This is a genomic window from Ulvibacterium sp., from assembly GCF_028285715.1.
Classification (GTDB): domain Bacteria; phylum Bacteroidota; class Bacteroidia; order Flavobacteriales; family Flavobacteriaceae; genus Ulvibacterium.
Genome location: NZ_JANQOO010000021.1, coordinates 1 through 57,671, shown reverse-complemented (window position 1 = coordinate 57,671; position 57,671 = coordinate 1). Strand labels below are relative to the sequence as shown.

At 41.3% G+C, this 57,671-nt stretch carries 51 protein-coding genes and 1 pseudogene; 38 read left to right on the top strand and 14 right to left on the bottom strand.

Annotated features, from left to right (window positions below; genetic code table 11):
* Positions 1–44: 44 nt before the first annotated feature.
* The gene (locus tag Q0993_RS14300; protein ID WP_299534164.1) at positions 45–527 is read right to left on the bottom strand and encodes a hypothetical protein; all 483 of its coding nucleotides are present in this window, start codon (positions 525–527) and stop codon (positions 45–47) included.
* Between the two features lie 284 nt (positions 528–811).
* Entirely contained in the window at positions 812–1,249 is a 438-nt protein-coding gene (locus Q0993_RS14295) for a hypothetical protein (protein WP_299534162.1), read from the bottom strand.
* A gap of 90 nt (positions 1,250–1,339) precedes the next feature.
* On the opposite strand from Q0993_RS14295, the gene truA reads away from it, so the two are divergent.
* From truA to Q0993_RS14280, 3 genes are all read left to right on the top strand, one after another.
* The gene (truA, locus tag Q0993_RS14290) at positions 1,340–2,134 is read left to right on the top strand and encodes a tRNA pseudouridine(38-40) synthase TruA (RefSeq protein ID WP_367279613.1); all 795 of its coding nucleotides are present in this window, start codon (positions 1,340–1,342) and stop codon (positions 2,132–2,134) included.
* A gap of 187 nt (positions 2,135–2,321) precedes the next feature.
* Positions 2,322–3,191, top strand: coding sequence for an alpha/beta fold hydrolase (locus tag Q0993_RS14285; RefSeq protein WP_299534160.1), 870 nt, complete (start codon positions 2,322–2,324; stop codon positions 3,189–3,191).
* Positions 3,184–3,981: an alpha/beta fold hydrolase gene (locus tag Q0993_RS14280; protein WP_299534158.1), complete on the top strand. Its 798-nt coding sequence runs from the start codon at positions 3,184–3,186 to the stop codon at positions 3,979–3,981. Before Q0993_RS14285 ends, Q0993_RS14280 begins: the two co-directional genes overlap by 8 nt.
* Before the next feature lies 1 nt (position 3,982).
* Here the strand turns inward: Q0993_RS14280 and cysM are convergent, their stop codons facing one another.
* Both cysM and epsC read right to left on the bottom strand, forming a co-directional pair.
* A complete protein-coding gene (gene cysM / locus Q0993_RS14275; protein ID WP_299534156.1) occupies positions 3,983–4,867 on the bottom strand; it encodes a cysteine synthase CysM in 885 nt (294 codons plus the stop codon).
* Complete coding sequence (gene epsC, locus Q0993_RS14270) at positions 4,860–5,651, bottom strand: serine O-acetyltransferase EpsC (RefSeq protein WP_299534155.1); 792 nt, start codon at positions 5,649–5,651, stop codon at positions 4,860–4,862. The genes cysM and epsC overlap by 8 nt, the downstream gene beginning before the upstream one ends.
* Positions 5,652–5,746: 95 nt before the next feature.
* Here epsC and Q0993_RS14265 point away from each other — a divergent pair, with 95 nt between their 5' ends.
* Entirely contained in the window at positions 5,747–6,427 is a 681-nt protein-coding gene (locus Q0993_RS14265) for a DUF2461 domain-containing protein (protein ID WP_299534154.1), read from the top strand.
* On the opposite strand, the gene Q0993_RS14260 is transcribed toward Q0993_RS14265, so the two are convergent.
* On the bottom strand, positions 6,419–6,826 hold the full coding sequence (locus Q0993_RS14260) for a glyoxalase (protein ID WP_299534153.1): 408 nt from the start codon (positions 6,824–6,826) through the stop codon (positions 6,419–6,421). The two genes, Q0993_RS14265 and Q0993_RS14260, sit on opposite strands and share 9 nt — an antisense overlap.
* Before the next feature lie 172 nt (positions 6,827–6,998).
* Between Q0993_RS14260 and Q0993_RS21905 the strand changes: the two are divergent.
* The 10 genes and pseudogenes from Q0993_RS21905 to Q0993_RS14215 form a co-directional block, all read left to right on the top strand.
* Positions 6,999–7,118 (top strand): annotated as a pseudogene (locus Q0993_RS21905) (hypothetical protein); the annotation flags it as partial.
* A 12-nt stretch (positions 7,119–7,130) separates the two neighbouring features.
* On the top strand, positions 7,131–9,476 hold the full coding sequence (locus Q0993_RS14255; protein WP_299534152.1) for a hypothetical protein: 2,346 nt from the start codon (positions 7,131–7,133) through the stop codon (positions 9,474–9,476).
* A gap of 752 nt (positions 9,477–10,228) precedes the next feature.
* Positions 10,229–10,747, top strand: a complete 519-nt coding sequence (locus Q0993_RS14250) for a hypothetical protein (RefSeq protein ID WP_299534151.1) — start codon at positions 10,229–10,231, stop codon at positions 10,745–10,747.
* A gap of 45 nt (positions 10,748–10,792) precedes the next feature.
* The gene (locus Q0993_RS14245; protein WP_299534150.1) at positions 10,793–11,188 is read left to right on the top strand and encodes a hypothetical protein; all 396 of its coding nucleotides are present in this window, start codon (positions 10,793–10,795) and stop codon (positions 11,186–11,188) included.
* Positions 11,189–11,584: 396 nt separating this feature from the next.
* Positions 11,585–12,811 carry a DUF1028 domain-containing protein gene (locus Q0993_RS14240; RefSeq protein ID WP_299534148.1) on the top strand — a complete coding sequence of 409 codons (1,227 nt, stop codon included), beginning with the start codon at positions 11,585–11,587 and terminating at the stop codon, positions 12,809–12,811.
* Between the two features lie 37 nt (positions 12,812–12,848).
* Positions 12,849–13,514 carry a signal peptidase I gene (lepB, locus tag Q0993_RS14235; protein WP_299534145.1) on the top strand — a complete coding sequence of 222 codons (666 nt, stop codon included), beginning with the start codon at positions 12,849–12,851 and terminating at the stop codon, positions 13,512–13,514.
* A 661-nt stretch (positions 13,515–14,175) separates the two neighbouring features.
* The gene (locus tag Q0993_RS14230; protein ID WP_299534143.1) at positions 14,176–16,593 is read left to right on the top strand and encodes a glycoside hydrolase family 3 protein; all 2,418 of its coding nucleotides are present in this window, start codon (positions 14,176–14,178) and stop codon (positions 16,591–16,593) included.
* Between the two features lie 404 nt (positions 16,594–16,997).
* Positions 16,998–18,131: a serine hydrolase gene (locus Q0993_RS14225; RefSeq protein WP_299534140.1), complete on the top strand. Its 1,134-nt coding sequence runs from the start codon at positions 16,998–17,000 to the stop codon at positions 18,129–18,131.
* A 155-nt stretch (positions 18,132–18,286) separates the two neighbouring features.
* Positions 18,287–19,642 (top strand): NAD-dependent succinate-semialdehyde dehydrogenase, encoded by a 1,356-nt coding sequence (locus tag Q0993_RS14220; protein WP_299534138.1) that lies wholly within the window; start codon positions 18,287–18,289, stop codon positions 19,640–19,642.
* A 55-nt stretch (positions 19,643–19,697) separates the two neighbouring features.
* Positions 19,698–20,594 (top strand): DUF72 domain-containing protein, encoded by an 897-nt coding sequence (locus Q0993_RS14215; protein WP_299534136.1) that lies wholly within the window; start codon positions 19,698–19,700, stop codon positions 20,592–20,594.
* Here Q0993_RS14215 and Q0993_RS14210 read toward each other — a convergent pair.
* Both Q0993_RS14210 and Q0993_RS14205 read right to left on the bottom strand, forming a co-directional pair.
* Complete coding sequence (locus Q0993_RS14210; RefSeq protein ID WP_299534134.1) at positions 20,591–21,454, bottom strand: phosphatidylserine decarboxylase; 864 nt, start codon at positions 21,452–21,454, stop codon at positions 20,591–20,593. The genes Q0993_RS14215 and Q0993_RS14210 overlap by 4 nt on opposite strands.
* A gap of 5 nt (positions 21,455–21,459) precedes the next feature.
* Complete coding sequence (locus Q0993_RS14205; RefSeq protein WP_299534133.1) at positions 21,460–21,909, bottom strand: nuclear transport factor 2 family protein; 450 nt, start codon at positions 21,907–21,909, stop codon at positions 21,460–21,462.
* A 314-nt stretch (positions 21,910–22,223) separates the two neighbouring features.
* Here Q0993_RS14205 and Q0993_RS14200 point away from each other — a divergent pair, with 314 nt between their 5' ends.
* From Q0993_RS14200 to Q0993_RS14170, 7 genes are all read left to right on the top strand, one after another.
* On the top strand, positions 22,224–22,619 hold the full coding sequence (locus tag Q0993_RS14200) for a hotdog domain-containing protein (RefSeq protein WP_299534132.1): 396 nt from the start codon (positions 22,224–22,226) through the stop codon (positions 22,617–22,619).
* Between the two features lie 499 nt (positions 22,620–23,118).
* Positions 23,119–24,882 carry an ATP-binding protein gene (locus Q0993_RS14195; RefSeq protein WP_299534130.1) on the top strand — a complete coding sequence of 588 codons (1,764 nt, stop codon included), beginning with the start codon at positions 23,119–23,121 and terminating at the stop codon, positions 24,880–24,882.
* Positions 24,879–25,259: a response regulator transcription factor gene (locus Q0993_RS14190; protein ID WP_299534127.1), complete on the top strand. Its 381-nt coding sequence runs from the start codon at positions 24,879–24,881 to the stop codon at positions 25,257–25,259. Before Q0993_RS14195 ends, Q0993_RS14190 begins: the two co-directional genes overlap by 4 nt.
* Positions 25,260–25,450: 191 nt before the next feature.
* A complete protein-coding gene (locus Q0993_RS14185) occupies positions 25,451–27,835 on the top strand; it encodes a hypothetical protein (protein WP_299534125.1) in 2,385 nt (794 codons plus the stop codon).
* Between the two features lie 5 nt (positions 27,836–27,840).
* Positions 27,841–29,271: a glycosyltransferase family 2 protein gene (locus tag Q0993_RS14180; protein WP_299534122.1), complete on the top strand. Its 1,431-nt coding sequence runs from the start codon at positions 27,841–27,843 to the stop codon at positions 29,269–29,271.
* Position 29,272: 1 nt separating this feature from the next.
* Complete coding sequence (locus Q0993_RS14175) at positions 29,273–31,660, top strand: sulfatase-like hydrolase/transferase (RefSeq protein WP_299534119.1); 2,388 nt, start codon at positions 29,273–29,275, stop codon at positions 31,658–31,660.
* The gene (locus tag Q0993_RS14170) at positions 31,657–32,889 is read left to right on the top strand and encodes a YaiO family outer membrane beta-barrel protein (protein ID WP_299534116.1); all 1,233 of its coding nucleotides are present in this window, start codon (positions 31,657–31,659) and stop codon (positions 32,887–32,889) included. Before Q0993_RS14175 ends, Q0993_RS14170 begins: the two co-directional genes overlap by 4 nt.
* Before the next feature lie 531 nt (positions 32,890–33,420).
* On the opposite strand, the gene Q0993_RS14165 is transcribed toward Q0993_RS14170, so the two are convergent.
* Positions 33,421–34,284 (bottom strand): RNA polymerase sigma factor RpoD/SigA, encoded by an 864-nt coding sequence (locus Q0993_RS14165; RefSeq protein ID WP_120711242.1) that lies wholly within the window; start codon positions 34,282–34,284, stop codon positions 33,421–33,423.
* A gap of 174 nt (positions 34,285–34,458) precedes the next feature.
* On the opposite strand from Q0993_RS14165, the gene Q0993_RS14160 reads away from it, so the two are divergent.
* From Q0993_RS14160 to Q0993_RS14145, 4 genes are all read left to right on the top strand, one after another.
* Positions 34,459–34,968 carry a DUF6155 family protein gene (locus Q0993_RS14160; RefSeq protein ID WP_299534105.1) on the top strand — a complete coding sequence of 170 codons (510 nt, stop codon included), beginning with the start codon at positions 34,459–34,461 and terminating at the stop codon, positions 34,966–34,968.
* A gap of 2 nt (positions 34,969–34,970) precedes the next feature.
* Entirely contained in the window at positions 34,971–35,900 is a 930-nt protein-coding gene (locus Q0993_RS14155; RefSeq protein ID WP_299534103.1) for a glyoxylate/hydroxypyruvate reductase A, read from the top strand.
* 121 nt (positions 35,901–36,021) lie between these two features.
* A complete protein-coding gene (locus Q0993_RS14150; RefSeq protein ID WP_299534101.1) occupies positions 36,022–37,527 on the top strand; it encodes a DEAD/DEAH box helicase family protein in 1,506 nt (501 codons plus the stop codon).
* 190 nt (positions 37,528–37,717) lie between these two features.
* Positions 37,718–38,962 (top strand): glycosyltransferase, encoded by a 1,245-nt coding sequence (locus tag Q0993_RS14145; protein WP_299534099.1) that lies wholly within the window; start codon positions 37,718–37,720, stop codon positions 38,960–38,962.
* On the opposite strand, the gene Q0993_RS14140 is transcribed toward Q0993_RS14145, so the two are convergent.
* On the bottom strand, positions 38,959–40,125 hold the full coding sequence (locus tag Q0993_RS14140) for an alpha-hydroxy acid oxidase (RefSeq protein ID WP_299534097.1): 1,167 nt from the start codon (positions 40,123–40,125) through the stop codon (positions 38,959–38,961). The genes Q0993_RS14145 and Q0993_RS14140 overlap by 4 nt on opposite strands.
* Positions 40,126–40,196: 71 nt before the next feature.
* Positions 40,197–40,955, bottom strand: a complete 759-nt coding sequence (locus Q0993_RS14135; protein ID WP_299534095.1) for a DUF6090 family protein — start codon at positions 40,953–40,955, stop codon at positions 40,197–40,199.
* A gap of 441 nt (positions 40,956–41,396) precedes the next feature.
* On the opposite strand from Q0993_RS14135, the gene Q0993_RS14130 reads away from it, so the two are divergent.
* Both Q0993_RS14130 and Q0993_RS14125 read left to right on the top strand, forming a co-directional pair.
* Entirely contained in the window at positions 41,397–42,239 is an 843-nt protein-coding gene (locus Q0993_RS14130) for a 1,4-dihydroxy-2-naphthoyl-CoA synthase (protein ID WP_299534092.1), read from the top strand.
* Between the two features lie 357 nt (positions 42,240–42,596).
* Positions 42,597–43,223 carry an LpxA family transferase gene (locus Q0993_RS14125; RefSeq protein ID WP_299534091.1) on the top strand — a complete coding sequence of 209 codons (627 nt, stop codon included), beginning with the start codon at positions 42,597–42,599 and terminating at the stop codon, positions 43,221–43,223.
* Here Q0993_RS14125 and Q0993_RS14120 read toward each other — a convergent pair.
* On the bottom strand, positions 43,220–44,548 hold the full coding sequence (locus Q0993_RS14120) for a serine hydrolase (RefSeq protein WP_299534090.1): 1,329 nt from the start codon (positions 44,546–44,548) through the stop codon (positions 43,220–43,222). The two genes, Q0993_RS14125 and Q0993_RS14120, sit on opposite strands and share 4 nt — an antisense overlap.
* A gap of 82 nt (positions 44,549–44,630) precedes the next feature.
* On the opposite strand from Q0993_RS14120, the gene Q0993_RS14115 reads away from it, so the two are divergent.
* Both Q0993_RS14115 and Q0993_RS14110 read left to right on the top strand, forming a co-directional pair.
* Positions 44,631–45,590, top strand: a complete 960-nt coding sequence (locus Q0993_RS14115) for a D-glycerate dehydrogenase (RefSeq protein WP_299534089.1) — start codon at positions 44,631–44,633, stop codon at positions 45,588–45,590.
* A gap of 14 nt (positions 45,591–45,604) precedes the next feature.
* On the top strand, positions 45,605–46,480 hold the full coding sequence (locus Q0993_RS14110; protein ID WP_299534086.1) for a pirin family protein: 876 nt from the start codon (positions 45,605–45,607) through the stop codon (positions 46,478–46,480).
* Here the strand turns inward: Q0993_RS14110 and Q0993_RS14105 are convergent.
* A complete protein-coding gene (locus Q0993_RS14105) occupies positions 46,475–46,876 on the bottom strand; it encodes a DUF2452 domain-containing protein (protein ID WP_299534083.1) in 402 nt (133 codons plus the stop codon). The genes Q0993_RS14110 and Q0993_RS14105 overlap by 6 nt on opposite strands.
* A 255-nt stretch (positions 46,877–47,131) precedes the next feature.
* Here Q0993_RS14105 and Q0993_RS14100 point away from each other — a divergent pair, with 255 nt between their 5' ends.
* From Q0993_RS14100 to Q0993_RS14090, 3 genes are read left to right on the top strand one after another with little or no spacing between them, the layout of a single operon-like run.
* Positions 47,132–47,596 carry a 3D domain-containing protein gene (locus tag Q0993_RS14100; protein ID WP_367279610.1) on the top strand — a complete coding sequence of 155 codons (465 nt, stop codon included), beginning with the start codon at positions 47,132–47,134 and terminating at the stop codon, positions 47,594–47,596.
* An 11-nt stretch (positions 47,597–47,607) separates the two neighbouring features.
* A complete protein-coding gene (locus Q0993_RS14095; protein ID WP_299534081.1) occupies positions 47,608–48,282 on the top strand; it encodes a peptidoglycan recognition family protein in 675 nt (224 codons plus the stop codon).
* On the top strand, positions 48,272–49,759 hold the full coding sequence (locus Q0993_RS14090) for a M14 metallopeptidase family protein (protein ID WP_299534079.1): 1,488 nt from the start codon (positions 48,272–48,274) through the stop codon (positions 49,757–49,759). Before Q0993_RS14095 ends, Q0993_RS14090 begins: the two co-directional genes overlap by 11 nt.
* 8 nt (positions 49,760–49,767) lie before the next feature.
* Here Q0993_RS14090 and Q0993_RS14085 read toward each other — a convergent pair whose 3' ends face one another.
* Both Q0993_RS14085 and Q0993_RS14080 read right to left on the bottom strand, forming a co-directional pair.
* On the bottom strand, positions 49,768–49,935 hold the full coding sequence (locus tag Q0993_RS14085) for a hypothetical protein (RefSeq protein ID WP_299534076.1): 168 nt from the start codon (positions 49,933–49,935) through the stop codon (positions 49,768–49,770).
* A gap of 218 nt (positions 49,936–50,153) precedes the next feature.
* Positions 50,154–51,251 carry a VWA domain-containing protein gene (locus Q0993_RS14080; RefSeq protein ID WP_299534074.1) on the bottom strand — a complete coding sequence of 366 codons (1,098 nt, stop codon included), beginning with the start codon at positions 51,249–51,251 and terminating at the stop codon, positions 50,154–50,156.
* A gap of 144 nt (positions 51,252–51,395) precedes the next feature.
* Between Q0993_RS14080 and Q0993_RS14075 the strand changes: the two genes are divergently transcribed.
* The 6 genes from Q0993_RS14075 to Q0993_RS14050 form a co-directional block, all read left to right on the top strand.
* Positions 51,396–52,331 carry a polysaccharide deacetylase family protein gene (locus tag Q0993_RS14075; RefSeq protein WP_299534072.1) on the top strand — a complete coding sequence of 312 codons (936 nt, stop codon included), beginning with the start codon at positions 51,396–51,398 and terminating at the stop codon, positions 52,329–52,331.
* A 34-nt stretch (positions 52,332–52,365) separates the two neighbouring features.
* Positions 52,366–54,525 (top strand): DUF5916 domain-containing protein, encoded by a 2,160-nt coding sequence (locus Q0993_RS14070; protein ID WP_299534070.1) that lies wholly within the window; start codon positions 52,366–52,368, stop codon positions 54,523–54,525.
* A 64-nt stretch (positions 54,526–54,589) separates the two neighbouring features.
* Positions 54,590–55,600 carry an XdhC family protein gene (locus Q0993_RS14065; RefSeq protein ID WP_299534068.1) on the top strand — a complete coding sequence of 337 codons (1,011 nt, stop codon included), beginning with the start codon at positions 54,590–54,592 and terminating at the stop codon, positions 55,598–55,600.
* The gene (locus Q0993_RS14060) at positions 55,600–56,205 is read left to right on the top strand and encodes a nucleotidyltransferase family protein (RefSeq protein ID WP_299534047.1); all 606 of its coding nucleotides are present in this window, start codon (positions 55,600–55,602) and stop codon (positions 56,203–56,205) included. The genes Q0993_RS14065 and Q0993_RS14060 overlap by 1 nt, the downstream gene beginning before the upstream one ends.
* A 38-nt stretch (positions 56,206–56,243) precedes the next feature.
* Positions 56,244–57,332: an amidohydrolase family protein gene (locus Q0993_RS14055; protein ID WP_299534046.1), complete on the top strand. Its 1,089-nt coding sequence runs from the start codon at positions 56,244–56,246 to the stop codon at positions 57,330–57,332.
* Between the two features lie 138 nt (positions 57,333–57,470).
* The coding region (locus tag Q0993_RS14050) for a hypothetical protein (protein WP_299534044.1) at positions 57,471–57,671 on the top strand (201 nt) is incomplete at its 3' end.

Sequence of the window (57,671 nt, the reverse complement as noted above, 5' to 3'; positions counted from 1 at the left end):
AGTTGTCCAGGGTCTTTTATAGTATTTTAGGCGCATTTCAGTTGCTATTCCCAAGAATCGATTTGTCGGTTAATGTCATCAAATCTATAGTTACCTATAAGGATTTTTCGGTAATAAAATGCCAATAAGGTAAGCCCTAACAGCATTAGGTGCAAGAAGAGGATTAGTACCCCGATGGGGAGAAATGTTTTGGGAATTATATGGTTTTCATACAGATTGTAGCTCATCAAAATATAAATGGACTCCAAGAACTTAAAGACATAGAGCAGAAAAATGATATAAAGTGCGTATTCCAAATTCCGCATTTGGGGATCCGTCATTTCATTCTCGGTAATTTTGAACCAAAGCACATATAAAAATGTAAAATGGGCCACGGTAAGTAACGGGAAAATATAATTGTCCGGTTTTAGGAAATAGAATTTATTGGTATAAAGTCCATAAAAGCTAAAAACAATCAACGCAGCAAGTACCGCAATGGAAAAGTATATGCAAAATTTCCAAGACATCAATCGCGAAATCGAATTCATTATGCTAGTTTTAAGGTTTCGGGGAACCGTAATTCAAAGTCTACAACGAGGTCTCGTTGTCGTTTATTTCAAATTTTCGATGAAGGGCAAATTATGTTGCCAAATGTAAAAAAAGTGTGGTATTCTTTTGCTTCACCGGAAACGTTAGGAACTAAAAGGAACTATATCAAATCTATCTTAAGATGAATGACATAAATTCGTCAATCTTTTCCGCTTTCTCCCAAATGTACAACTATTCCATCCTATTTGGAACATAAAATTCGGCAAAAAAAGTCCTTATTCCATCATCTAAGCCAAAGCTTCTTGGTGGAAATCCGTGCGAAAATTACCAAGCCCACACCAATCAAAATAATAAGTATGGGCATACTGATTTCCCCAGGTCCATAAACCTCTAGGTTTTTGCCGATAAAAAAAGAATGGAACATTTGTACAAGTATACCAAATAGGGAAATTAATAATATAGGCCTTGCCCATTTTTTTCGAAGCAATAGGGCAATACAGCCTAAAAAACCACCCCATACGGCTAAGGCAAAGGCGGCAGTAGCCCAGGCCGGTCTTGCTTCCAACACCACTCTCTCAGGTTCCGACAGTGTCATAAGGGTCTCTTCAATCATAAAGGCCTGTTGTAGATAGGCCATAACCCCCATTGCGTTCCAGAGCAATGCTATTATGCCAACTATCCAGAACCATAGGGGTGGTTTTTCAAGCGATTCGGTGCTCATGATTCCAAAGGTTTGGCGGTTAAATACCTTACAAAATACAAAAAAAGCAGTAGTTTGTACAGCGTATAAAATCATGGATACAAATACATTATGAAGGAAAAATTTGTGTATATAGTAAAGGTACAGTTCCTAGGTTTTAGATACAGTGGATGGCAAAAACAACCCAACCTAAAGACCGTGGAGGGGATGCTGATCAAAACGCTGAAATTTATAATTCCCCGTTTGTCATTTAAAATACTGGGAGCGGGAAGAACGGATGCCAAGGTGTCCGCATTGTCGGCGGCATTTACGTTAACCCTCAAGGAGTCACCCATTCAGGATAAGAACAATTTTATAAGGCTCTTCAATGAAAATCTGCCACCGGATATACGGATCGTATCTTTGGAGGAAACAAAATCCGACTTCAACATTATTCAAGATGCAAAGATCAAGGAGTATGTGTATCTGTTTTCCTTTGGACGAAAAAACCATCCTTTTTGTGCGCCTTTCATGGCTAATTTTTTGGAGCACTTGGATATTCAATTGATGGAGAAGGCAGCCAAGCTATTTGTGGGAACACACGATTTTTCAGCATATACTTCCAGATTACAGCAAAATACAAAAACTGTCCGTACCATTACCTCTTGTGGCATAGGACCAAATAACTTGCTCAAGGCCAACTTCTTCCCTAAAACCAGTTATGCATTTCGCGTCAGTGGAGCCGGTTTTATGCGCTATCAGATCAGAATGATGATGGGGGCATTGGTCCAATTGGGCAAAGGAGCGCTTAGCCTAGAAGATATACGTTTATCATTAGCCTCGGGTTCTGAGGTGCAGTTTACCTATGTGGCACCTGGATCGGGTCTTATATTGAACGAATTGGAATTTGTAAAAGATGCCGTTTAAATGGCTTTTGACCGACTTTCTGATCAAGCAAGTAAAAAAAATGGCAAGTACCGAACTGATTAGGCCCCATAATTAAGTATCGATTAAATTCAAGTAGAGATGGAGTGGGGCCATTGTGGTGTCGACCCTACCGAGTTGGTAAAATGGGTTTATGGCATTTTTTGTACATTGTTGAAAAACACATAGTATGCCTTTTTGGTTATATATTCTATGTTTTGTTCTTGGAGCATACCTGGTCATTAGCATTTTGCTGTATTTCCTTCAGGATTATTTAATGTTCAAACCCGAAAAACTTCCAAAGGATTTTCAGTTCCACTACGAAAATCAAGAGACCGAGGAATACAATATCGAAACCAGGGACGGGGCCACCATTAATGGATTACGCTTTAAGGCAAAAAACCCCAAAGGCCTGGTCTTTTATCTTAAAGGTAATTCAAAAAGTATTCGGGGGTGGGGAAAGTTTGCCGTTGATTTCACCAGACACGGGTATGATGTACTCATGGTAGATTACCGAGGGTTCGGCAAAAGTACCGGACGCCGTACCCAAAAGGCCATAAAAAGGGACTTACAGGTTATCTATAATAAGGTAAAGGAAAACGTCCATGAGAAATATATTATTCTGTATGGACGGTCCTTAGGCTCTGGATTTGCGGCCAAATTGGCTTCCATGAACAACCCCAGAATGCTCATTTTAGACGCACCCTATTACAGTCTGAGTAAGGTGGCCAAACGTTATCTTCCCTTTATGCCACTGTCCTTATTGATCAAGTTCCCCATGCCGACCAATAAATGGTTAAAATACGTAAAATGCCCCATCCATATTATCCATGGGACGGACGATCGGTTAATTCCCTATAAAACGAGCGTTAAACTTTCCAAGATACAACCGAAATTAACCACGCTGCACACCATAATTGGGGGAGGCCATAAAAATTTGAACACTTTTGAATCCTATCATAAAATATTGACTGAAATTATAACTACTAAGCCTAAGGAAGTAAATTTGGAAGGTTCCAGCATAAACCTCAGACATTCAACCAAAAGAATAAATGCGTAGACTTAAGAAAGCCGGTATAATTTTGGGCGTTCTCTATTTAGGATTGACTTTTTTGGCCTACATCTTCCAAGAACGTTTGATTTTTTTCCCCACAAAAATGCCTTCAGAACACACCTACGATTTTTGTCAATCTTTTGACGAGTTTTTTCTGGAGACTGATGACGGTGCAAAGTTAAATGCGGTGCATATTAAAAATAGTAGTGAAAAAGGGGTAGTACTCTACTTTCATGGCAATTCCGGAAATATTTCCAATTTGTACCATGTCGCCAATCGCATTTCCGATAAGGGGTATGATGCCATTTTTGTAGACTATAGAACATACGGCAAAAGTACGGGAGCTTTAAGCGAAGAAGCCCTGAACAAGGATGCCCAGCTGTTTTATGAGTATACGTTACAGCATTACGAGGAAAATGAAATCATAGTGTACGGGCGTTCCTTTGGTACAGGAATTGCCTCTCGATTGGCGGCGAGGAACAACCCCTGCCGTTTGGTTCTGGAATCCCCTTTTTATAGTGCGCTGGACCTCGGAAAGCATCGTTTCCCGTTTTTGCCCATATCCCTACTTTCCCGATACAGATTTCCATCCCATGAATACCTAAGGGAGGTAAATTGTCCGATTTTTATCTTTCATGGCACCGAAGACGCGGTAATACCTTATGATTCTGCAAAAAAATTGTACGAATCCATTCCGGGCAACGCAAAAAAAATGGTTACCATAGAGGGGGGAGGACATAATTACTTACAGGCTTTCCAGGCATTTCGACAAGGGATGGGGGAAGCACTGCGATAGGCTATTCAAACAAATCCGAGGATAGGTAGCGATCGCCCCGGTCACAGACAATGGAAACCAAGGTTCCGCTTTCCAAGGTTTCCGCCAAGCGCAAGGCTACCGTCGCCGCGCCGCCGCTGCTCATACCCGAAAAGATACCCTCTTCCTTGGCCAGGCGCTTTGCCATAGCCTTTGCCTCATCCTGGCTTACCTCCATGATCCGATCTACCTTGGAAGCATCAAAAATCTTGGGGAGGTATTCCTCCGGCCACTTCCGGATACCAGGAATACTGGAATTATCAGTAGGTTGCACCCCAACAATTTCTATGGCCTTGTTCTGCTCCTTTAAATAGGTAGAAGTGCCCATAATAGTACCGGTAGTCCCCATGGCCGAAATAAAATGGGTGATTTGGCCTTGGGTATCTCTCCATATCTCCGGTCCGGTCGTCTTAAAATGGGCCTTCCAATTGTCGTCATTGGCAAACTGGTTGACCATGGTAAATCCTTCGTCCCTCACCTTTGCCTCGGCATAATCCCGGGCACCTTCAATCCCGGTCTCAGAAGAGGTTAGGGTGACCTTGGCGCCATATGCCCTCATGGTCTGTACCCTTTCCTTGGTTGCATTTTCGGGCATCACAAGTTCAATAGTAAGTCCATAAATTCCTGCAATCATGGCTAGCGCAATACCCGTGTTGCCACTGGTTGCCTCTATCAATCTGGATTCTTTTGAGATATCACCCCGTTCCAGACCACTTTTTATCATATTGTAGGCCGCGCGATCCTTTACACTACCGCCCGGATTGTGCCCCTCCAGTTTGAAAAAAAGGGTCACATTGGGATTTTGATTCAGTACACGGGATTCCACAAGGGGGGTATTCCCGATCAAATCCAGTATGCTCTTAGACATTGGAAGAAGTTTTGATCTTAATTTCAGGGGTGTGAAAGACCGTGGAATGCGGAGGAATGGAGGAAGTTAACCAAGCGTTACCGCCAATAACACTATGTGCCCCAATAACCGTGTCGCCCCCTAAAATGGTGGCATTGGCATAGATGGTTACATTGTCCTCAATGGTTGGGTGACGTTTTGTTCTTTGCAAATCCTTGGCTACATATAAGGCCCCAAGGGTAACCCCCTGATAAATCTTAACGTTGTCCATGATCAAAGCGGTTTCGCCGATAACAACACCCGTGGCGTGATCGATAAAGAAAGACTTACCGATTTGAGCACCGGGATTTATGTCCACACCGGTCCGTCGGTGTGCGTATTCGGTCATTAACCGGGGAACCAAGGGGAAACCCATGGTGTAAAGCTCATGGGCCAAACGATAGATGGCAATAGCATAAAACCCGGGATATGCCATATATACTTCCTCAATGGATAAGGTGGCAGGGTCACAACTCACAATGGCCTCGGCATCAAGATTTAGACGCTCCAATATATCCGGTAGTTTAACAACATAATTGTCCCAAAGCATTTTACACGGTTGGTCCACCTCCCAACACGCCAAATTCACCATCGCATCGAATTCCTTTTCGAGATATTCCAGATTCTCGGCTACCGGCGTATCACTATCAAAGAGTGTGTAAAAAAGTCGGTCGGTAAACTGCTCCACCTTTTCCTTTAAAACATACCTGAGATTGGGCTGTTTTTTATGAAGATTGATTTTTTCAATTATGGGACGATAATCCATGGGAAAATTCTTATACGTTCAAAATTAACCAATATTTCAAAAGCGGTAACCCCTAAATGGTTAACTTTAGCTTAAAATAACAACTGCTAGGTCGTATGTTACAGCCATCAATTACCAAGAAATCCCTGGGTTTTCTAAAAAAGTTGGAAAAAAATAACAATAGGGAATGGTTTACTGAAAACAAACCGGAGTTTAAGCAGCATGAAATGGATGCAAAAACCTTTTTCTCCGGGGTGATGGAAAATCTTAAGCTGCATGACGATATAGACAAAATGAAAATGTTCCGAATTTATCGGGATGTCCGTTTTTCCAAGGATAAGAGTCCCTATAAATCCCATTTTGCCTGTTCTTTTTCCCGTGCCGGTGCACGTTTACGCGGTGGATATTATATACAGCTAAAACCTGGCGGAAGTTTTCTCGCAACCGGTTTTTGGGACCCCAATAAGGAGGATTTGTTTCGGATACGCAAGGAATTTGAACTCGATGCCTCGGAATTCAGAAAGATCATCAACGATACGGATTTTAAAAAAATCTGGGGAGATCTTGTCGGAGATGGTGTAAAAACCGCACCCAAGGGTTTTGATAAGGAACACCCGGATATTGACCTGATAAAAAGGAAACAGTTCATATTTGTCCGCAATTTCTCGGACGATGAAGTGATATCCGATGGTTTTTCAAAAACCGTTGATGACGCGTTCAAGGCCATTCGGCCTTATTTTGATCTGATGAGCGATATCTTGACCACCAATCTCAACGGTGAATCGATTTTAGACTAGGACAGGCTCCTCAAAAAATTGTATCTGGTCCTTTAAGCGGTCAATGACCATGCCCATCATGCGCTTGTTCAATGCCGAGGAATTTTGAATGTACTTTTGGTATTCCTCCAAAGTAAATTGACCGATAATCATCCCTTTAAGGGAATTCCTGAATTTGATATCCTTTTGGATGGCATTTTCTAGGTATTCCAAACGCTTTTCCAAGACCAGATCGTGGAAACGATTTTTGTGTTTTGTTATATAATTGGCAAAAGCCGCCAAAAGCAGCGGGTTTTGGAACTTGATAATGGGCCGCAAGGTTTCGTTCTGGAAACGCTCGGCATCGGTCATTTCAAGGGTGATTTTGGCTTTTGGAATGTTAGGACGAATGTTTAAAAGAGAATGGGACCTATCGCTCATGTCGAGAAGTTTGTATAAAGTTAGCGGTTATTGTGCATCCCAATTTTGGAAAATTTCGAAGTTTTCAACGGGGTTATGAACAAGGGGAAAAGTTTTATGTGCTCCTAGAGGAATTAGTAAGAAAAATCACCAAAAAGCTGTACTTTGTAAGTAGTATTTTAAAGAAGGAAAATCGACGGTTTCTGAAATATGTGAACTATTGGATATTTCTAGAGCTACGTACTATAAATATCTTAGACACCAAGGGCTTTCTGGGAAACTTAGACCATATACTGGTAAACATAGCCGATAAATATAGCTGACTTTGAACTACAAATACAATATAGAAAACCTGGATTGGCAACAATTTGAACTTTTGTCCTTTAAATGTTTACAGGTTGATGTTTCCAAATCGATTGAACCAATGGAAGGGGGTAATGACAAAGGACGAGAATTTGTCTACGAGGGGGTGACAAACTTTTTTTCAAGTGATGGAAAAACCCGAAAATACATATTTCAATCAAAGCACAAATCCAAACTTGATTTCAATTCTCTGAAACAGGATTTGAAGAGTGAACTTGACAAAGTCTATTTAAAGAACAAACTAGTTTCTGATATTTATTGCCTTGTAACCAATATCAGTCTCACCGGGAATCAACATGATGACCTATCTGAAATCTTTAACAACTTTGTACTTAATAATGAACTGCAGTTTAAGTTAGAGTTTAAGATATACAGTTATAGGCATTTTGAATCGTGTATCGATAACAATGACGAGATTAAAATTTTATTTCCAGCCATTATTAAAAATGCTGATTTTAAAATTTTGCTCGATAGAATAATAAACAAAGTAGAGGAGAACAATTCTAGGAGCTTCGTCCATCTATTTGAAAAGAACAGAACCAGATTTGTTTACACAAGTATTTTTAATAACGCCCTAGAAAAAATTGAAAATAACAATATTCTTTTGTTATCTGGCCCACCAAAATCTGGAAAGACTTTTACCGCTGAAATGATTATTTTCAATAAGCATTTTCTTGAAGAATTTATTCCCTATAACATCATCGATATCCATGATTTTGACAGGTTTTATGATACGAGCAAAAAACAGATATTCCTTTTTGACGACACTTTCGGAAAGTATGAATTGGATTTTAATCGAGCTGATTTAATTAATAGAAAACTAGAATTCATTTTTGATTTATCAGACAACAACCATAAGTTCATTTTTACAAGTCGAGAATATATATTCAGAGCTTTCATAAATTATTCCGACAAGGAAATTAAGTCAATAATCGAAAGGATCAACGTCGATGTCAATATGCTAAGCCAGATAGAAAAAGAGAGCATATTCTTTAGGTACTTTAAGCTTAATACGGGTTTATCGGACATCAAATTTGATTTAGCTCCTCTTATAAATAAAGCTAATTTTACACCAGAGGTTGTTAGATCTTACTTTGAAAATAATAAGGACTTTGATTATACCGAGTTCTTAAAACATGTTGATTTTCCAGATAATTATTTGAAGAAGATCTTCATAAATCTTGATGACAACAAAAAAATACTGTTGTTGTCCATATTTCTTTCCTCTAATAAAAGAATAGAATCTATAGCTTACTGTTACAATTACATCCATGAAGATTTGGATGCACCTAAAAAATTGATTTTAATAAATGAAGAACTGGAATTGTTAAGGGGTAGCCTTTTAAGTAATATAATGGGTAGATATTGGTTTTATCATCCTTCAATGGCCGAATTTTTCATTCAATATATTAATCAAGATTTGTTGTCTTATAGAAATATTCTGTTTAAAAATATTAATACAGACTTGTTATTTATGTCCGGCTTCCGCAAAAGTTATGGCAAAAGCAAAATATCGATAGAGGAGGAAGACGTTTCAAATCTGACAATTGGTTTTGAAAGATTCATATCAAATCCGTCTGTGGATTTAAATAATATAAACGGTGTGTTTAGTTGGTTGAAAGAACCAGATAGATCTGTTTTCTTTCAAGTAAATTATAACTTAAAATATAAAGATATTCTTGAAAGTATGTTAGAGTCTTTAAAAAAGAAGAGCTTAAAGAATATGGCAGATGACTCAATGGATCTTTTAGGAACATTTTTTAAAAATGTCAGAGGTATTTTTTTTAATGAAAATCTGGGATTCAAGACTTTTTTCAAGCAAGACGAGTTAGGCCATATCTTAAGGAAAAACAGGGGCAAGGAAAGATTTTGGTTTTTAGTCTTTAGTATTATGCCGTTTCTACATGAGAAACTAATTTTTAATGAAAACTATATTGGACGCAATTGGCTTAATATTTTTTATAAAGAATTAAAGAGGGATGTAAATACGTTGGGACATGAGTTATACGGCAACGCTTATCCGGAGTTTATCGAACCAAGTCGTTATAAAAAACTAATGGAAGAAAAAAAACTTGTTGAGGCTAATAAAATAAAAATGAGGTCAAAAGCAGATTACAAACAAAATACAAGCCGTACATGGTACAAGAGATACATGAATTGTAAAGAAAAAATGATGTTGGTTAAATCGATACATCCGCATGGTTATACAATTTATGAAAAACTAATACCTTTTTTTTCGCACTTATCTATTCTAGAAGAGAACCAGAAAAATAGATACATTTATAACAGTAAAAAGAATTGGTGGTGATAGGAAGGCCTTCACATTGGAGAATTTACTGACCATGTCGATCTTTGATTAGCCCGATCAGAATAAAAACAAAGTCGTTTAGGGCAAAAAGTAGGGCTAAAGCCGTGATGTAAGATACAAGAGAATTTATAGGTTACTCGTTTTACAATTAAAGGACAATTCGTACAGGCGGCGTGTGATTCTTATTTTAAGGAGAATCTAGCGACTGATCATGGATTTAAGGAATATAATTGTATGACGTGCTGTACTTATCGCATAAATTGCGAGAAAGTCAATATTATTTTAGATACGCTGGTCCGTCTAAAACTGATGGATGATGAGAAAGCAAAAGTTTAAATAAAACGATTCTCACAATATTCTTTACTTATTAGTTTTTATGGATAAGAATGAAGTTGATTATATATTGCGATACTCATCTCATTTGATGACGCTAGAAGAGAAAAAGGCATGGAGGCATTATTCAACATTGTTTAAACAGGACAAGGAAAACGTTTCTGAGTTTTCTCACTCTCGAAGAGAAATGCTTTTGAGAAATAATTGGATAACGGATGACCCCGAAATACTTATTTTACTTAAAGAGGGTATAGAGGTTTTTAGGGAAAATACGGCCAAAAGAATATTATCGGATAATGGAAATGAAATAGTTTTCAATTATTGTCCTAAATGTGGCAAATTAACAAGAACCCCAAAATCTAAACAATGTAGGTTTTGTTTTCATGATTGGCACCAATAAATCTCCCCAAAAGGATTCAATGTATAAATACCGTTCTTCTTCTAGATTCAAAATTTTCGACACGGTAGTTGCCACCCTAATGTTTATAGGAATAGGTTATGCTGTTATAGCCACCACGAATAATATTGCAGCTCAAATTAGTGTTGCGATGGTGGTACTTTTCATTTCCCTATGGATTGCCCACCGCAGTAGGAATAGGATATTCGATGTTGAATTTAAGGAGCAATTCATAGTTGTTGACCATGTCTTCAAACCTGACAATGCAAGGATTCTGTATGAAAACATAATTGAATTACAATTCATATCCGTAAATAAAAGCCCCACATTCAACAAGATGATATTCAATTACGGGGAAAAGCAGGAAACAATTAGATTTAAAACGATAGCCCGTGGAGATGAGTTCATAGATTTTGTCAAGTGGCTTAAATCCAAGAATGACAAAATCAAGGTTTCAGTTTATCCCCCAGACCATTATATGAACCATAGACTTCAGAAGGAATATGGTTTCAACTATAGAAAAGTTCCCAAAATTGATTAATGAAAAATCTTGGGCCTAAACTTTAAAGTTCGAATAAACGATTAAATGAGTTGGGATTTATATGTACAAGATTGGGGAGATTTTGATTCATTAGAACAAATACCTGATGATTTTGAACCTAAACCAATTGGCAACAGAAGCGAACTAATTGATAAAATTAAAGTAGCTGAACCGACTGTGGATTTTACGAATCCATCTTGGGGTCTTTTGGAAAATGAATTCTTCTCAATTGAGTTTAACATGGGAGATTCTGAATTGTCCGACGGCTTTGTCATGCATGTTCGTGGTAATGAGCTAGCAATCCCATGCATAGGTAACATTTTGGACTCACTTGACTTAAAGGCAGCAGATGGATTTACTCCTGACTTTTTTGATGTAGAAAAATTTAAGAAGGATATGAAAAAATGGGCAGCCTATAGAAATTCTATTCCTAACAAATAATAAAGTTCAAATAAACGATTATCTAAATGGAGAAATTAAAGAAATTTATGATGGGCTTGACCGGACTATCGTTGCTTCTGGTGATTTTGGTCTACATTGCCGGGTTTGGGTTTTTCATTTATTTAATATGGACTTTTCTTAAATTCATTAATAATTAAAAGTTCAAAAAAACGATGCTTGAACAAATATTGGGTTTAGTCATAGAGATTTTAAAAGATCAGAAAAAGCTGATGATAGTCCTTTCAATTTTGATTATCATCCTTTTAATTGGTTTTGCTATGTATTCTAAAGTGCAATAAAAGGATTCTTCGCCGTAGGTGGCGCAATTTGTTTTCAGGGTATGTAACAAATTAGAGTGGTTTTCATCTAACCATTAATCAATCAAAACGAAATACGATGAGACCCATTATTACGACCCTTGCCCTTTTTTTCTTTTCAATCATTTCATTTTCCCAGAATTTGCAATCCCTGTTAAAGGGAAAGAATATCAACTCCACCTTTTCAATTTTGGCGTATGATGAAAATGCACAGGAATGGGGCATTGCTGTTGCCACCAACAACATCTATGTGGGAAATTCGACCATTTATATAGAACCGGGACTGGGTGCATTTTCGGTAATCGCCGAAACGGAACCCAGATATGCGCAGGCAGGCTTCGAAAAGTTAAGGGAAGGAAAGTCCATCACGGACGCCATCCTGTACACCAAGAACGAAGACGGGCACGCAAACTATCGGCAAGTTTCGGGAATGGATAAAGATGGAAACGTTTATGCCTTTACCGGAAAATCATTGAAATTTTGGAATGGAAAAGCTTCCCAAATTGTGGGAAAGAACTATGTGGTAATGGGTAACCAATTGGCAGACAGCGTGCTCACCAATATGTCCAAAACATTTGAAACCGCCACCGGAACACTTGCACAAAGACTCCTGGAAAGCCTTATGGCCGGTGAAGCATCGGGAGGACAGATTTCCGGGAAACAGTCTGCGGCGCTTGTGGTAAAAGGCACCAACAATGAGTGGTACAATCAGATAGACCTACGTGTCGATCATTCCAGCAATCCAATAGACGACCTACGGACACTCCTGGATTTCCACTATGGAAGGATTAGGTTGAACCAAGCGCTCTATGCACATAGCGAAGGAAACCGCTCAAGGGCATTGGAAAAATTGTCAGAGTCAGAGAAAATGCTTGACGGATGGACCGGGATGTATTCGAGAATCGCTTCGGCCAACATTGCATTGGGTGATGAAGAAAGTGCTATTAAATGGATCAAGAAAGGGATTTCAGAAAATCCGAATTGGTCGATGTATCTACCAGCATTCCATTTTTTAAAAGATCACCCTGAAATGAAGGGATTGATCAATCCAAGTACATTTACCACAAAAGATTGGGAGGCCGCTCTACATATGTTGAGCAATCTTGGACGGGAATTGGAGGTCATAACATTGGCCCACCGGCTGAAATCGGATAAAATTGAATCGTCTTATCTCAATTTCCTGCTTGGAAGAAGCTATTTTTACGAAAAGGAGAATGAAAAGGCAATCAAGTTCCTGGAGTTGGCACTACAAATGGATAAGGAAAATATTGAGGCTGAAATGTTGTTACGCAAAATAACTGGCTAAAAGTTCAATTAAACGATGACAAATGAAAAGGTGGAAGATGATAACATTAATAATTATTGGTTCTATTTTTGTCATTTACCATATGCTTTATTTTTCTGGATTGTTAGCTGTTTTCAGGAATTCTACCTGGTCGAATGAACCAAACATCAAAGAAGGGGAAATTGTCATAACAACCAATCTTATATCCCCAAAACCTGGGGATTTTGTAAGTTATAGATTTAAGTATCCTGATAGTCTCCATTCTCATTATAGAATTCATCGATTGGTTGCGGTGGAGAATGATATTCTTGAAATTAAAGATGGGGTTTTATTTATTAATGGGAAAAACTTTGATAATAAATATGCACTTGCTCATGAGTATAAAATCTCAATTGAGGAGTTTAATAAATTTGATGTCATAAGAAGAGAAGTCGGTGAAGACTACTGGTGGATGAAGCCCCAAGATACTATTTCAAAGTTTATTGATGATAGAGTCGCGGAAAAATTAAATTTAAAAAAACGAAAAGTTGTTGATGCTGCAAGTAAGTTGAACCAAACTATAAAGGCCATGTATGGTCAGAATTGGAGCAAGGACAATTTTGGTCCATTCAAAATTCCTTTGGGAAAGGTTTTTATTATGGGAGATAATCGTGATCAATCTGAGGATTCTAGATACATAGGGCCAATTGAGAAGTCTGCGTTGAAAGGCGTTTTAATCGAATAACTTTTCGAAAAGTTCAAAAAAAGGATAACTGTGATAACGAAGGATTTTATTTTGGCTACAATATTGATTTCTGCAATCCATTTGCGAAGTTAGAATGCTGAATTAATATCCCAAACTATTCAGAACAGAGAGCCAAATCACGATAAAACGACAGTATTGTCCAAGTTTTGAATTACAAATCAGGCGACAATCTTCTCGTTCTTACAAGGTTTGCAGTTAATGAAAGTGGAGAATTTGTTGATACTAAGGTAAGGGGGCCGCATGAATTTCTCGAGAATGAGCCCGTCGAAATATTAAACAAGTCCCAAAAATAGATCCTCTATTGAAAGATGGCGTATCCGCCAGAGCCGCGTTTTGCTTCCAATCAATTTTCATATTGAAACCAAAGCGGAACGAAAAAGACGTTTAAGAAAGCAAGCTAAAAAGAATCAAAAATGATAATTAGGCACCATTACAAAACAACGGCAAAAGACATTCCCAAACACAACAAGAAATAATGTAACTTACAGGTCGGTTTAGGATTCAAAGGGATCCTTATGTACTATAAAACTAAACTAACATCAATTGTAATATGCGTATTGTAAAGCCGTTTACCGTGCCCGTCTCCCTATATTGTATTTTGTCCCTCCTAGTCTTAGGCTGTACGCAAAAAAAGAATACTATGGCAATAGAAAAATCAACGAATCTTGTACATCCGGAAGATTGGCCCAACATTAGACCGCTACCCTTGGATCCGGCGATAGAAGCGCAAATAGATGATCTTTTACCAAAACTGACGTTGGAACAAAAAGTAGGTCAGGTTATCCAGGCGGACAATGCTTCGGTAACGCCGGAGGAGGTGAAGCAATATCGCTTGGGTGCCGTATTGAGCGGCGGAAATTCCGCACCTGGGCCATTGCCTTATGCAGATACAAAAGCTTGGTTGGAATTGGCCGATAAATATTACAATGCATCCATCGATGACGAAGGTGTTGAAGTGGCCATTCCCTGTATATGGGGCATAGATGCGGTACATGGGCATGCCAACCTTAGCGGGGCTATTGTCTTTCCGCATAATATTGGACTCGGTGCGATGAACAATCCGGATCTGATCGAACAAATTGCAGCGGTTACCGCCCATGAGCTTACGGTATCCGGCCATGATTGGACCTTTGCCCCAACTTTGGCGGTTCCACAGGACGTACGCTGGGGGAGGAGCTATGAAGGATTTTCTGAGGATCCGAAGATAGTCCATTCATATGCAGATCGCGTTGTCTACGGGCTACAGGGCCGTTTTGGCGAAGAGGATTTTATGGGGGCCGGCCGTGTTATATCCAGCGCCAAGCACTTTCTCGCTGACGGGGCTACGGAAAAAGGGGTCGATCAGGGCGATGCCCGTATTAGCGAAGAGGACTTATACAAGATACATGCGGCCGGATACTACACCGCCATTCCCGCAGGCGTACAGACGGTGATGGCTTCTTTTTCCAGCTGGCAAGGTAGAAAACTTCACGGCGACAAGGATTTATTGACCGATGTCTTAAAAGGCCAACTTGGCTTCAACGGCTTTGTGGTAGGTGACTGGAACGGTCATGGCCAGGTTACCGGCTGTACGAATACCGATTGTGCGCAGTCGCTAAATGCAGGTCTCGATATGTTTATGGCCCCGGACAGTTGGAAGGGCTTGTATGAAAGCACCTTGAAGCATGTAAAGGACGGTACTATTCCCATGACACGATTAGATGATGCCGTGCGTCGTATCCTGCGCGTGAAAATAGCATCAGGGATATTTACCAAAGGTGCGCCGAGCACACGAAAAAATGCCGGGGATGAAAGTCTTTTGGGGCTCCCTGAAAACAGGGCCATAGCACGCCAAGCCGTTCGAGAGTCGATGGTTTTACTTAAGAACAACAGTAACGTGTTACCCTTGGATGCCTCAAAAACAATTCTGGTAGTGGGTGATGGAGCAGAAAGTATATCCAAAGCCAGTGGGGGTTGGACGCTTTCCTGGCAAGGGGTAGGACATACCAACGAAGAGTTTCCCAATGGTGAGTCCATACTGGATGGTATACAGGAAGCGGTGCAAAAAGCTGGGGGTAAGGTCGTATTTTCCGCCGATGGTGCTATAGCTATGGAAGCCGATGTGGTGGTCGCCATTTATGGTGAGGACCCCTACGCGGAGTTCCAGGGGGATCGTGAAAATCTCGATTTCGTTCCCAATGGTTTTGACGTGAATACATTGGCGGAGTTTCAAAGTAAAGGTATTCCCATTGTATCCGTCTTTTTATCGGGCCGACCTTTATGGACCAATCCTGAAATCAACGTCTCTGATGCCTTTATCGCAGCATGGTTGCCTGGTAGTGAAGGAGGAGGTATTTCGGACCTATTGTTTCAAAGGGATCCTTCCTTTGATTTTACAGGTCGTTTATCTTTCTCTTGGCCATCCAGTGCCGTAGTTTCGAAAGATGCCGAACCGTTATTTAAGTTAGGGTATGGCCTTACCTACAAGAACGATACAACCGTCGATCAGCTTACGGAAAATTCAGGGTTGGAAAATAGCGCTATTGCATTTACGGGTGAGTTTTTCAGCAAGGGAATCCCTGTTGCACCTTGGGGATTATGGTTGAGTTCCGGCGATTTGAATAAACAAATTGCGAGCTATCCAACATCCGTAGGAGGGTTGATTGTTAGTAAGACCGATCACAAGGCCCAGGAAGATGCTTTGAGGATAAAATGGACCAAATCTGACCATGATGAAATGCGGATCAATTCAGCTTCACAGATTGATTTGTCCCGTCAGGCAAATGGCGCCATGGAATTGACGTTCTCAGCGAAATCATTTGAAGCCGGCGAGGCACTTGTCCAAATAGGGATGTGCAGCGAAAATGCCTCTTGCGATCAATTTCTTGAAGTCAGCATTGCGGCGAATGACTGGGACGAATATCGAATAAGCCTAAGTTGCTTTGCCGATCTTGGTGTAGATATGACCCAGATCAGTTCTGCCCTAATCATTACAGCTGGGGAAGGTGTAGATATTGGACTAAGCCATATTCGCTTGGAATCGGATATCGATGCCAAACCTGGATGTGACGGAAAGTAGCGGCATCCTGTAGTTCGTGACTGAAATGACCTTTAGGGGACTGCTCCCAAAGTTCAAATACGGGATGATTTCCGTGAAGGTAGTAGGGCAATTACCGGCCAGGTCTACTTTTCATAAGCCCGGTCAAAATAAAAACAAGAACACTTAAAGCAAAAAGTATGGCTGCGGCTGCGATATAGGATACAAGAGGATTCATAGGTTACTCGTTTTTTAATGAAAAGACAATTCGTGTAGCTGGTATGGCTCTTATTTTAATGTGAATCTAGCTACTTATCATGTATTTGAGGTCTACAATTGTATAAAGTGCTATCCTTATCGTATAAATTGCAAGAAAATCAATTTTTTTTTGATTGTCGGTTCGTTTAAGACCGCTATATTTTGAGAAAAGAAAGTTCAAGTAAACGATGAAAAATAGCGTACTTATCCTGTGGTATGTTTTGGTGATTCTAGGATGTAATTCCCAAACCAGGGAGAACACCGTACGAACCGAGACTTTGGAATCAGTCATTGCGAAATTTGAAGATCAACTCAACAATGAACTCGAAAATTATGGAAGTATATCCGGGGCTATTGTTGTAGATAACCAAGTTATTTGGTCCAAAGCCTTTGGTGTTTCCGATTCGGACAAAGCAACTAAAGCGGATACGACCACAATTTATCGAACAGGTTCCATATCAAAACCGATTACCGCATTTTTGATGATGCAGTTGGTACAGGAAGGGACAATTACCCTAAGTGACCCTGTTGAACTTTATCTTCCCGAAATTAAAAAACTGGATGGGTATTCCGACGCAAGACGAATCACTTTTCAACATTTGGCGGCCCATACTTCCGGGCTTATAAGGGAGCCAAAACAAAAAGATGCGGCAGCTGGACCAATAGCCGAATGGGAAGCCAAAGTATTGGAATCCATTGCCAATACAAGTTTTCAGTATGATCCTGAAGAAAGATTTAGTTATTCAAACATTGGATACGGTATTTTGGGGTTGGCCCTTTCCAGGGCTGCCGACAAGCCGTTTATGGAGTTGATAGAAGAGAAAATATTTGAACCCCTGCAAATGGACAATAGTTATTTTATTGTGCCGGAAGACCAAATTTTTAGGCTTTCCAAAGGTTTGGAAACGGGACCCGATGGTAAACTAGACCGGGAAAAACCACAAAGGGAGCATATGGGGCGTGGCTATAAAGTCCCCAACGGGGGCATCTATTCAACCCCGAACGATTTGGCTAAATTCATCCTATGCAATCTGGGACTTTCGGTCAAATTACTTTCAAGAAATAATTTATCTCGCATGCAGACAATCCAGACCCCAAAAGGTGAGGGGCAGGCATACGGATTGGGCTTTGGAATACAACAGGATTCCGTATTAACCGTAATCGGTCATTCGGGAGGGGTTGCAGGATACCGGGCCAACCTGGCATTCGACAAAGACCGGGGCAATGGGGTTGTCCTAATGAAAAATTATTCGGCCGATAGCCCCAATATTTCGAAGTTGTCCTTCAATTTACTAAAGGAATTGGCACAACTTGATGAATAAGACAGGGTGGATAGCGATTTGTGAATTTCCTGTATTCATGGTTATTGGCCCAATTGGACTTATTTACTTCCAAAAATTCATAATTTTAAATGAACCGATAAACTTCTATCTTATCGAGAAGGATTTTTGTGCAATTTAAATCGGTAAAAACATCTATGAAGACATCCACTAACCCATTTAACGGCGAAAACCTCTTTGAATTTCAGGAATTGAATGATTCGGGGCTAAGAGAAAGGATTGCCAGGGCCCAAAGCGCATTTCTAGAGTGGAAAACAACATCATTTGGCGAACGCGCCAAATTAATGCGCACCGCAGGTAGGGTTTTAATGGAGAATTCAGAAAAATATGCGGAAATCATCACATTGGAAATGGGAAAGCCCATTGTCCAGTCCATTGCTGAAATCGAAAAATGTGCCTGGGTATGTGAATACTACGCTACCCATGCAGAAAACCATCTTAAGGATGAAATTATCAAGACTGAGGCGGAGGAAAGTTTTGTCCGTTATGAACCCTTGGGTCCGGTTCTGGCCATTATGCCCTGGAACTATCCTTTCTGGCAGGTTTTTCGCTTCGCCGCACCCAATTTGATGGCCGGTAATGTTGGGCTGCTGAAACATGCCTCCAATGTGATGAAATCCGCGGAAACCATTCAACAAATTTTTGAAAAAGCTGGGTTCCTAAAAGGATGTTTTCAAAATTTGGTCATATCCAATGATCAGGTAAAAACGGTCATCGGGAATAGCGCTGTAAAAGCGGTAACACTTACCGGCAGTACGCCGGTTGGGGCATCCGTGGCCGCTACAGCCGGATACCATATAAAGAAAACCGTTCTGGAACTTGGTGGCAATAATGCCCTTGTCGTTTTTGATGATGCCCAACTGGAACGGACATTGGATATCTGTATCCAAGCTCGATTTCAAAACACAGGGCAGAGTTGCATTGCTGGCAAGCGCCTCCTAGTACAAAGCGGTATTGCGCCGAGATTTATTCACGGTTTTAGAAATAGGGTAGCTAAGCTTAAGAGCGGAGACCCCATGGACAAGGATACCTTTGTAGGCGTCTTGGCCCGGGAAGATTTGGCTATAGAGCTTGAAAAACAAATGAAGAGATCTATTAAAATGGGGGCAAAGGTAATTTTAGGGGGAAAGCGCAATGGAACCTATTTTGAGCCCACAATATTGCTGGATGTGACGAGGAACATGCCTGTTTTTAAGGAAGAGACCTTTGGTCCGGTCCTTGGAATAACTATTTTTGACACCGAGGAGGAAGCAATAGGCCTGGCCAATGATTCGGAGTTTGGATTGGGAATATCTTTATTTACTTCCGATAGAAATAGGATTCAGAGGTTAATACCCAAATGCAATGAAGGTGCCGTTTTTGTAAATGAATTGGTGAAGAGTGATCCCCGCTTACCTTTCGGAGGGATAAAGACATCAGGTTATGGTAGGGAGCTTTCGGCACATGGCATTAGGGAATTCATGAACAGAAAAACCGTTTATATAAAAAGTTAATCGTAGGCCTTTTGGTTCTCAATCAAAAACACGACAAAATTTAATACGAGACACTATGAAATTTGGTAAGGTAGATCAACCTGAGCTTATTGATTTTAGCATTCCGCACGACCATCCCGGTACGGAGGTCTTGTTAACAAAATACAAGGGAGAAAAAGAACCTTTTCATGTAAAAGTTGGTTGTGCCAAATGGAACCGCCAGGATTTGAAGAACTTCTATCCCAGAGGCACAAAGGACGAATTGGCCTATTATGCTTCCCAATTTAATTGCATAGAACTCAATGCGACCTTTTACCGCATCTTCCCGGCCAAGACCTATGAGGGCTGGTATGGGAAGACCCCGGAGGATTTTAAGTTCTTTCCCAAAATCGTGCAGAATGTAAGTCATTTGCGCAGGCTTAATGAGCAGGCTTATCCTATTTTGGAGGAATACCTAAATGTTACGGCCAATCTCAAGGAAAAACTGGGGACCCTATTTTTGCAAATGCATAACAATTTTAGTCCCAAGGATTGGGATAGGGTAGTGCGTTTTGTTGAAAACTGGCCCAAGGAATTCTCCCTGGCCATGGAGTTTAGGCATACGGACTGGTTCAATGACGAAAAGGTGGCACAGGAACTCTATCATCTGTTGGAAGAAAACCAAATTGCCAATATTCTGGTCGATACCGCTGGACGAAGGGATATTATGCACATGCGACTTACCAATAACGAAGCCTTTATCCGTTATGTGGGGGCCAATCATGAAAGTGATTATGCCCGGTTGGATGATTGGGTGGATAGGTTGTATGATTGGCAACAAAAAGGCCTAAAGAACATCCACTTTTTTGTCCATCAAAATTTGGAATTGGAATCTCCCTTGCTCTCAGTATATTTTATCGAAAAACTCAATAAAAAATTAGCATTGGATTTAAAGGTTCCTGCCACTTTGGTACAGCCTAAAACCCTCTTTTAATAGGTTGCCCCCACTTCCACAAAGGAGTTTTTTGAGTGTCGCTTTGGGGCTTCAGGGGAAGCCATGCAGCAGGTGGAGCCCAGATAGAACAAAGCGATTTCCTCCATTTTTTTTATAGATTGACCCACTTTTATAGATTGGGCCAGTTCTATGGTCCGTACGGCGGGACCTCCGACTATGGACAAATACCAAGTGCGACCTTTATCGTCCCGGATATCCACATTGTAACGTTCGTTCCTAAAGGCCGGTAAGGAAGGGTTTTGTTTGTATATCCAGGGGCGAAGGACTATTAAATCCCCGGGGATATGTTGTATGCGGGATATGGTACCATGTACCGGGGCATGTATCCGGTGATAGTTTTTATTGTGCAGAAACACGTTGGTAAACGTGTATTCCCTGGGAATAGCATTACGCTGTGTCCCAAAAATTGTGGCGATAGATCGTACGTCGCTTTTAACCCGTGACGTTTCTATTTGGGACACCTCGCCCTGGTCGCACAACAGGCCTTCACAGGGCCACACAAAGGGAGCATTATTTTTTGGTAGTTCCTTAAACTCGCGGATGAAAAAGTCCTGAAAGCTTTCAAAGTCCCTTTTCCCAAAAGGAGGTTTAAATTTATCCAGGTAATTTTTATCCGAATAATTGATACGAATATAGGTCTTAATGAAATTTTTGGAAAAAGGTTTATCGTATACCGAAGCGTATTTGGAAGATAATTTTCGCTGTACGGTACTGGGCATACCGCCCCAAACATTCACCGAAAGAAAGGTATATAGTTTGGCCCGCCATTCCGGAACCTTAAATATCGTAAAATGCGGATCGGAATAATAATCGTCTTCTCGGTAGGTAGCGGCCTCCATTTGTTTTATTCCACCCTTCGGTTATCCCATAACACATTTACTATTTCCCATTGACCATCTGTCTTGGTCAAATGCATATAGTCATAATAATCAGGCATATTGGTGCGCACACCAATACTAGCCATATCTTCATCCATATCAAGGATTTCAACCGTTACCGTCGAAAACTTGTTAGGTCTTTCAGCCCTATTCCCACTTTCCAATTGTGAGTAAGGGTCCAATTTTTTATAGCCACCATCTTTTAGGGTTCGGGAAACTTCATCGTTCTCAATCCCCAGCTCCGCCATCTTGTAACGAACTACCCTTTTTGTGGGTACTTGACCGTTATGATAATGGTTTTCCATATAGTCCGTTGCAGCCAGTTCAATAGCCTTTTCATCAGAAACTTGGGCCAATCCCATAAATGAAAATAAGGATAGGATAAGCAGAAGAAGAAATTTTACGATTGTCGTCATGCGAAGGCGGATTAGGTGAAGGATAAATGTATTTCATTACGGCCCAAAGAGAAAGTCAATTAAGAAAAGTTTATTCTAAGCTTAACATATTTTATGGGTTGTTCGTCACATCTGTTAAAATTGAAAATCAATTTCCACGGCAAACCGGGTATGTATTTAATGCGATATGTTCATTTTGGGACGATACATATCGTCAAAAACCTCATAAAGTAGGTGCAAGATTTGCAAATTGAAAAAACAGAGGGATTGTATTGAATTTATGGATTTTGCCGTAGTTTCTTCCTTAATTTTACACCTGTAAAAATGGCTGAGCTATGAGATTCCACACCAGGAAATGGGTAAAACCCGAGGACCTAAATGCCAATCAAACATTGTTCGGAGGCCGTGTACTGGCCTGGATCGATGAGGAAGCCGCATTATATAGCATTATCCAGTTGGAGAATAAAAGGGTAGTCACAAAGTATATTTCCGAAATCAATTTTATGAGTACCGCGGTACAAGGGGACATCGTAGAAATAGGCATTGAAGTTGTAAAATTTGGCATATCTTCCTTGACGCTTAATTGCGAAGTCCGCAACAAAATGACCCGGGAAACTATAGTTACGGTGGACAATATCATTATGGTAAATTTGGATGAAAAGGGAAAACCCGTACCCCATGGAAAGACCAAAATTGAATTCGTCAAGGATAGGTTGGAGGGAGGAGATTAACTTCGTTTTCTTTGCTGTTTTCTGAAACATCTACGTAACCTAGAAGACATTACCTCCCGCAATTGGGCAATCACGTTTTCAGTTTTGCTTTATTTGGGATTAGTCCGGGTTTTATCTTTTCTAGGAGCATTTCCACCAATAACTGGAGTAAAACCCAAGATTTAACCCAAGATCTGTCTTAATGCTAAAGTAGTTAGCGGCATACTCCGCGAACGCCGTTTTCAAAACTTTCCATTGCTTATTTTTTTCCCTTTGATTGGAGAATAAAGGGACAGGGCCAAAAAGACAAATCACATTATATATCCAATGAAAATTTTAGACCTACAAATAAAGCTGTTTGACAACATAATAGGGAGCCTAGGTAACATTTAATTGTGTACGATATGTGAATTGGTGAGTTTTAACCTAGTTAGAATCAGACTGTTAAAACAAAATAAGAAAATACAGAATAATTGAAGGATTTTTCGCTCTGTATTTCTCAATAACCAAATCAAAACCATTGAATCCCAAAAATCTACTTTGCTCTTTGGAGAACATGGAGTCCATGCTCAATAGCTTTTCATTTGAGGAACTAAGTACTGCGGAGGCTTCCCATTTAAAACGATCATTCCAAGCTTTCAAGAACGATTTGGAACAAAAAGTATTCGGAGAACCCGGTTCCGTAGCTGTTAAGGTTAAGAAGGAATCCACGAACGGGAATTCGAAAGGAAATTTGGGTCCCTCCCCAAACATGCTTATTGCAAAGGTGAGTCACGAAATTCGGACTCCATTAAATGGTATTGTCGGGTTTACCGATTTATTAAAGGAAGATGGACTCACTTCCAAGCAATTGGAAAAGGTCAATGCCATACAATCGGCATCGTACTCGCTGCTGGAAATAATAAACGAACTTTTGGAATACTCCAAGTTATCTACCGGCTTAGAGGATTTTGATACCATAGACTTTAACTTTCAAAATGTAATAAAGGAGGTAACATACTTGTGCAAGACGCTTATTACCGACAAGAAGGTGACTTTGGAAACGGAAATTGATCCGGATATACCTGGAATTTTGGTCGGTGACCCCTCAAAACTTTCTCAAATTCTTTTAAATCTTTTGGGCAACGCCATAAAATTTGTGGAAAAGGGCAGCATTCGATTGCGTATTGCAGTGAAGCAAAAAGTTAAACACCAAATACGCTTAGAGTTTGCCATTGCGGACACGGGCATCGGAATTCCCGAAAGCAAGTTGCCCAATATTTTTAATGCATTTGAGCAAGCTACGGATAGCACGTTTCTTAAATACGGTGGTTCAGGATTAGGTTTGAGTATAGTAAAGCAACTCATTGAAAACCTGGGAGGGGACATTTCGGTATCCAGTACTTTGGGGGTCGGTACAACGTTCAAATTTGATATTCCCTATGGGCTCGGTAATGGCAAAAAGGCTGGTCAAGCTCAGGAGCCTAAAATTAAAAAGGAAAAAGTACGACAATCCATCAAAGGCATGCGGATTCTGGTTTTTGAAGATAATTTGCTCAATCAACGTTTGATAGAAGAGCGCCTAAAATCATGGGGTTGTACCACATTCATTACGGAGAATGCCCGTTATGGTCTCGATATTCTTGAAAAAACGGGACTGGATGCCATTTTAATGGACTTGCGAATGCCCGAGATGGATGGATTTGAAGTGACCCGGCAAATTCGCCAGAATAAAGATGCGACCATACGGGAAATCCCGATTATTGCCCTTACCGCCGATTTTTCCTTAGGAGACAAGAATAAGTGCAAGGAATACGGTATCAACGATTGTATTCTAAAACCTTATAACCCTGATGAACTCATGTTCACCTTGCTTAAAAATAGAGGTAAAAATATGGAGCTTACAGAAGCGCTTAAAAAAACGGTGGTAAATAGAAACCAACACTCCAAGCGGTTAGATCTGGCTCCCATCCTAAAGGATTGTATGGGTGATGTAGACCTTTTACAGGAGTTGATTCAACTGTATAAGCAAAATGCCTTGGAGTTTATAGGTTCGGCCAAGACCCATATAAGATATGGTGATTTTGAAGAGTTGGGACTTGCCGCCCATAAGATAAAGGCGGGACTTGCTATGATGCAGTCCCATGAACTCCATGCCATAATCGTCCAAATTCAGGAAGCCTGTAAGACGCAAGGGGATGTAAAAAAACTACAATCGCTCTACAGCTGTTTTGTGGACGAATACTCAAAAACGGAGTTGAATATAGACCAAGCCTTCCTGGAAATAAAACGAAAAGGGAAATGATAGCCGGAAAAAAATTGCTGTTGGCAGAAGATGATAATCTCCTGGCCTCTTTACTTAGGTACCGTCTGGAAAAAGGGGGATATGAGGTAAGTCTAAGTAAAGATGGGAAAGAAGTGAAGGAATACCTGGCGGAGGAGATTCCCGATATAATTGTCAGTGATATTATGATGCCCTATTTCTCTGGAATGGAACTTATAGATTTTGTACGTAATGAACTGGGTTCCAAAACGCCGATTATAATTATTTCCTCTGCCGGAAACGAGGAAAATGTACTGACTGCATTTGAATTGGGAGCTAATGACTTTATTTCTAAACCAGTGAGCCCTTCCGAATTGATGGTACGGGTTAATAGAGAGCTGAACAATGCAAAAATTTGATTAGCAAAGAGTTAACATATCAAAACATAACGTTGATAAGCGCCCCAAAGATCCATACGGATCTTTTGTGGGATTTAACCTTTTTGTTCGTTGGGCTGGCTGTACTCTATTTTATTGGCATATTCTTTTTTCGAAATAGACTAACTGATAAGGCGGCTAGAGTAAGACAACGTAAAAAGGAACTTTCTCCCATGATAAACAAATTCCTGTTTCATCAGGAAGATGCGGATACCGAGGAGAAGACGAAGTATCTAAACCTTAAAATTGAGGTAAGGGAATTGCTAAGGATCAATTTGAACAGGGTGGTACTGTCGGAAATACTATTGGACTTAAGCAGGGACGTTTCCGGAGATACCAAAAAAAAATTGTTCAGACTATATCAAGACCTGGACTTGGATAAGGATGCCTTTCACAAATTAAAAAGCTTGCGTTGGGAAGTCGTTTCAAAAGGTATTTTGGAACTCACCCAGATGCAGGTAACGGAATCCTATAGTTTCATTATAAAATTCATCAATGACAAAAGAAGTACCATACGCAAACAGGCGGAGATAGCTACGGTAAGCTTAAAGCATGAGGGCCTCAACTATTTTTTGGATACTACGAAATACAGAATATCCGAATGGCAACAGCTAAAACTATTAAATGTCGTCCGGAACTTGGAGGATTATCAACCGCCCCGTTTTAAAGCTTGGCTTACTTCCAAAAACAGGGATGTGGTACTTTTTGCCATACGGTTGATCAAGTTTTACAATCAGAACGATGCCAGCTCTTCTTTGATAGAATTACTGAAACACCGTAACAATCAAATTAAACAGGAAGCTATCCAATGCATCAAGGAGTTTCATATCGTGGAGGCCATGGATACACTTAAACTGGTTTTCCAAAAAGGGAACTTGGATGTTAAAATTTCCATTTTGGATGCCATGGCAATTTTGGGGAGTACCGAGGAAATGGAATTCCTAAAACACGTAGAAGCCAAATATTCCGACTTTGCCATTAAGAGCAAGGCTATTAGTGTAATAAATAGGATTGTACCGGAAAGTATAATGCCTACGGAAGATATAGATAACCGATTGAAGCATGATTGGAAAAACGAGATTACAGCCCCTATAGTCCAAGAAAACCAAGAAACACAGGATAAAACGAGCACAATTTCGGACACTGACAGTAATGGATCGGTTGAATTTGATGAAAAGGAAACCGGTCAAATCACCTTGGACGAAGAAACGAAGGAGGAAAAACTAGAATTCTCCGTGGAGCATGAGATGACTGAAAAAAAGGAAATTGCTACGGACGATATTCCTATTCCAGAAGTAGAAGAAACATCGGTAAACCTTGATTTTCTGCCTCTTGTGGTAGCTCCAAAGTCTAAGGAAAAAAATCTTCCGCCACAAAGCCAAGATTTCCGAATCAACGTTACGGACAATGAAACAACGCGTATTGAAGACCCGTTACGGCTACAGGTAGATTTTGAAGAAATAACAGCTGTTACATCCCATGTGGACGGGATTGAAGTGGAAGAAGAGAAGAATATTTGGGAAAAAAGGAATTTGTCCGAATTGAATTTTTTGCCCATTGTAATTGATAACGATATTGGGCAGGGCAAAGTAGACATAGGAGAAGATTACCACGGAACATTGGAAACCAAGGACCTCATAGTCCACTATGAGGACGTATTACCTCATAAAGACCCACCACAAAAATCGAGGACAAAAAATCATTCAGAAATCTCCGATAACACTGAAACTATGGTATCCATAGCGAAAAAACCGAATCCTCAAAAGCCAATGTCCTTGGGTGAAGTAAACTGGAAATACATACGAAATCTAGAATTGCAATACCAAGTTCTGGAGGTGTCGCCACAGGACAAAGAGAGGCATGACACAGAAGAACAGTACTATGATTGGCCATTGGATGGACTTGACGTTCCAAATACAGACCAAACTTACGATTTCGGAAAGGAATCCTTCCAGGAATTAGAGGATCTCCTCCAACATATTCCTAAACCCCGCTACTACAGCAATGAAATTCTCTCCGTAATCGAATCACTCGATTTAATAGAAGAATTGGGGGACCAACGTGAAATACCCTTATTAAATGACATTATGGAACAATCAAAAATGGACTTTATCAAAGAACGGGCGCGGGAACTCATTAAGAGATTTTCCCGTAAAGATGATATTTATGAAGTGGATTGGGAACTGGACACCTTCCAGGACAATATTGTGGAATACAATGTTTTTGAGGAATTGTTCACAACTTGTGATTCGGATTCCAAAATTATTTTACTGAAGGAAATGTTGGTGGTAGGAGATGAAAAGGAAGTAAGATTCTTGAGAAAACTACTCCATGAGGAGCCAGAACAGAAAATTAGGAATGCAGCAAAAAAGGTATTGGGGCAATTGCAGGAACGATTGTCTCGCGAAGCAAGGGAATGTCAGAAGCAAGCAGGGAATACAATAAAACATAAAACGGACTCCCTCCCATTGGAGCATGCATTTTTAAATGAAGTACCGTATGGCGATGGCAATGATTCCAATCCCTCTCAAAACGACCCTCAAAGAAAAATCGGGTAGGTTTAATGGATAGTGGACTACTACATATTATCCTTGAATACATAAACATTGTATTTCTAACGTTTACGGTGGTATTGTTCTCCATGTTCACCGCAATGGGTTATCTATCTACAAGGAATTCCATCCATTATAGAAACAAAAATAGTTTTGGCGACATTTCCAAGATTATGGCATCGCCTTTGGCGCCAAGTATCACCATTATAGCACCGGCATACAATGAAGGCATGACCATTGTGGAAAATATTCGTTCCCTTTTGTCGCTTCGTTATGTAAACTATGAGGTAATGGTGGTCAATGACGGCAGCAAGGACGATACTTTGGAGAAAATGATAGCTGCATACGACCTCGTGAAAATAGAACAGGAGATAGACCCCAATTGGCGCTCTAAGCCTATCCGAGGGATTTATAAATCCAAACATCGCTCATTTTCCAAACTCACGGTAATAGATAAGGAGAATGGGGGTAAGTCCGACGCGTTAAATACGGGCATGGCACTCTCCAACAACAAATATGTGGGTTGCATAGACGTGGATTGCCTATTGTTGCCGGATGCGCTTTTACATGTTGTAAAATCCTTCTATCAACGATCGAAAAAGCGAGTGATAGCGGTTGGTGGCGTTATCCGGATTGCAAACTCCTGTATTATCCAAGGCGGTCAATTGGAAGAAATCCGGTTGCCCAAAAACTGGTTGGCCAAATTCCAATTGTTGGAGTATACGCGTTCCTTTATTTTGGGGCGTATGGCATGGGGCCGTATAGACAGTCTGCTTATTATTTCCGGGGCCTTCGGATTTTTTGACCGTGAAATCGCTTTGGCCGTGGGAGGGTACGACACCAATACTGTGGGTGAAGACATGGAAATCGTATTTAAAATGCGACGCTACATGCACGAACGCAAAGAACCGTATACGGTGGAGTATATACCTGATCCTTTGTGTTGGACCGAAGTACCGGAGGATACCAAAATATTGATAAATCAAAGAGATCGTTGGGCCCGGGGCAATTTGGAAACCTTGTATAAGCATAAGGATATGTTCTTTAACCCCAAATTTGGCCGTTTGGGTATGCTTAGTTATCCGTACTGGTTTTTTTACGAGTGGCTAGCTCCAATTTTAGAGTTCTTCGGCTTCTTCTCCATCATTTTATTCTATTATTTGGGCATACTCAATTGGGAGTTTTTCTTGGCTATAACGGCTACAGTATATATGTTTTCCATTATGTTTTCTTTCTATGCCATTCTATGGGATGTTTACTCTTATAATGAGTATAAGAAGACAAAGGACATTTTAACCTTAATGCTGTGCGCCCTGATAGAGCCTTTTGTTTTTCATCCCATAGTGGTCTGGTCCGCTATTCGGGGCAACTATAAAAAATTGTTTAAAGTAAAATCGGGCTGGGGGTCCCAAGTCCGTAAGGGATTTGCAAAAGCCTCTTAAAATGCAGAACGATTCAAACATATCAACTATTTCGGAAAATGGGAAGACACTCAAGGATTTCATTCCTTTGGTCTTCAGCTTTTTTAGTTGTTTGGTAGTATGGTCCCTATACCAGAACATCCGGCTATACTTCTCCGGAGCATTGGACGGTTTTTTGAATAAGAGCTTTTTTCTTCTGGTAATGCACCATATTGGGTTCACAGCGGTCTTGGCTTTATGCTCAGCGTTCCTATTTAATTTTTTGGAACGGAGAATGTTTGGTTTGGGACTTAAGACCATCCGGATTGTTTTCTTGGCTTTTCTGGTACTGGAAGGACTACTTATCGAGTATTATGTGCAGAATTACACTATACTGGCATTTGGAATTAACGCCACCTTAAGATCGGACGGTTCTCATTTTTCTTCCATTCCCCTATTAATAACATTGCCTTTGATCGTTGCATCATTCTACTATTTAGCCAAGCGTTTCGTATCCGTTTATGGGCCCATTGGTAAAATGTACCCTTTTACCATAATCCTTTTCAGCCTTTTTTTGGCTACACTCAATTCTAACAAAAAACCCATAAATGAAAACAAGGCCCAACACTTGATAGTCAGTTTGGCTAAAAACTCTTTTGAATTTAATGCCTATGAAGGGGATGAGGAATATCCCTTATTAAGGTCTTATGAACAAAAGGATGACCTTAGTCCTTATTTCAATTTCAAGCAACAGAAGCCCCACATCGTATTTCTGATCGTAGAAGGTCTCGGATCCGATTTTGTTGACCTAGACCCCCTTTATCCGGGATTTACCCCTTTTCTGAATTCCCTCCGGAACAACGCTTTGGTCTGGGAAAATTTCGTAAGCAACACCGGAGAAAGTGCCGCTGCACTTTCCACGATAATGGGCTCATTGCCATTTGGAGATTCTGGGTTTACCCATATGGACAGTTTTGTCCACCGGCATACCCTCTTTGGGATTCTTAAGGATAACGGATACACCACTTCGTTCAATTATGGGGGAAATAGTGCCCTAGATCATTTTGATCGATTTTTGGATGAGGAACGTGTGGACCGGATATTGGACAAAAACAATTTTGGGGATGAACATAGGCAGCAGGAGAAAGATGCTGCTGGTATTTCCTTAGGCTATCCGGACAAGGCACTATTTAAAAAAGGAACCCCCTTGCCGAACTCTTTTAATGGCCCAAGAATGGATGTGTTCTTCACCTTAAGCACCAAATCACCGTACCTTGTTCCAAATCGGGAATTCTATGAGGATAGGGTAGATCGTATAGTGAAAGAGTCATCCATGGGCAAGCGGCAACGCAAACTGGTACGAAACCATAAGGAGATTTTTGCAAGTCTCAAATACACGGATGAAGCCGTAGAAGCCTTTATCAAAAATTATAGGAAAACACGGGAGTATGCCAACACAATTTTTATCCTTACCGGAACACACAATCTCACTGATTTGCCACAAAAAGATGAGCTGAGCAGATACAGGGTTCCCCTAATGATTTTCAGTCCCTTGATCAATTCCCCAAAAAGAATTAGGTCTTTGGCTTCTCATATGGATATAATGCCTTCGCTGGTTTCCCTGTTGGAGAAGGAATTCAAGTTCAAAGTACCGGATCAAGTGGCTTGGCTTGGAGAAAGTCTTTTATACCCCGACACTTTTAATGACGCAAAACAGATTCCACTTTTAAGGGGCAAGCATAATATTCAGGATTTCATTAGTGGCTCCCATTACATGACTGACAATTCCATATATGCGCTGGATGAAAACCTAGGCTTAACGGAATTGGACGATGATAGCGTAGAAGAACAAATAAAGGGCAACTTTAGATATTTCAAATCCGTAAACAAATATGTGATGGGAAACAATCGGATTATCCCTGAGGAAGGGACCATTTTTACGCCTTTGAAGGCAGATTTTAGTAAGCACGATATGGTCTGGATACAAAGTGTTTTTAATGGCAACGATTTTGATCGAGCTTACGAAACAGCGCGAAATCTGGCACATGACGAGGATTGGGACAGGGCTCTATTATTATGTAGGTATATTTTAAAAGAAATACCTCGACATGCGGACACTGAAATTTTGACTGGCCGAATCTATGCCTGGCAAAAAAAATACACCGAATCCATAGCGATTTTGGAGGAGGCCATTCGGAAATATCCTGAGTATGCCGATGGATATGCTGCACTTCTAGACACTTTCTTTTGGTCAGGTCAGCATAAAAAAGCGATAGACCTATCCAAAAGAATAGAACAGAGCGGTATCGTTTCCGATGAAATCGAAAACAAGATTTTGCGGGCAAGGAAAAAGTTGAAATCCGAAACGGAAGAAAAGGACACTAACGTTAAGGAAGATGCCATGGCGGAAACCACATTCACGGAAAATTGAAGTATCTTAAAAACATAGCCTTTTTAATCACCTGCCTATATGGGTTGTCATCTCAGTGTCAGGATTTGGCTTACAATGGTAATCCGGATACCTCCTTTTTCACGGCAAGGGATTTGGCGTTCGGGGGCAATGGAACCGTGGCCCGTGATACTTTACGCCATATTCTCACCAAGTATCCGAATTACACGGACGTACGAAACCTCTTGGCCAAAACCTTAAGTTGGGACAAAAAATATAATGACGCCCGAAGGGAATTCAATAAAATTACATCCGTAGAGCGTAAAAACAAGGAGGTATGGGTGGCGACCATAAAAAATGAGTTGTATGCCCAGGAATACTATATCGCTTTAGGTTTAGCGAATAAAGCTCTGATATATCTTCCCAAGGATTCGGATTTGGAAGCATTGCGACAACAGGCCCTAAAGGGTACTACATCAGAAAGCCCTATGGCATCAAAAGAAACAAAAACACTGGAAGAGACTTCGGAAAATACCGCTTTTAACAATGCCTTTGGAATTTCCAACGCCTTTGAGATTTTTGACATTGTCTATGAACCCATGTTATATACCAGCTTGGAATATCAAAGGGAAACACGGGCGGGAAAGATAATCCCGCGCTTAAATTATGGCAACCGTTTTGAAATTCAAGGGTTGCAATATGAGGTGGACTTCTATCCCAGGTTTTCAAAAAAATTCTACGGATACTTGAACTATGGTATCTCAAAGTCTGTCATTTTCCCTAATCATAGGGTAGGGGCAGAACTGTTTGTGAATTGGCCAAAGCACATGGAAATTTCCCTTGGTATGCGTTATTTGGATTTCGATAACGTAAAGGCCAATATAATTACGGCTAGTGCCGCACTATATCATGGCAATTATTATTTTTCGATTAGACCTTATTTTCTACCCAATGTAAACAAAGGCAGTGGATTTTCAGGCAACCTTTTGGCCCGAAAATACTTTAAGGATGGATCAAATTTCTTAGGAATCAATATTGGAATGGGCTATTCCCCAGAACTGAGACAATTGCAGGATGGAGATGAACTTTTAGCGGAAACCGTATTATACATTGAGTCGCAGCAGGCTATATTGGAATATCAGTTTTCGGGAAAGAAGAACCCCAACCTATATAGGGCCAACCTTGGATTGGGACGCCAAGAACTGGTTTTTGAATCCGGGCGATTTTTTTGGGTGGTATCTGCAGGGATTGCCTACCAGGTCAAATTTTGAGCAACAGGCATCGATGAAATACCAATTATTCCGATGAACGGTTCATGTCAAAAAAGGGGTAAAATGGTTGTATCTCCGGGTTTAACAAGTTATACAACGAAAATTTGAGTTTATACCACAATTAATTGATTTTAAAATACGTTAATAGTATGTTTATATCATAAAACGAAAAAGCCCAAATCTATGCCGGTGGTTACCGGAAAAACTTAACCCAAATCATCATGCTTTACGATACATATGGAGAGGAGTACCTAACCTTTCTACAAGAACTAAACGAAATTTTAAGTCTAAATGAATTGACCGAACTGGACTATATGTAACATCGCATGAAGTCCACATTTAAAACCAAATCTTATGGCAAATCAAAATCCAGACAACGCAGCGTATTTGAATTTTATCGAGGATTTAAATGAAATTCTAGGAGATTTCAATATCAACAAACTAAGTTATTCTTAAGTGTTTAGTGTATTAGTTGTAAAAAACCCCATAGGTTAATACTTATGGGGTTTGTTCTTTAAGGGTACTTTGATATTATCCCAAATAAGCTTTTAGAAGCTTGCTTCTGGAATTATGCCGAAGCTTGCGAATAGCTTTTTCCCGTATTTGACGTACCCTTTCCCGAGTAAGATCAAAAGTCTGCCCTATTTCTGCCAAGGTCATTGATTGTTGGTCTCCAATGCCATAGTACAACTTTACGACATCGGCCTCTCTAGGCGATAACGTATCCAATGCCCGATTGATTTCCGTGTTCAGGGATTGCTGCATCAAAATCTTATCAGGTCTTGGAGATTCCCCGGAACGTAGCACATCGTATAAATTGGAATCCTCTCCTTCACGCAACGGGGCATCCATGGAAACATGTCTGCCGGAGTTTTTCATGGATTGTTTTACTTCGGTAACCGTCATTTCCAATTCCTTGGCTATTTCCTCTGCAGAAGGTGGTCGTTCATGTGCCTGTTCCAAATAAGAAAATGTCTTTTTGATTTTATTAATGGAACCGATTTTGTTTAGGGGTAACCTAACTACCCTGGACTGCTCCGCCAATGCTTGCAGGATAGACTGCCTGATCCACCATACCGCATAAGAAATAAACTTGAAACCACGGGTTTCATCAAATCGTTTGGCCGCTTTAACAAGGCCAAGGTTACCTTCGTTTATCAGGTCGGGCAGTTTTAGTCCCTGATTTTGATATTGTTTGGCAACGGATACCACGAACCGCAAATTGGCATTGGTCAATTTTTCCAACGCAGCTTGGTCCCCGGCCCGGATGCGTTGCGCTAATTCTACTTCTTCATTTGCATTGATCAGATCAATTTTACTGATATCCTGCAGATACTTGTCCAATGATTTTGATTCTCTATTGGTGACCTGCTTGATAATCTTTAACTGCCTCATATATGTCTTTTGGATTTTGATGTTCTACAAGCTATCATTATACATTTTTATTGCGTCTTTTCCAAAGGCCTAAGAGAATTCTTATACAGAATTTATGAGAAGTTTGTGATTTGTTTTGCGAATCTTGGTTAATTGTGCCGAGTTCTCCTATTTTTGACTTTAAATCCCTATTTTATGGGCAAAAGAGCCCTTGTGAAGTACATAGCCGACCTTCCTAAAAAGGAGTTGGAGGAACAGTTACTGGATCTTTATATACGTTTCCCGGTAGTAAAGGAGTACTATGATTTTGTATTCAACCCCAAGGAGGAAAAGCTTATACAAGATGCCAAGGCCAAAATCTCCAACGAGTATTTTCCCTTAAAACGAAAGCGGCCCAAAGCGCGTCGGTCGGTTGCCCAAAAGCTCATTAAACATTTCATAAAACTAGGAGTGGAACCTCATCTTGTTGCTGATGTAATGTTGTACAATTTGGAAGTGGCCCAAACCTTTGAATTGGAAAAAAATGTTCCCGATGCCTTTTACAAAAGCATGCTAAATTCGTTCAGGGAGGTTATACAGTTTCTGGTATTGAATGGAATGATATCCGATTTTAAGCAAAGAATAGTAAAGATTTACCAAACTGTTCAGGACAATCATTGGCCCTATGCCGAAGATTTTTCACGGACTTTGGATATAGTGGAATAGTAATGGCAATTGTGATAATAAGACAGGACGGGAAAATTCCCGAATGGAAGGAGGCATTATCCGCCGCCTCTTCCCATGTTCCCATTTATAGTTATTTGGAAGAACATCCCAAGGAAGCCATTGATATGGCCTTGGTATGGAAACATCCCCCAGGTACATTGCGAGCGTATCCGAATCTAAAATGCATTTCGGGATCCGGTGCCGGGGTAGATTTTATTTTTGAGGACAAGGAAGCTCCATTGCACTTGCCCATTACCCGTGTAGTGGACCAAGTACTTGCCCAGGATATGTCCGAGCACGTTATCGGTGTTATTTTGGCATATTTAAAAAATCTGTATACCTATAAGGTAGACCAGGCAAATCGAACTTGGAAACCATTACCTTACAAACGCATAGAGGACTACACCGTAGGTATCCTGGGAATGGGGGCGTTGGGGATCGTCCTGGCCAAAGATCTGGTTCGCTTCGGGTTCAAGGTTCAAGGTTGGTCCAATTCCCGAAAAAAGGTCGAAACGGTTAAGTCATTCGTCGGGCAGGGTGAATTACCGGATTTTTTGGGCACTACACAAGTGCTGGTATGCCTTTTGCCATTGACCCAGAGTACCGCTGGTATTTTGAATAAAGCCCTTTTCCAACAATTGCCCAAGGATGCATTCGTAATCAATGTGGCCAGAGGTGGGCATTTGGTGGACGAAGATTTACTGGAAATGTTGGATAATGGGCATCTATCCGGAGCCGGATTGGATGTGTACCACAAGGAACCCTTACCTATTTCCCATCCTTTTTGGGAGCATCCCAAAATACACATGACACCACATTATGCCAGTGTATCCGATACCCGATCCGTGGTTCCACAAATTCTGGAAAACTATAGAAGACTTCGGGCAGGGGAACCACTATTGAACTTGGTATCCAAGGAAAGGGGATACTAATTCTTTTGATTTCATGGAATAAATTTTATCTAAGGACAAAATTCTACTAATTTTGCACAATTGGGCCGATGGCAATCCTCCCAATGGAAGAAGCACACTAAACCCCTAAGATTTTACCTCGTTGGAAAACCAAACTACGGAGAAAACACTTTATGATTACCAAAGAGAGGACCTAAATACAATTTTTAAGTATTTGGGCGAAATGCCACAAGGGTCAAACCTGTTGTACCAGCTCCCTACAGGGGGCGGAAAGACCGTCGTTTTTTCCGAGATTGCCAAGAGATACATCAGCCATTCACAAAAAAAAGTGGTGGTGCTTACCCATCGTATAGAATTAAGTCTCCAAACTTCACGGATGTTGACCGGCTTCGGGGTAAAAAATAAAATCATCAATAGTGAGGTTAAGGAATTTAGTGATCAGGACGAGTACATGTGCTTTGTGGCCATGGTGGAGACGTTGAACAATAGGCTACAGGAAGAAAAAGTAGAGATCAAGAATATCGGTTTGGTCATCATTGATGAAGCGCACTATAACTCCTTTCGCAAGTTGTTCAAATATTTTGAGCAGTCTACTATTCTTGGAGTTACGGCCACCCCTTTGAGCTCCAACATTAAACTCCCCATGAAAGATCACTATCAAAAGTTGATCGTAGGAGAATCCATTGCTTCCTTAATTGAAAAAAAGTTTTTGGCCAGAGCTAACCTCTATCATTACGATGTGGGTCTGCAAAGCCTTAAACTTGGAATTAGTGGCGACTATACCGTTAAATCTTCGGATGAGCTCTATAGCAACCAAAATATGCTAGGGAAGTTGCTCACGGCCTATCAGGAGATTGCACTGGGAACCAAGACCTTGATTTTTAACAATGGTATCAACACATCCCGCTATGTCTATGAGACCTTTAAGAAGGCTGGATATGATATTCGCCATTTGGACAATAAGAACAGCCCCTCCGAAAGGCGCGAAATATTGGATTGGTTTTCCAACACCCCCAATGCTATATTAACGTCGGTCAGTATCCTTACCACGGGTTTTGATGAACCCACGGTGGATACTATAATCCTGAACCGAGCCACACGGTCTTTGACCCTCTATTTTCAGATGATCGGTAGGGGTTCTCGGATCTTGCCCAGTAAAAATGAATTTACCGTAGTAGATCTAGGGAACAACATAGCCCGCTTTGGTCCATGGGATGCGCCCATTGATTGGCAGGAGATTTTCCATTTTCCGGATTTTTATTTGGAGAACATCAAGAACGATGAGGAAATAGAACGCGAGTTCGTTTACGAAATGCCAACGGAACTTCGAGCCAAATTCTCCAAATCGGAAGAAATCGAATTCGATATTAAGGAAGAGTATAAAAAAGTATTTGCCCAGGGTCTTAAATCCAAGACCGTCCTGGAGCGAAGTATAGAACAGCACGCACAGATATGCGTGGAAAATGCGGAGGATGTCTTTGATGCCCGAATTTTAGCTAAAGAACTTAAGGAAGAAATAGCGTACCGCGTTCGCCAATATTCCTATTGCATCATGAACAACACCAAGAATTACAAAGAGTGGTTGGAAGAGGATTACGAACGAAAGCTCCGTTCCAGCATTTCCCGGAGATTTGCGGCAAAAATGTAACTTTTCAAAATACAAATTTGGAAGTACTAAGTTGTAAATAGGCTTAGAGGTATTTCAAACCGGAGCCTGCTTTGATTTCTCAAAAATAGAAATGCGAAGTGGGAAAAAGGAATACCTAATACAGGTTTGTGATTTGGTGCTTGTGATTTGAATTTTTAACCAATTCCTTTATAAAGTTGAGACCTAGGACGTGAATGGTAAAACAATCCTCATAATTGGCTTCACATGGCCAGAGCCTACTACTACCGCTGCAGGCCATCGTATGCTTCAGCTTATCCGTTTTTTTCTACGGCATGATTATCACATTACATTTGGCAGCACGGCGAAGCAAACCGACTACTCCATGGATTTGGAATCGTTAGGGGTCCATACGATTCCCTTAGTATTGAATGATTCCAGTTTTGATGTTTTCGTAAAGGAATTGAATCCCGGGATAGTTCTCTATGACCGTTTCCTAACAGAGGAACAGTTTGGATGGCGGGTAGCGGATTTTGCCCCGAATGCGCTTCGTCTTTTAGATACGGAAGATTTGCATTCCCTCCGCCATGTCCGGGAAAAATGCCTAAAAGCCACAAAGGAATTCTCTTTTTCCCTGTGGAAACAGGACGACGTAACGAAACGGGAAATAGCCAGTATCTATCGCTGCGACCTGTCCTTGATTATTTCCGATTATGAGATAAAATTGTTGGAAGAGGTTTTAAATATCGATTCGGACTTATTGTGTTACGTACCCTTTATGCTGAAACCTATCGATGTCCAAGAAGTACGGAGATGGCCTAATTTCGATAGTAGAAACGACATCATTTGTATCGGAAATGGTAAACATACACCGAACGTAGATGCCCTAAAATGGACGATACGAGAGATATGGCCCTTAATCCGAGAGGAACTTCCAAAAGTTAATCTTAAGATTTATGGGGCCTATTTCCCTCAAAAGATACGGCAATTGCACAATCCCAATAAAGGAGTCTGGGTCGAAGGTTGGGTTGAGGATATGGATGTGGTGGTACGGAATGCACGGCTCGTCCTTGCACCCTTGCGTTTTGGGGCAGGAGCCAAAGGAAAACTAATCACCGCCATGCGAAATGGAACACCAAGTATTAGCACGCCCATTGGAGCCGAAGGCATGCAGGGGGACCATATGTGGCCGGGTAAAATAGCGAAGGATACGAATGATTTGGCGGAAGCGGCCATTTCCCTTTACCAACATAAAGCAGAATGGGTTCTGGCCCAGGAAAATGGAATAGAATTGGTAAATACATTCTATAGCCAAGAGAAACATGCCCGGTGTTTAGTTGAACGCTTGTTGGAAATCCAAAAGAACTTGGAAAAACATCGCAACAACAATTTTACGGGCAGTCTGTTAATGCACCATACCCTAAACAGTACCAGATATATGGCCAAATGGATAGAAGCGAAGCGGGATAAGGTTTAACTCAATGTAATTTGCGATTTTCGGAGTTCGGCTATCGTTTCTACACCCAATTGTACCATATTGTTTTGCAGATCGTCGATTAAAATTTGGGCGGTATGGTCCCCTCCGTATTTGCCTAAGGCCGCCACCCCCCATATAAAGGGGCGCCCTACCAAAACAAAATCGGCCCCGAGGTACAGGGCGCGCATCGCATCCAGACCCGTACGGATGCCACTATCAAAGAGTATAGGCACCTTTCCCTGTACCTGCTTTACGATATGGGGCAGCGCTTCCAAGGCAGTTAGGGCACCATTAAATTGACGACCGCCATGGTTGGATACGTAAATACCATCTAGACCTATTTCCACGGCTTTCTCGGCATCCTTCGGATGCAAAATTCCCTTTAAGACCATAGGCCCTTTCCAAATATCCTTCAATTTCCGGCAATAGTCCCAGTCCAAGGTACCCCCCAAGCGGTTGCCGACAAAACCGCTCACAAATTTCATGTCATTGTTGTTCGTATAGTGCTCTACGGTTCGTAATCGGGGGAGTCCATGTAATAAAGTACGATAGGTCCAACTAGGGTGGGTCAGCCCTTGCCATAACATTTTGGGCGTGATCTTGGGAGGCATGGATAGCCCGGCCCGTTTACTACGTTCCCGCCTACTGGCCATGGGAACATCCGCGGTGACTACAAGTGTATGAAAACCAGTATCTCGTGCGCGTTGCAAAAGCGATTGCAGCAAAGGTGTATCCTTAGGTGGGTAGAGTTGAAACCAGCCCATATCACCAACATCTTTTCCGATAGTTTCAGGAGTTTCCGTGGCTACGGTGCTAAGGCAAAACGGGATTTGGAGACGATTGGCCGTAGCCGCCAAATAGTGCTCTGCCTTGGGCCACATCAATCCGGTCAATCCTACAGGTGCCATGCCTATGGGAGCTGTATAGGTCTTGCCAAATAGCTTGGTTTCCATATCTACTTTTAAAGGACCCAAACAAAAGCGCGGTACAAAGGAAATCTGCTGAAAAGCATTGCGATTCCGTTGTAGTAATTCCTCATCACCGGTACCCCCTTCCAAATAGGCCCATGCCACCTGGGGCACTCTTTTTTTTGCCCTTTCGGCCAAGTCCATTAGCGTAGGATAACGATTAGAAAAATGTTCTCGATTCTTTTCGTAAGTCATAGAATGAAAATACGGGAAATTGGTGAAACCCTTGTTTCAAAAAGAACTAAAATTAGGGGAGTAGCTAGTCCTTAATCCAGGTTCTTCAGTTCTTTGCCTATTTCCTCCTTTACCTCCAGGGCCTGTATTCTGATTTGTTCCCATCGTGCCATCTGTTCACGATTACTACCAAACTTTAGCAGCACCATTTTCCAGAAATCCCTATTGGTCTTGAGTACTTCCAAATCGATACTTTGTAAGTCGGAAATGTTTTGGACATTGAGCCCCAATGATGAAAATCCTTCGTGATTCATAAAAAGGGTTTCTATAAAAAGAGGGGTGATGGATTCATCAGTTATTTGCCGGGTTGTGCCGTCAGTATCACTTTCCTTGGCGTTGCGGTAATAGTCAAAAATACTTTGTCGTAAACCTTCATTTTGCACATAAGTCATTTTACCCGAGGAAACCGCTTCATCAAAGATTCCGCTATTGCTTTTAAAATACTGATCCACAACAAACTCGAAGGATTCCAGGATAAAACTCGATTTGTCAATAGTATCGGTTTGTTGTAATAGTTGTAAAGTACTATCCAACCTGCTTAGGCGTTCCTGGGAAAGTCGGGTATTGTTATCTATTTGTAGAATGTCCAATCCTATTTCGTTGGAAAGGTTTACCAAAAGTGTAATTTCTTTTTCACGCTCTTTTTTATACTCACTGTAGTTGTTTAATTGCAATGCTATTAAAATACCAATGACCACCAAAACGATTTCCCCTATGGCATAGAGCAGATACTTACTGAATTTTTTTTCGGTAAGTAATTGTTTTCTAACGTGTCTAAAGAACTTTAACATACCTGTTTATTTATAATTCCAACGCTTCGGGCTGGCCCCTTCACTAAAAATGTCTGCCAGACATTTTCTATACGTTCGGTCCTGGAAGAATTTTAGCATCACGGATTGTTTGTACTAAGACCTACCTCTAATATAAAGTTTGTTTTTATACTTCCCTAAAACCAATGGTATTGAATTTTTTGAATCAATGGCTTAATTGATTGAAATCATTTGGATTACTTAAGGTAAACAGGATAAAGCCCTAATTCCCAATATCTTTGTTATGCTTTTGCAAAAAAGCCAAACATTTTGAGTGGAGTACAGTAGAACTACCACAAAAGCAATAAATCGCTATCGGTAAGTATTCATATTGGCCCAAGGCTTTTCTTTGGCAAATGGTGACCCACCTAGCTTCTAGGATACTTAAAAATCCCGTATTTTGCAGTAGTAAAAAGTCGGAGTATGAAAACACCTAACTGGAAAACAGTCAAGGAATTTGAGGATATCACGTATAAGAAATCGGATGGGGTGGCACGTATCGCCTTTAACCGTCCCAATGTGCGCAATGCCTTTCGTCCAAGGACCACGAGCGAGCTATATGAAGCCTTTTATGATGCCCAGGAAGATACTTCCATTGGGGTGGTACTCCTTTCCGCAGAAGGCCCTTCAACCAAGGATGGGGTCTATTCCTTTTGTAGTGGAGGAGACCAAAAGGCAAGGGGACATCAGGGCTATGTAGGCGATGATGGCATGCACCGCCTAAATATTTTGGAAGTGCAGCGGTTGATTCGTTTTATGCCCAAAGTGGTTATTGCCGTGGTCCCAGGTTGGGCCGTAGGTGGCGGTCATAGTCTTCATGTGGTGTGCGATCTTACCCTGGCCAGTAAGGAACATGCCCTTTTTAAACAGACAGATGCAGATGTCACCAGTTTTGATGGGGGTTACGGTTCTGCTTATCTGGCCAAAATGGTGGGGCAAAAGAAAGCCCGGGAAATTTTCTTTTTGGGCCGCAGCTATACCGCGCAGGCCGCTTATGAAATGGGTATGGTAAATGCGGTGGTTCCCCATGAGGAATTGGAAGATACGGCCTATGAATGGGCACAGGAAATTTTGGAAAAATCTCCCACTTCCATAAAGATGTTGAAGTTTGCCATGAACCTTACGGACGACGGCATGGTAGGACAACAGGTCTTTGCCGGGGAAGCGACACGACTCGCCTATATGACCGATGAGGCCAAAGAGGGCAGGGATGCCTTTTTGGAGAAACGAAAACCCAACTTTGGAAAAAACAATTGGATTCCCTAGGGGCTTCAGGTCTGAGGTCTCAAGTTTAAGGTTTTGGAATTTGGTATTTGATATTTGGGATTTGGGATTTGGAATTTAAGTTTCAGGTTCAAGATTTAACGAAAGAACGGATGGGAGAGCGTTTCCTTGGGATAGGAAGAGAACTAAAAAGAGCCCTGTCTTTACGATCAAGGCTCTTTTACGAGAACACTATATGAAAATGAAAAAATTAACTCCTTGTTTTTAATTACACTGTAAACATACGACCAACATCTGCCTGTTGGAAATTATTGTTGTGTGATGAGGGAGATTTGTGGTGTAAGTGGCACTTTTTGATATATGGCCCGTAAAAGCACTTTTAAATAGACCCTTATATTTATGGATAAAATGGACATATGCGCTTTCATTCCCCAATTTTATAGGGAATTCCCCCATATTGCAAAGCACGAAAGCCCATGGCATATTATTGAAAAACTAGATGATATACTTAGGAATATGCTTGGGGCACTTTCTAAGGAGGAATACAACTTCACCGATGAGGTGGCCGTCCATAAATCTGCCTATGTTGAAAATGGGGTAACCTTTAAGAAGCCTGCAATTATCGGAAAAGATTGTACGGTGAAGGCAGGCTCGTATTTTAGAAATGGGGTTTATCTGTGCTCGGATGTGGGTATTGGGGCCAATTGTGAGATAAAACAAAGTATTATTTTTTCCAAGTCGCGCATTGCGCATTTAAATTATGTGGGAAATTCAATTATTGGAAATGATGTAAATCTGGAAGCAGGCTCCGTTTTGGCCAATCATTTTAATGAATATAAAAATAGGACTATACGTGTAGTATTGGACGATGCCATTGTGGACACTGGAATAACCAAATTCGGTTCCTTAATCGGGGATTACGGTAGGGTAGGGGCTAATGCGGTATTGAATCCGGGCACCCTATTGACCCCGGGCTCGGTAGTGGGAAGATTGCAGCATGTAGACCAATTAAAGGCATCTACTTAGGGAATGGCCTGGAGAACATCCTTCAAAAATCCATTAAAATCAAATTCCGGGGCTTCGGCCAATCCTGTTCTCACAATGACCAAATCCTTTGAGGGAATAATAAAGACACGCTGACCTTGATAGCCATTGGCAGAATACAGGTCCTTTGGAGCATCCGGATATTTGCCATGTGCATTCAACCAAAAATGCCCTCCATAAGTACCATCCGACAGATCTGTGGGTTCGGTTACATAATCTACCCAAGACTGATCGAACAATTGTTCCCCATTCCAATTTCCGTTGTTTAGGTAAAGTAACCCAAATTTGGCCCAATCACGGGTATTGGCCCAGGCATAGGACGATCCCACAAAGTTCCCCGCCATATCGGTCTCGATTAACATGGAATGCATTCCGATTCTATCGATCAAAGCCGAATAGGGAAAGTTTATGTAATCCTGGTAGGTATTGAACTGATCTCTAAGAATTCCGGAAAGTAGATTGGATGTTCCCGAAGAATAATTCCAAATTTCGGTAGGTTTCGCCAAGGCTTTCTTTTCGGCCTGCACCTCGGTCATATCCGTAGCTAAAAAGAGCATTTTGGTAACGTCCGAGATTCCTGAATAGTCTTCGTCCCATTCCAGTCCACTTTGCATACGCAATAAATGGTTAAGCGTAATTTCTTTACGTGCATCGTTTTCCCAGGCCTTCACCATCCCGGTCTTACCCAAATCGATTTTACCCTCAAATTCAAGGATACCGAATAAAGTGGCCAAAACGCTCTTGGTCATGGACCATCCCAAAATAGGGGTATCCTTTGTGAACCCGTCCGTGTAGCGTTCAGCAATGATGTGGTTTTTGTAGACCACAAGTACGGAGCGTGTTTTTTGTACATCGGGATTGGCAAAGGCATTGTGAAGCGCATGTTCCAAAACCTGGTAATCCACTTCCTGGAACAATGTATCCTTGGCAGCGCCATTTCCAAATGGGAAAGGGATGGTATCCCGGGTAAAGGAACGCCGTGGTCCAGGCAGGTTAAAATCATCGTTATACGCGTCATTTACCAATGTACAACCCAGTCCGGGCCGGCAAACGGTCTTTCTTGGCATAAGACCGAAAACTGTAGCTGTTGCGGAGTTTTCTTCCACGGTAACATCAGCCAGTTTTATCAAAGGCACGTTGTTGTCATTGAGGACAACGGAAGCTTCGCTACGTTGGGCAATAGCCAATGTAGAAGCCATATTTTTAGAGGCGTAACCGGAAATGATATTGAGTTTAGGGTAGTTGAGCCATACTCCAATAACGAGGAGTACAAGTATCAATGCCAATGCGCGTTTAATCCATTTCATCTTTGCGATATTAAGTGAATCGAATATAACAATTAGTTCTATCTTATTTTATAAATTGTGGGTAGGAAATTTGTCTGTGATTATGAAGGTACTGGTTTGTCTTAACATTCCCGATATAGGTATAGACCAAATGAAGGAAGCGGGTCTGGAAGTTGTAAAATGGGCTAAGGATCTTCCCATGACCCAGAATACATTGAATGCGGAGGCAAAAAAGTATGATGCGCTATTAACGACCAGCAATTACATAATCGATTCGGATTTTTTGCGGGATAACCAACATCTACAAATTATTTCCCAATATGCAGTGGGATATGATAATATAGATGTGGAAGCGGCCATACATTACGGCATTCCCATAGCAAATGCACCCAATGCCATGACCGATGCCACGGCCGATATCGCCTTTGGATTATTATTGGTGGTTTCGCGAAAAATGTTTTTTATGCACAAAACGATCGCCAAAAGGGAATGGCAACATTTTAGACCCCAAGCCCATTTGGGCATAGAACTTAAAAACAGGACCTTGGGTATATTCGGTTTGGGAACTATTGGTCTGGAATTTGCCAAGCGATGCCAAGGCGCCTATCAAATGAAAGTCTTCTACTGCAATCGGACTAGAAATCAACAAGCCGAAAATGAATTGAATGCCAAAAAGGTAAGCTTTGATGAATTACTCTTGGAGAGTGATGTAATTTCGGTGCATTGTGCCTTGACCGATGAAACCAAAAATATGTTTAATAGAAGGGCATTTGAGCGTATGAAGACAAGTGCAATTTTTTTGAATACGGCTCGGGGTGCCGTTCACAATGAAGCCGATTTAATACAGGCCTTAAAGAATATGGAAATATGGGGAGCTGGTTTGGATGTTACCGACCCGGAACCTATGGATCCCCTTAACCCTTTGTTGGATATGGAAAATGTTGCTGTGACTCCCCATATTGGGTCTGCCACGGTTACGGCCAGGAATCGAATGTCGGTGTATGCCGCCGAGAATATTATTGCCTTGCATAAAGGAGAGAAAATCCCATACCAGGTCACATAAAAACACCTATAGTTATGTCAAATATTGGATTGGTCATTGAGGAAAGAAGTCGTGATATCGGGGATTTTCTGGTAGGTAGATTAATTCCCTTTCGTAAAAAGCGCATGATAGGACCTTTCATTTTTATAGACCATATGGGGCCTACGCAAGTAGGGCCTAAGAAATATATGGATGTGGATCAACATCCCCATATTGGCCTTTCTACCTTGACCTATCTCCTGGAAGGTGAAATTATGCATGCGGATAGCTTGGGAACCCAACAGCGCATTCAACCTGGATCGGTAAATTGGATGGTGGCCGGTAAAGGCGTTTCGCATACGGAAAGGACTCCAGAAAACTTGAGAAACGGAAAGATTTCCAAGGCCCATGGATATCAGATTTGGGTAGCCCTGCCTAAAGGGTTGGAAGAAACAAACCCTGAATTCCATCATATTGGTCCGAGCGAAATCCCAAAGTGGACGGAAGGTTCGGCATCATTCAAATTAGTAGCTGGAGAAGGGTATGGACAAAAGTCCCCAGTTCCAGTACATTCCCCGCTATTTATGATTGAAATTACCACAACGGACAACTATTTTTTGGATATTAAGGATAAGGTACGGGGCGAGGTCGGCATTTGTATCGTGGAGGGGAGCATCGAGGCCTGTGGTGAAACCATAGCTAAAGGCAATATAGTAGTTTCCAAAGTGGAGGATACTTGTAAAATAAACCTTAAGCCCAACACCCACCTATTGTTGTTCGGCGGCGAACCCTTCCCGGAAGAACGTCATATCTACTGGAATTTTGTTTCCTCCAACAAGGAAAGGATTGAAAAGGCAAAAACCGATTGGGCCCAAAAAACCTTTCCGATGATGCCTAATGACAAGACCTATGTACCTCTTCCAGGATCATAGTTTTTCCCACATTTTGTCCGGCCCCAATCTGAAACTGCCTAAATGACTAAAACTACACTCATCCGGGGATATTAGGGACAAAAAGGTACTTTCGTCCTTTGCTTTATAGAGATAGTAGGTTTCTCCCGTAATGGGTTCAAAATTGAATTTGGCATTGTATACCAAATTATTGTACTCGTATTGTTCCATCAGTTTTTGATAGGCTTCCTTTATGGAATCATACCTTGATTTAAACTGATGGTTGGCCGTAACAATATTGGTATTTTTCCAACTTGTGACATCCGGAGGTGTTATTCTAGGCGCACTGACCCCACTGGCATAGGGTAATAGTTTGGAATGATACTCCTCGGTTTTGTCGTCAAAAACTACGGCGTCCGGTTTTTTCTCTTTTTTCATAGACGTCAAAATTACGAAAAGCAAAAAATTATTTTGGCATAAGTTTCGGTATCCTTATATTCCATTTTGTTTTTCTAAATCCATAGTATTCCTAGAACAAAAAAGTGGCCCCTAATAAATAGTAATGGGCCAGTTGTGACCGAATTGGAACTCGGTATCCAAGAAGCGATTCCCTTAAGAATTTGCTATAAGGAAAGCCCTAAAAATTTATCCCTTTGCCCAATGAAATGAAAAAAAACTTGAAAAAGAGAAAAGTTGACCCTAAAAATATCAATTAAAGGACCCGTTGCCAACTACAGCGCTTCCCAAATACTATGGTTGGGGATTTTTACCGTGATCTTACATTCCTGTAGCCAACCGTCGGTGGAGAAAAAGTATGATTGGATACCTTTGGAAGTTACGGCTACGGCATACAACTCACTTCCCTCCCAAACATTAGGCGACCCTTCCATTACGGCCTGGGGAGACACCCTTGAACCTGGGAAAAAGGCCATTGCCATTTCAAGGGATTTACTGGATATGGGTCTAAAACACAATACACCTGTTCAAATTCAGGGTTTTGCGGATACCTTTTATGTTATGGATAAAATGCATAAAAGGTGGAAAAAACGAATCGATATCTATATGGGGGAGGATTATAAAAAGGCCAAGGAATGGGGCAGGCAAAAAGTACGGATTACCTATGGCCTAGAGAAAATGGATAGTATAAAAAACGAATAAATTCAAAGAAAATGAGACTAATGTCAGGAATCCTTGTTGTACTTTTGTTAACTTCCTGTTCGGTTTCAAGGGAGATTGTGGACAAGCCCATTGTTTTTGATGATGAGCGCAAAGCATTGACCTTGGAATACCTATCCAATCGTTACGGCTTAGAGCAGGAAGAACCCATAATACGCCCAAAAATGATCGTAATGCATTGGACGGTCATCCCTACTTTTGAAAAATCCTTCGAAGCATTCAACAAGGCCACACTTCCCGATTGGCGACCGGACATCACCTCGGTAAGTGGACTCAATGTATCCTCACAATTCATGGTGGACCGCGATGGTACCATATATCGCTTGATGCCAGAAACCACTATGGCCAGGCACGTTATAGGACTTAACCATTGCGCCATAGGGATAGAAAATATAGGGGGGTCCAAAGACCTGCCTTTAACCAAGGCGCAACTAAAATCAAACATTTGGTTGGTTCGATATTTAAAAGGGAAATATGATATTGATTATGTAATCGGACATTATGAATACAGGCTTTTTGAGGGACATCCCCTGTGGCTGGAAAAAGATGATGGATATCGTACCCAAAAAACCGATCCCGGCAAAGATTTTACGGAAAAAGTCCGAAAAGCGACCAAAGACCTTAATTTTAAACCTATTCCCACAAAACCCAGTAGCGATGCAAATTAAATTTTCCCCGTTTTTTTTCCTCTTTTTGATAATGTTTTCTGTGTACTCACAAGAAAAGGAGATTACGTCCAAGCTCTATGAAACCTATGAGGCGTATAAAGAACCGAGTCTAGACAAAAGGAGGATCAAGTATCATGAGATCCAACCTCTTATTACGGAATATAGGAAGAATCCGAAATTTACCGTTAAGACCGTAGGCACCTCCATAGAAGGTCGGGACCTTAATCTTATCAGTATTGGTAAAGGGGAAATCAGTGTTTTCCTTTGGTCCCAAATGCATGGAAATGAACCCACGGCTACCCTAGCAATTTTTGACATTCTAAACTTCTTGGATAGCGATGATTTTAAAGCTGAAAAAAAGGAAATTTTGGATAATACAACGCTTCACTTTTTACCTATGCTGAATCCGGACGGGGCTGAAGTATATCAACGCAGAAACCGATTGGGTATAGATATTAATAGGGATGCGTTGCGATTGCAATCGCCCGAGGGGAGTACGTTGAAAAGAATGCGGGATAGCCTGGAAGCTGATTTCGGTTTCAACCTTCACGATCAAAGCACCTATTACAACGCCGAGCGCACGGAGAAACCTGCGACCATTTCCTATTTGGCACCCGCCTACAATTACGAAAAGGAAGTCAATGAAGTAAGAAGCAACGCCATGAAAGTCATTGCTTTCATGAACGATATCATTCAAAAATATGCTCCTGGGCAAGTGGGTAAGTACAATGATGATTTTGAACCGAGGGCTTTTGGGGATAATATCCAGAAATGGGGCACCAGTGCCATTTTAATTGAATCAGGTGGATATCCCAATGATATTGAAAAGCAAGAGATACGAAAACTGAACTATGTTTCCATTTTGTCGGCAATCTATACGATTGCGAATGGTAGTTATACGGATATTTCGTTGGAGGATTATGACAAAATCCCCGAAAACGATCGTAAGTTATTCGACTTAAAAATTGAAAATGCTACCTACAATTTACTAGACACCGACTATATACTCGATATTGGCATCAATCAATTGGAAGTGGATAAGCAGGGTAATACTGATTTTTGGTATAGCAGTCGGATTCTTGACTTGGGAGATCTTTCCACGTATTACGGCTATGAAACCCTAAATGCCAACGGCTATACCCTCAAAGATGGAAAGGTGTACCCAGAAGTCTTTGGAAGCCTACAAAATTTGGAAGCATTTGATTTTAGTACAGCCCTTAAACAGGGATATACCTATATCCGGGTGAAAGAAATTGCCCCGGAACAATTGGAATCCCCATACCCTGTAAATATCATCAGTGAAAAGTATGAGGTACCCCAATTTAATTTGGAAGTAGGAATCAATCCTACTTTTATTTTGGAGAGGGACACAAAGACTGTGTACGCCGTTATCAATGGATTCCTTATAGAAATGGACAAAGCAGGAAAATCGATAAATTCCTATTTCCAAGGGAAAAACGGGATGATTTATCGATAATTTCTTCTTTAGTACCCGAACTGAATGTTCATATATGGCCCGTATTTGAGCAGAATCACCATCATTACGAGTAAGGTGGTCACAATGGAGGAGAATAATAGAAGGACCAAGCTTTTATACCACTTGGATAAGGGGCCTATGGCACTGTTTTGAATAATTTCGTTGATTACATCCATGACTTTCATTCTTTGGGCCCAGTTGTAACCGGGCATAGTTACACATCTTCATAGTTTTTAGGATGTAGGTGGTCAATATAAAATTGGAGTCGTTAGTTATTTCAATAACAATATTCGGGCCAAAAACCCTAACACATTTCCCCAGTTCTCGATAAAACGCATAAAAAAAGGGAGAATCCACCGAATTCTCCCTAATGGTATAAACTTAGTACTATAGGTCATTCACACCCACCAGTAAATCCTTGGGCGCTAAATTTGGTCTGCACTGCACCTTGTCTACTCCCATCCTTTACTTGTATGGCTAGATTGCTTTCCCCACTGCCATCACGTTTTGGGCTACAATATTCAAAGAGGTAGAAGCTATTGGCCCGTTGGGATACCCTAAAGGAAATGTCGTTAAACGTCGTTTCCAATTCCTCTTTGTTCCCGGCAAAAACGCTAAAGGTCTTTCCGATATCGGTCAACACCTGAGTATCGATCTCACCCCCAAGTCCTATAGTGAAAAATGAGATATTGGAATTGGCATCATTTACTTTTTTCAAGGCTGCTTCCTCTGTAAAACGGGAGGCCTGATCTGTACCATCGGTAAAAATAACAACAGAAGCGGCCCCTATTTTTCCATCGGACGTACTTGCGTTTAAAAGTTCTGTAGCGATATCGGTCGATTTTATTACGGCACCGTAGAGATCGGTAGAAGGGTCGTTGCTGATATCTTCCGTAATTCCTTCGATAGCTAAGGTAAGTTCTTGTTTGGAAGATGTAGGTGCATTCAATAAATGAAGTTCGTTCTCCCCATCAAACCAGTAAATGGCCATTTTAAAGGAATCCTCAGGCGTGGCCGGCATTACATTATCGATAAAACTGATACTGGCCGATTTCAATTCTTCCAAACTACCGCTGAGCACACTGTTACTCAAATCCAGTACCAGTAGTGTATTATTAGTAAAAATTTGCGAATTGGGAGATATTCGCGCCAGAGATTCAGAAGTGGAAATGGTGTTAAAACAATCATCGTTCCGTCCTTGTTCATAAATGGTAAATTGGTCCGCAGTGAGTCCGGGAACCGGATTATTATCGGCATCGGATACTCTAAAAAATATGGATACTTTTCCTGGAAGGGTGGTAAACTGTTCTTGAATGGATAAGACCAAATCGTTTTCACCGAGATCTAGACATTCATCTACGGGTTTTCCCTTACCAAGCCCGTCTCCAAGGTTAAGATCAAGGTTAACGTCATCATCGGCATTACCGCAGGAGAATAAAAGAAAGGCAATGGAAAAAAGAGCTAGGAATCTGAAGTTAGATTTCATTTTCATCTGTATTAGGTTCAACACACAGAACGGGGGAAATGGATGAAAAGTATAAGATCTAAAAAAAAATATGTTAAACATTGTTAAAGAGGGAAACTTGGAATTTTGTAGCTTTCGTGATTATTTTTTTGATTTTGAAATACCTGATTTATGCATTTACGCATTCTTATTTCTTTGGTATGGATTTTCCAAGGGCTATTGCTTTCGGGACAGGAAAAGACCATTGCCGAGAGGCTGGGATATCCGGCAGATAGCAAATTATTGATTATCCATGCAGATGACCTTGGGCTTGCCCATTCAGAAAATAGGGCCAGTATACGCGCTCTGGAAAAGGGTTCCGTAAACTCGGCCAGCATTATGGTGCCTTGTCCTTGGTTTCCTGAAATTGCGGCGTATGCCCAGAAGAATCCCGGAATGGATTTGGGAGTACATCTTACCCTGACCAGTGAATGGAAGTATTTCAAATGGGGCCCTATCACTTCTAAGGATTCGGTTACCAGTTTAATCGGGGAAGATGGCTACTTCTACCCTTTAATACCTGATTTTGTCGCCCATGCCCAACCGGAAGAAGTAACCCTGGAATTGCGAAATCAGATAAAGAGAGCATATAGTTCTGGCTTGGATATCACCCATTTGGATACCCACATGGGAGCCGCTGCCAGTACTCCCGAACACATTGTGAGCTATATGAAGTTGGGTAAGGAATTTCAACTTCCCGTCTTATTGGATTCTAGAATATACACCACTGAGGATCCTGCCATAAAAACGCTCATGGACGATAATACCGTGGTTATGGATTATATCCATAGCATTTTACCTGCGGATTTTGAAAAGGGGAGTAAGCAGTATTACACCCAACTTTTAAAAACCCTTAAACCTGGAATCACGTGCCTATTGATTCACTTGGCTTACGACGATGCCGAGATGCAAGGTATAGCCGTGGATCATCCGGAGTGGGGTTCCGCTTGGAGACAGGCCGACCTTGATTTTTTTATGAGTGATGAATGCACGAGACTCATTAAGGAAAATGATATTGTGCTTGTAACATGGCGGGAAATCAGGGACAAGATTACCAGGGCAAAATAACTACCGGACCAGTTTAGTGATGCAAAAATTCCTTATGTATTTTGCAATACTTTGTATTGCGCTCTCTTCCAACGCACAAAAAAAGAACGCGTCGTACCGCTATTACATCAAAAAAACAACGCTGCCCATTACCATTGATGGCATCGGTGATGATGCTGCCTGGCAAACTACCGATGTAGCCAAGGATTTCTTTATGGTCCTGCCGATGGACACGGACATGGCCAATGAAAAATCCGAAATCCGTATGACCTATGACGATCGGAATATTTATTTATTGGCCACCTTTTACAATAGTACCAAGGGAACCAACTTTGTGGAATCCCTGCGGCGCGACTTTTCGTTTGGAAAGAACGATAATTTTTTACTTTTTCTAGATCCCTTCAACAATCAAACGACTGGATTCTCATTTGGGTCCAATGCAGCCGGTGCGCAATGGGATGGTACCATGTTTGCCGGCGGGAGCGTGGATTTGAATTGGGATACCAAATGGGTGTCAAAAGTAACTAGGGATGAAGAAAAGTGGGTCTTTGAAATGGCATTGCCCTTTAAATCCATTCGCTATAAGGACGGGGTGACCGAATGGGGTATCAATTTTAGCCGATTGGATTTGAAGTCTAGTGAAAAATCGAGTTGGACACCTATTCCCAGACAATTCCCCACTGCTTCCTTGGCCTATACAGGGACTTTGGTATGGGACAACCCGCCACCCGCCCCGAGAACTAATTTTTCCATCATACCTTATGTGCTTGGAAGTGTTGGAAAGGATTTTGAAGCAGAAGGGGAAACGGAAACCGACACCAAAATCGGCGGGGATGTCAAATTCAGTCTTACTTCTTCCTTAAACCTCGATTTAACGGTAAATCCGGATTTCTCCCAAGTAGAGGTGGATCGTCAAATAACCAATTTAGATCGTTTTGAACTGTTCTTCCCGGAACGTCGTCAATTCTTTTTGGAAAATAGTGATTTGTTCGCGGATTTTGGCTATCCCACCATTCGACCTTTCTTTTCAAGACGGATAGGCTTGGGCGTTCCCATTAGGGCCGGTGCCAGGGTAAGTGGAAATTTAGACAACAATTGGCGGCTTGGAATCATGGACATGCAAACGGCCCGGATAGAGGCCACTGGTTTGCCTAGTCAGAACTTTGGTGTAGTTACCTTGCAAAGGAAGGTATTCAGTCGATCTAGTATCGGGCTTATGTTTGTAAACAAGCAATCCATCAACTATCCCAATGAGGCCGATTCCCTAAGAACGCAATTCCCAAAATTCAATAGAAATTTGGGAGTGGAATACAATCTGGCCTCTTCCAATAACCTGTGGAACGGCAAGGCGTTTTTTCTGAAATCCTTTGCCCCCCAACAAGTAGGTAATGGCGTTACCCAGGCTGCCCATTTGGAATACAAAAGCCGAAAATGGAACTGGCGCATCCAACAAGAATGGGTAGGAGAGGAGTACACGGCGGAGGTAGGTTTTGTTCCAAGAAGGGGCTATGTGAAATTCAATTCCTTTCTAGGCCACCTTTTTTTCCCAAAACGCGGCAAGGTCGTTAGCCATGGTCCAAGATTGAACGCTATCTATTTTTTCAATGAGCAGTTTAAGCAGACCGATCATACCACCTTTTTGGAATACTTGATCGATTTTCGCAACAGGAGCAGTCTTAATTTCTTCATTTCGGACGATTATGTTGAGCTATTGGACCCTTTTGACCCCACACAGCTGGGATTGGAGGAACTGGCTACCGGTACAAAACACCGTTGGAACGCATTTGGCTGGGAGTTTGCCTCACGGCCCCAGAGCTTGTTTACCTATGCCTTTGAGGGTAGGGTTGGAGGGTATTATGCAGACGGCGAAAGGATTCGGCTTTCCACGGAATTGGGATATCGCTTTCAGCCTTATGTGAGCTTGAGCGCCAATCTCAACTACAATCATATAACGCTGCCCGAACCATGGTTTACCAATGATTTTTGGTTAATAGGCTCCGAAATTGACATTACGTTTACCAACAAGATTTTCTTTGCCAATTTGTTCCAATACAATGAACAAACCAGGAATCTGAACATCAATTCCAGGTTCCAGTGGCGTTACAGTCCGGCTTCGGATTTGTTTTTGGTCTATACCAATAACCATTTTATACAACCCTTTGAAGGCAGAAACTGGGCCCTTACCCTAAAATTTACATATTGGTTCAATAGATAAAGTACTGTAACAAATTGTTAAACCAAATCCCATTGGCCTTATTTTTTGATATATTGAAGGCCTAATGACACATGAGTTAAAAAAGATTATAGAAGCCCATATTGACGCGGATGCCCAAGGGGTTAAAACAGTATTGGCTACCGTTGTGGCTTTAAAGGGATCTTCATATCGTAGGCCGGGGGTTTCCATGTTGATCAGGGAAGATGGCAAAATGATCGGAGCGGTAAGTGGTGGTTGTGTAGAGAAGGAGGTTTTTAGGCAATCGGACAGTGTTTTTAAAACGGATATCGCCAAGGTTATGACCTATGATGGCCGATATAGATTGGGTTGCGAGGGGATTTTGTATATTCTTATTGAACCTTTTCGCCCATCTGGTGAACTGATTACTGGGTTTTTCCAGACCCTGAAAAAACGGAAGACTTTCAAAATGGTGTCCTATTTTATGGAAAAGGATGTTGAAAGTGCCGCCCTTGGATCCGTATTTCAGCTAGGCGAAACGTTTTTACCCTTAAGACCTAACTTAAACCAAGACAAGGGAATGCAAGTATTTGAACAAAAAATGGCACCTTGTTTTAAGTTGTTGATTATTGGCGCCGAACATGATGCCGTACAGCTATGTTCCTATGCCACATTAACGGGTTGGGAAGTAACCATTCTAGCCTCCCCGTCGGAGGAAAAATCACTCAAGGACTTTCCTGGTGCCCAGGAATTACTCATCATGGAACCTGGGGCTCTATCCGATCATGCCATCGATGACAAGACGGCTATTGTAGTCATGACCCACAGCTTTGTAAAGGATTTAACATATTTGCTGGCCCTAAAAACAACTCGTCCCATATATTTAGGTCTTTTAGGTCCTGCGGGAAGAAGGGAGAAAATACTTGGGGAACTTATGGAGCGAGTTCCAGAAATTGACGAAAACTTTTTGGAAAATATACATGGCCCTACCGGTCTGGACATCGGAGCGGAAACCGCCCAAGAGATAGCCATTGCCATTCTTGCGGAAATATTATCCGTAGTTCGGGGCAAAAAACCTATAAGCTTAAAGAACAAGGAAGGATCTATTCATAGCTAATGGGGAAGACCGTTGGGAATATTACCGTTCTTATCTTGGCAGCTGGAGCATCGACCCGAATGGGAACTCCAAAGCAGCTCTTGCCCTGGAACGGGACAAACCTATTGGATAATGCTATAAAGAATGCCTCGGAGGTTTGCCCTGAACGTGTTGTTGTGGTTCTCGGAGCAAATGCAGATAAAATCAAGGAAAAATGCAGCAGCAGTGCTGACGTACGGTTTGTTTTTCATAAAAATTGGGATTTGGGCCTGGGCTCTTCCATTGCCTATGGAGTCGATTTCATTCAAAATTCACTACCGAATACTAAGGCTATTCTAATCTTACTTTGTGATCAGCCACTAATCGATTCGAAATATTTGGACCAAAAAATCCAAACCTATAAAAATTCGGGCAAGGGAATAGTCGCCACGGAATATGAAAAAGGGGCAGGCGTACCTGCGATTTTTGGCAAAAGTTATTTTTCCAACTTGGCGCAACTTAACAAGGACGTTGGGGCAAAGGAGATTATACGGAAATTTAAAAACGATACCCTTTCGCTGAACCCATCGGGAAAAACATTGGATATAGATACCTTGGAAGATTATCAAAAATTGACCAAGATGTAATACCTTTTAATACATCAGGATTAAATTCACTTTTAGCCATGAAGAAGATACTGCCTTTCCTCGCCCTATTTTTTCTTATGTATACCTCGGTCATCTCACAAGAAATGGGTTTTGAGGAGTACAAACCTGTTTCTACGCTAGTGGTACCTGAAACGAAGATCCATAAAGCGAAATTCCCATTTATAGATGTCCATAGCCATCAGTTTCGTATGGGTTCCCAAAATCTGTCCAATCTAGTGAATCCCATGGATCAAATGAATATGGCCATTATGGTAAATCTTAGTGGTGGCTCCGGGGATGGCCTGCAACGTATGTTGGACAACGTTTCGGAGCATTACCCCAATCGTTTTGTGGTATTCGCCAATGTGGACTTCGATGGGGCAGGGGCACAGGGATGGACCGAAAATGCGGTCGCCCAGTTGGAAGAGGATATCAAGGCAGGTGCAAAAGGACTAAAGGTCTATAAGAGCCTTGTGCTAAGAAATAGGGATGTCAACGGTAATCGATTGGCCATAGACGACCCACATTTGGATGCCATTTGGGCCAAGTGTGGCGAATTGGGAATCCCAGTATTGATACATGCTGCCGATCCAAAACCTTTTTGGGCGCCAATGGGCAGTAGAAATGAACGATGGTTGGAACTTAAGACACGTCCTGGAAGAAAACGTTCCGATACCAATCCAGCCCCTTGGCAGCAGATAATAGATGAGCAACATCGTATGTTCAAAAAACATCCCAATACCAAATTCATAAATGCCCACATGGGCTGGTATGCTAATAATCTGGGCAAATTGGGCGAACTTTTGGATGAAATGCCCAATATGTATGTAGGCATAGGAGCTGTGATCCAAGAATTGGGAAGACAACCGCGGAATGCCAAAAAGTTCTTTACCAAATACCAAGACCGTATACTTTTTGGCAAGGATGCCTGGAATCCGAATGAATTTCCTACCTATTTTCGGGTTTTGGAGACTGACGACGAATACTTTCCCTATTACAAGAGATACCATGCCTTTTGGTCCATGTATGGTCTCGACCTACCGGATGAAATATTAAAAAAGGTATATTACAAAAATGCGCTAAAACTGATACCGGGTCTGGACAAGAGTCTTTTTCCGAACAAATGAATTTTTAAAACCTTAACTATTCCAAGATTTTTTTGAAGGAAAAAGATGATTAACTTGTACAAAGAACCCCGTAACCGAAATTAGAACAACACTTTAGGGGAAGAAACGTTAAAATCGAATTTTAAGATAATTCGATATATGACAGCGGCACGATTGGAAAACGCCATGGATAATTTCAAGAATACATCACTCATACTTGTATTGTGTTTTTCCCTACTATGTGGATATTCCCAAACCCAAGAAAATCCGTATAATCAAAAAATCTTGGGGAAACTGGCGTCCTATGCCATGAAGCATAGCCCCGAAAAAGTGTATGTGCATACGGACAAATCCATCTAC

Bases quoted from the DNA above. Each gene is read 5' to 3' on its own strand.
- Q0993_RS14215 (WP_299534136.1), top strand. From the start codon at position 19,698: ATGAAATTTGGTAAGGTAGATCAACCTGAGCTTATTGATTTTAGCATT.
- Q0993_RS14060 (WP_299534047.1), top strand. From the start codon at position 55,600: ATGGGGAAGACCGTTGGGAATATTACCGTTCTTATCTTGGCAGCTGGA.
- cysM (WP_299534156.1), bottom strand. From the start codon at position 4,867: ATGTCTAAGAGCATACTGGATTTGATCGGGAATACCCCCCTTGTGGAA.
- Q0993_RS14080 (WP_299534074.1), bottom strand. From the start codon at position 51,251: ATGAAAATGAAATCTAACTTCAGATTCCTAGCTCTTTTTTCCATTGCC.
- Q0993_RS14105 (WP_299534083.1), bottom strand. From the start codon at position 46,876: ATGAAAAAAGAGAAAAAACCGGACGCCGTAGTTTTTGACGACAAAACC.
- Q0993_RS14285 (WP_299534160.1), top strand. From the start codon at position 2,322: ATGCCTTTTTGGTTATATATTCTATGTTTTGTTCTTGGAGCATACCTG.
- Q0993_RS14260 (WP_299534153.1), bottom strand. From the start codon at position 6,826: ATGAGCGATAGGTCCCATTCTCTTTTAAACATTCGTCCTAACATTCCA.
- Q0993_RS14245 (WP_299534150.1), top strand. From the start codon at position 10,793: ATGAGTTGGGATTTATATGTACAAGATTGGGGAGATTTTGATTCATTA.
- truA (WP_367279613.1), top strand. From the start codon at position 1,340: ATGAAGGAAAAATTTGTGTATATAGTAAAGGTACAGTTCCTAGGTTTT.
- Q0993_RS14135 (WP_299534095.1), bottom strand. From the start codon at position 40,955: ATGTTAAAGTTCTTTAGACACGTTAGAAAACAATTACTTACCGAAAAA.
- Q0993_RS14055 (WP_299534046.1), top strand. From the start codon at position 56,244: ATGAAGAAGATACTGCCTTTCCTCGCCCTATTTTTTCTTATGTATACC.
- epsC (WP_299534155.1), bottom strand. From the start codon at position 5,651: ATGGATTATCGTCCCATAATTGAAAAAATCAATCTTCATAAAAAACAG.
- Q0993_RS14130 (WP_299534092.1), top strand. From the start codon at position 41,397: ATGAAAACACCTAACTGGAAAACAGTCAAGGAATTTGAGGATATCACG.
- Q0993_RS14200 (WP_299534132.1), top strand. From the start codon at position 22,224: ATGAGATTCCACACCAGGAAATGGGTAAAACCCGAGGACCTAAATGCC.
- Q0993_RS14295 (WP_299534162.1), bottom strand. From the start codon at position 1,249: ATGAGCACCGAATCGCTTGAAAAACCACCCCTATGGTTCTGGATAGTT.
- Q0993_RS14205 (WP_299534133.1), bottom strand. From the start codon at position 21,909: ATGACGACAATCGTAAAATTTCTTCTTCTGCTTATCCTATCCTTATTT.
- Q0993_RS14155 (WP_299534103.1), top strand. From the start codon at position 34,971: ATGGCAATTGTGATAATAAGACAGGACGGGAAAATTCCCGAATGGAAG.
- Q0993_RS14110 (WP_299534086.1), top strand. From the start codon at position 45,605: ATGTCAAATATTGGATTGGTCATTGAGGAAAGAAGTCGTGATATCGGG.
- lepB (WP_299534145.1), top strand. From the start codon at position 12,849: ATGATAACATTAATAATTATTGGTTCTATTTTTGTCATTTACCATATG.
- Q0993_RS14065 (WP_299534068.1), top strand. From the start codon at position 54,590: ATGACACATGAGTTAAAAAAGATTATAGAAGCCCATATTGACGCGGAT.
- Q0993_RS14115 (WP_299534089.1), top strand. From the start codon at position 44,631: ATGAAGGTACTGGTTTGTCTTAACATTCCCGATATAGGTATAGACCAA.
- Q0993_RS14190 (WP_299534127.1), top strand. From the start codon at position 24,879: ATGATAGCCGGAAAAAAATTGCTGTTGGCAGAAGATGATAATCTCCTG.
- Q0993_RS14280 (WP_299534158.1), top strand. From the start codon at position 3,184: ATGCGTAGACTTAAGAAAGCCGGTATAATTTTGGGCGTTCTCTATTTA.
- Q0993_RS14185 (WP_299534125.1), top strand. From the start codon at position 25,451: ATGATAAACAAATTCCTGTTTCATCAGGAAGATGCGGATACCGAGGAG.
- Q0993_RS14125 (WP_299534091.1), top strand. From the start codon at position 42,597: ATGGATAAAATGGACATATGCGCTTTCATTCCCCAATTTTATAGGGAA.
- Q0993_RS14175 (WP_299534119.1), top strand. From the start codon at position 29,273: ATGCAGAACGATTCAAACATATCAACTATTTCGGAAAATGGGAAGACA.
- Q0993_RS14240 (WP_299534148.1), top strand. From the start codon at position 11,585: ATGAGACCCATTATTACGACCCTTGCCCTTTTTTTCTTTTCAATCATT.
- Q0993_RS14090 (WP_299534079.1), top strand. From the start codon at position 48,272: ATGCAAATTAAATTTTCCCCGTTTTTTTTCCTCTTTTTGATAATGTTT.
- Q0993_RS14220 (WP_299534138.1), top strand. From the start codon at position 18,287: ATGAAGACATCCACTAACCCATTTAACGGCGAAAACCTCTTTGAATTT.
- Q0993_RS14140 (WP_299534097.1), bottom strand. From the start codon at position 40,125: ATGACTTACGAAAAGAATCGAGAACATTTTTCTAATCGTTATCCTACG.
- Q0993_RS14210 (WP_299534134.1), bottom strand. From the start codon at position 21,454: ATGGAGGCCGCTACCTACCGAGAAGACGATTATTATTCCGATCCGCAT.
- Q0993_RS14300 (WP_299534164.1), bottom strand. From the start codon at position 527: ATGAATTCGATTTCGCGATTGATGTCTTGGAAATTTTGCATATACTTT.
- Q0993_RS14160 (WP_299534105.1), top strand. From the start codon at position 34,459: ATGGGCAAAAGAGCCCTTGTGAAGTACATAGCCGACCTTCCTAAAAAG.
- Q0993_RS14095 (WP_299534081.1), top strand. From the start codon at position 47,608: ATGAGACTAATGTCAGGAATCCTTGTTGTACTTTTGTTAACTTCCTGT.
- Q0993_RS14165 (WP_120711242.1), bottom strand. From the start codon at position 34,284: ATGAGGCAGTTAAAGATTATCAAGCAGGTCACCAATAGAGAATCAAAA.
- Q0993_RS14265 (WP_299534154.1), top strand. From the start codon at position 5,747: ATGTTACAGCCATCAATTACCAAGAAATCCCTGGGTTTTCTAAAAAAG.
- Q0993_RS14250 (WP_299534151.1), top strand. From the start codon at position 10,229: ATGTATAAATACCGTTCTTCTTCTAGATTCAAAATTTTCGACACGGTA.
- Q0993_RS14180 (WP_299534122.1), top strand. From the start codon at position 27,841: ATGGATAGTGGACTACTACATATTATCCTTGAATACATAAACATTGTA.
- Q0993_RS14225 (WP_299534140.1), top strand. From the start codon at position 16,998: ATGAAAAATAGCGTACTTATCCTGTGGTATGTTTTGGTGATTCTAGGA.
- Q0993_RS14070 (WP_299534070.1), top strand. From the start codon at position 52,366: ATGTATTTTGCAATACTTTGTATTGCGCTCTCTTCCAACGCACAAAAA.
- Q0993_RS14120 (WP_299534090.1), bottom strand. From the start codon at position 44,548: ATGAAATGGATTAAACGCGCATTGGCATTGATACTTGTACTCCTCGTT.
- Q0993_RS14075 (WP_299534072.1), top strand. From the start codon at position 51,396: ATGCATTTACGCATTCTTATTTCTTTGGTATGGATTTTCCAAGGGCTA.
- Q0993_RS14230 (WP_299534143.1), top strand. From the start codon at position 14,176: ATGGCAATAGAAAAATCAACGAATCTTGTACATCCGGAAGATTGGCCC.
- Q0993_RS14085 (WP_299534076.1), bottom strand. From the start codon at position 49,935: ATGGATGTAATCAACGAAATTATTCAAAACAGTGCCATAGGCCCCTTA.